Source organism: Chromatium okenii (assembly GCF_016583745.1).
GTDB classification, from domain to species: Bacteria; Pseudomonadota; Gammaproteobacteria; order Chromatiales; family Chromatiaceae; genus Chromatium; species Chromatium okenii.
Genome location: NZ_NRRQ01000002.1, coordinates 1 through 57,671, shown reverse-complemented (window position 1 = coordinate 57,671; position 57,671 = coordinate 1). Strand labels below are relative to the sequence as shown.

Here is a 57,671-nt window from a genome sequence, read left to right as displayed (position 1 = left end):
CGCATCGACATCGGCGGCGCGGTGGAGCAATCCAGCAAGGCGGATGTGTCGATTCAGCGGGTGCAGCCGATCATGCTGGTGCTGATGTTGACGCTCATCATGCTGCAAATGCGCAGCTTTGCCGGCATGTTGATGGTCGTAGCGACCGCGCCGCTGGGCGTGATTGGCGCGGTGATCACGCTGCTGGTGGCAGATAAACCGTTTGGTTTTGTCGCGCTGCTCGGTTTGATTGGATTGGCGGGGATTTTGATGCGTAACACCTTGATTCTCGCCAAACAAATTGAAGATAACCTCGCGCAAGGCATGGAAAAATCCGCAGCGGTGGTGGAGGCGACTGTGCAGCGGGCGCGACCGGTGGTGTTGACGGCAGCGGCAGCGGTGTTCGCCTTCACTCCGCTGGCGAGCGATACCTTTTGGGGGCCGCTGGCGTATGTGTTAATTGGCGGCATCATTGCAGGAACTGCCATGACTTTGCTGTTTTTACCCGCATTATATTCATTGTGGTTTCGCGTAAAACTCGCTCCCAACCCGCAATAACTATTCTACAGTTCAGTCTGCAACGTGATGATTAGCGTTGCAGATTGAGCGCCAATAACCGCTGCAATATCTCCGTCTCATTCAATACTGCGCCATCATTCCAGCCATACGCAGCCGCCACTGCGTGATCTAATTTTGCTTGCGCGTTAATCAGCCACGTTGGTTGTTGATTATACAAATGCGTGAGCGTCCGTGTTTTTAATTGCGCGGCAAATTCCGGTTTAACCATGATGCGCTCAGGATAACCCGCCACCACTTCCGGCACACGCTCAACCCATTCCGGCGGATTTAACCACTGCTCGCGCAATTGATTAAGTTGATATGCAGCTTCGGCAATTGCAATCGCATGATCTCGATATGCGGACGCAACGCTCGGAATAATGACGCCATTGCCTAATTTTTCAATTGCGCCGCCAGTATCAGCGGGCGTTAAACCGCTTGGAAACGGGAAGGTTTCAAATGTCGTGGTGGGCGTATAACGCGGCGTTGCGCCCAAACTGGTGCCCATCCGCAATGCCCACAATTCATGGCAACGAGACTGCAAAATGCCAAAGGTCGTATCATCGGCACGGGCAAATGTATACAGTTGCACATCTGGCAAAATTTTAGTATCCAGCCAAACAAAAATACGGTATTTTGCTACCTGAGGTGTTACCAAAACTCTTGGTAATGTTGCCAACACCGCCCGCAAATCTTCACGGCTGCGTTCAAACAACCACCAGTTAGCGGCAATTTTTATATTTCGATTGATTACTCTTTGCGGTTTAACGTGCTGTAGTGCATATTTATATGGTAATTCGTACATCGCAGCATCAACTTCAGTCATACCGACACCAAAATCAATAATCCACATATCAGAAAAGCGGCGGGTAATATCCATGCCGTTGACCCAGCAACGTAACACGTCGCGGTTAGATTTTCCGTGAGGATTAGGTGATTTTAGCCACTGCCGCGCTAAATGACCATGAATGTCAAATGCTCCATATTTCTTCGTTCCGCTAAAGCATATTCCGGTATTTTCTACTAAATTTTTAGCGGTCGTTACATCTGCTGCACCAGTGATTGATGCTGCGGTCAAATCGGCATAAATTGCTGGCACCGGTTCGCCATTTAAGACGGGCGTTGATTTTGTATTTCCAAAGCAAATCAAGCTGACCCGCACTGCCGCGCCGCTGTTAATCCAAGGCTCATCTGACCACGCATTAAAAATGGTCGTCGTTTTACAAATGTGTTCTAACACTTTGCGATTCGCCCCGCCGCGAATTGAATTGGTTGCCACCAAACCGGCAGCGTGCGCTTGACCGCTGGCAATTTGCGCCCGCGCTTTTTCAAACCAATAAGTGACTAAATCTGCACCAGCGGGAACCCGCGCATCATAAATCGTTTTCAATGCTGCAAAATAATCATCACCTAACACGCCGCGCTTTTTACTGCCGCCTAAAAAAGGCGGATTACCAACAATGACATCAACGCTTGGCCACTCTGCTTCTGCGCCCAGTTCATTGACGATTGCATCACGACGAGCAATGATATTAATTGGTTTCAAAATAGGATCATCTGCTAAAGAAAAACCATGTTGAATCATCCACTGCAATTCGCCAATCCAGACGGTAACGCGAGCCAATTCAGCGGCATACGCATTGGTTTCAATACCCAATACATTCTCTGGCCCAACCGCCGGAAAACTGCGCGGAAAATTCAACCGCTCGGCTTCTACAATAATTTCGTGCTCCAAATCTTTTAACCCTTTTAATGCTAAAAACAGAAAATTACCGGAACCACATGCTGGATCAAGCACGCGGAAATTGCGCAACCGCTCCAACATCTGCGTCAATAACGCCTGCGCTGCTTTACGATTTTTTGTTTGCGTCACGGCAGTTTTAATCGTTGCCCATTCTGCCCGCAATGGTTCTAAAACAACCGGATTCACAATCCGCATAATGGCTGCTGCATCGGTGTAATGTGCGCCCAATTGCTCACGTTGATTCGGATCCAAACCGCGCTCAAATAAGGTGCCAAAAATGCTGGGTTCAATTGCTGACCATTTCCACTCCGCCAACTCGCGCAGCGTTTTAATATCAAGGACGGTTAATGGCAACACTGCTGCGGTGCTCAATAAACCGCCGTTAAAATACGCAATTGGTTCTGTACCAAAACAGCCGCCAGTTGCCATCGTTTTTAATAAAGTGTCCAACATTTGCAGCACATAGGCGGGGCGCTGTTGTCCGGCATCAAGCAACTGAGTAAAAACTTTATTGGGTAATAAACCGATGTCTTGCGCAAAAAAGCAAAATAATAACTGCTGGCTAAACTGTGCGACTTGCAATGGCGCATGACCGCGCTGACAAAGCGCGGCTGCTAATTCACTAAAATGCCGCGCTGCTGCTTCCGTTAATGCGGCAGTCGTGCGCGTGGGGCGCAAGCGTTCCGGTTCACTGAATGCCCATTTTAATAATTGCAACCGCGCTGGATTGCGCAAATCCTCCAGCGTGATATGATGTTGATCCGGCACCGTACCCGGGAATGCTGTATGAATAATGATCTGTTCCATATCGGCAACGATCAATAACGGCGGATGTAATAACGATGGCGTGTAGAGTTGGAGTTGCTTAAATGCTGCGGCTAAATTTTTACGCTTGCCTTTATATTCCCAGCCGAAACAGTCTTTTTTCCACACATCTGCCCAACCATCACCGCCGCCAGCTTTTTTAGCGCCGCGCTCAAAACAATAAAATGCGCCGGTCGGATCAATGTCCGCTGGCGTTAGCTCATGCAATAGATGGCATAAATCAATAAAATGCTCCTGCGCTGCGGAGCGTTCTTTTAAGGTTGTGGCGTGCCATTTAGCGATAAATTGTTCAGGAGTCATAAATTTATATCACGCCAAGTGAAAGCAACCACTTTTGAAAAAAAGTGGGTGTGAAGTGGATCAAAAAGAAATAATAAACGCAAATACTTAAACCCTGCTAAAATTTTGCTCTGTTCGGCAGCCTCGCTGTTGATGCTGAAAAGCGTATGTTAGTGAGGGTTTAACAGAAACCGGACGCGGTCATTCAATCATTCACTTGCGATCACTCTTGCTTTGCGGTGAAAATAGCCCCGCTTGTCACCACGCAGGCACAATAAAAACCACACCAACTCTGGAGGAGTTTTGAATGCACAATCAACACGTTCATTATCGACACTTGGCATTTTCAGCCGCTCTATTTTTCACCTTTAGCAGCATCGCGCCATGCACTTATGCGCTTGATTTTGGCGATATGATGAATCCCAACCGCTGGATGAATGGCAATCGTGATCGTGATCGCGCTGACCTTCCGCCGCCACCGCCGCCAAACTATGCGCCGCCGTATGTCGCTCCGCCTGCGTATTACGGCACCGCGCCGCTGATGCCCGCTGCGCCGTCCACTTCTGCTGCGGATAAAGCGGAAATTGAAGCATTAAAACGGCGCATTGAAGAATTGGAAGCGCAGCAACGGGCGCAAGCGGCTAAACCTGCACCGCGCCAGCCGTTTGCGGCACCAATCAATGAATTGCCGGCTGCGCCAGTGTTTCGTCCGCTAGATAAAAATTAACCCGCTTAACAAATATCACTGCGGTGCTGCTTGTGCCGCAGTGTAACGCGCAAAAAGAATACAATTCTTTAGCAAGTGATTAAAAAGCGCAGTTTGGTTGATAATAATTGTGAATAAAAACTACATTGTTTTGTACGATATTCTAAATAAAAGCGGTAAAGCGCAGCACCGGAAACGCTAATCTGGTAGCATGAATCGCATCGTGATTCCTCAACTTGTGAATACAAGCATCTATGTTTGGTTTCGGTAAAAAACACAAAACCCCCGCGCCGCCACCTCCCGACGTTGGCGCTGACGCCCCCAAAGCCCCCGGTCTCTTCAGCAAGTTATTCAAATCCACTCCCGAAGCTGACGCGCCACCCGCTGCGCCTGCGCCAGTTGCGCCGCCACCAGTTGTCGCGCCAGCGGCAGAAAGTGACGCCGCGCCCGGTTTGTTCAGCAAATTGTTCAAATCCAACAAGATAGACGCTGAGATCGCGCCCGCGCTGGTCGTTGCGCCGGAGCCAGAAGCGGATGACGCGCCCAAAGTCGGCGTGTTGACGCGGCTGCGGGAGCGGCTGTCGCGCTCGCGTACCCAGCTCGGCGATGGTCTCGGCACGCTGTTTTTGGGGCGCAAGCGGATTGATGACGAGCTGCTGGAGGAGTTGGAAACGCTGTTGATTACGGCGGATGTCGGCGTGGAGGCGACGGCGCGGATCATTGCCGATCTCACTGAGCGGGTGAAACGCAAAACGTTGGCCGATCCGCCTGCGCTGTTGCTGGCGCTCAAAACGGAATTGCGCACGCTGTTGTTGACCGCCACCGGTCCGGTGCGCCAGCCCGCTGCCGGTAAACCGCAGGTGATTGTGATGGTTGGTGTCAATGGCGCGGGTAAAACGACCACCATCGGCAAGCTCGCCAAACGGCTGCAAGCGGAAGGAAATAGCGTGATCTTGGCGGCTGGCGATACGTTTCGCGCCGCTGCGGTTGAACAGTTGGAGGTGTGGGGCGAGCGCAATCAGATTCCGGTGATCGCGCAGCACACCGGCGCTGATTCCGCGTCGGTGATTTTTGACGCGCTGCAAGCCGCGACTGCGCGGGGCGCGGATGTGTTGATTGCTGACACCGCCGGGCGGCTGCACACCAAAACCAATCTGATGGACGAATTGAGCAAGGTGGTGCGGGTGTTGAAAAAGATCGACCCTGACGCGCCGCATGAGGTGATGTTGGTGGTGGACGCGAGCACCGGGCAAAACGCGCTCGCGCAGGCCGAACAGTTTCATCGGGCGGTGGGCTTGACGGGCATCACGCTGACGAAGCTCGACGGCACCGCAAAAGGCGGCATCCTGTTTGCGATTGCTGACCGGCTGCGGCTGCCGATTCGGTTTATTGGCGTTGGTGAGAGCATTGACGATCTGCGTCCGTTTGATGCCGATGAATTTGTCGATGCTTTGCTGGGCTAGGAGCGCGAGCGCGTGATTCAATTTGAACACGTTTTCAAACGCTATCCCGAACGCGGCGAGGCGCTCACGAACATCAGTTTTGAGATGAAAGTGGGTGAAATGGCGTTTTTGACGGGGCCGTCGGGCGCGGGCAAAAGTACTTTGCTGCGCTTGATTGGGCTGTTGGAACGTCCGACTCGTGGCGACATCGTTGTCAACGGGCGCAATTTGGCGACGCTGCCGCGAGATCGCATTCCGTATCATCGCCGCGATGTCGGCATGATTTTTCAAGATCATCGCCTGCTGCCGGATCGCAGCGTGTTTGACAACGTGGCGCTGCCGCTGGTCGTCACCGGTCTCGGTCACAAAGAAGTCGGGCGGCGGGTGCGGGCGGCGCTGGATCAAGTCGGGCTGCTCAAACGCGAACGCGCCGTGCCGGTGGCGCTGTCTGGTGGTGAACAGCAGCGGGTGGGCATTGCGCGAGCAGTGGTCGGACGCCCCCCGGTGTTGTTGGCGGATGAACCGACCGGCAATCTCGATCCTGAGTTATCCAAAGAAATTTTCCAATTATTTGAGCGGTTTCAATATGTTGGCGTGACGCTGTTGATTGCCACCCACGATCTGGCGCTGGTCAGAAGTATGCACTACCGCACCTTTAGCCTTGGCGAAGGGCGATTGGTCAATGACACGCGAGGCTGGTAAACGATGTTGAAACCCCATTCCCGGCGGCGACGCCTGCCCAAACTGGCCGAGCAGTTCCAAATTTGGCTCATGCAGCATGTGCAAAACGCGCTGGCGACCTTGGGACGGTTATTTGATACGCCGGTGCCGACCGGAATGACGGTGGCGGTGATTGGGATTTCGCTGGCATTTCCGGCGGCGCTGTATGTGCTGGCGGACAATTTGCGCACGATGGCGGGAAGTTGGGATCAAACAGCGGCGATCTCGCTGTTTTTGCGTTATGACATCACCGACGCGGCGGCGACCCCGCTGGCGGAACAGTTGCGCAAATGGCCAGAAATTGCGCGGGTGGACATCATCAGCCGCGACAGTGCCTTAAATGAATTTCGGGCGCTGGGTGGTTTTGAGGAGGCGCTGGAGCAATTAAAAAATAATCCGCTGCCGATAGTGGTGGCGATTTATCCGCACGCGGCATTTGCGGCACCGGCGCAATTGGAAACGTTGCAAAATAAGCTATTACGGCTGCAAGAAGCGGATTTTGCGCGAATGGACACCGTTTGGTTGCAACGGTTTCAAGCCATTCTCGATTTAATTCAAACCGGCGTGGTGCTGCTCGGCGGGTTATTAGGAATGGGCGTGTTATTGATTGTTGGCAATACGATTCGGTTAGAAATTCTCAACCGCCGCATTGAAATTGAAATTATGGAATTGGTCGGCGCGACTTCTGCATTTATTCGCCGTCCGTTTTTATATGCGGGCGCGTGGTACGGCTTATTGGGCGGACTGACGGCGTGGCTATTGGTAACGCTGGCGCTGATTTTATTGCAAGGATCGGTTTCGCGGCTGGCGAGTTTATATCGCAGCGAGTTTCCGCTGGCTGGATTGGGAATAAGCGAGACCTTGATTGTATTGAGCGGCAGCATCGCGCTCGGTTTAATTGGCAGTTGGATTGCGGTAGAGCGGCATTTGCACGGCACTGAACCCAATTAAATTGCGCGACCCGCTAGATAATGACTTTGCGCCTCACGTTTGGAGGCGTTTTTTATGAGCACGGCAACGTGAGGATATGTTGATGCAACACTGGTTTTTTCTCAGCGGTGCCATCGCGCTAGAAGTGATTGGCACGACGTTTATGAAATTATCTGCTGGTTTGACCAAGCCGCTGTTTATTGCGTTGATGCTGCTGTTTTATGTCGCGTCGTTTTTAGTGTTGACGCTGGCGCTGCGCAAAATTGAGGTCGGCGTTGCTTATGCGGTGTGGTCGGGCGCGGGCACGGCGTTGATTGCCGCGATTGGAATTCTGTATTTTCAGGAGGCGATAACGACGTTCAAACTCATCGGCATCGGCTTGATTATTTTGGGCGTGATCGGGATCAATCTCGGTGGTTCACAGTGAAACTGCGGCAGTTTCAGCAAAGCGCAGCCCGGCGGGCAGTTCGATGGTCATACTCAGCGGCAGATGATCCGACAGTGCGTAGTCGATGACGCGGGCGCTGACCACGCGCAGCGGCGCGGTGATTAAGATGTGATCGAGCGGGTGACGCGGGCGCCAGCTCGGAAAGGTTTTGAGCGCACAGTCCAAGCCGTGCAGCTCGGTTTTTTGCACCAGAGCGCGTAAACCGCCGCCATGACAGCCGCAGTTAAAATCGCCCATCAGCACCAAATACGGATGCGCGGCGGTGAGCTGGAAGAGGTAGTCCAATTGCTGGCGCTGCGCCCGTCCGCCGAGGGCTAAGTGCAGGATCGCAATCGCTAAATCGCTGCCGTCCGACAGCGGCAATTCCGCCACCACCACGCCGCGTCCGGGCAAGCCGGGCAAGCGATGTTCGGTGATGCGACGTGGCGCTAAACGACTGAGTAGCCCGTTGCTGTGTTGGGCGAAGGGGCCGAGATTGCGGTTGATTTGGCGATACCAGTGCGGAAAGCCGCCATGACGGGCGAGATATTGCACTTGATCAATGTAGGCGCTGCGCAGGCTGCCGGCGTCAACTTCTTGCAACCCAACGAGATCGAATTGGCGCAACAGTTGCGCGATCTGGGTGAGATTGACCAGCCGCTCCGGGTGCGGCAGCAGATGTTTCCAACTGTTGGTGAAATAGTCGCTGTATTGACGGGAATGGATGCCCGCTTGGACGTTGTAACTCAGGAGATTGAGCTGGCGCATGATGGCGGGGTGGGAGGTCGCCACCACCGGCAGAGCGGTGGTGGCGGCGGCGGTGCCGATTATTGCGCTGCCGCCAGTCCTTGAATGTACTGCGACACAGCGGCGATTTCTTCTGCCGTCATCCGCGCCGTCACGCCGCGCATCATGCCGTTGGGATCATTTGCCCGCTCTTGTTTTTGGAAATAGCCCAGCGTTTGTTTCACATAATCAGCATGTTGCCCAGATAAACGGGGGAACTTTGACAACCCCTGCCCCAGCCCAGCCGGACCGTGACAACCGCTGCACGCTGGAACGCCGGAGACCGGATTGCCCGCCCGATAAATGCTCTCACCGAGTTTGGCCAATTCCGGGCTTGTCGTGCCGCCGCTTTGTTTCTGGCTCGAAAAATACGCCGCTACATCCGCAACTTCTTGATCGGTCAGCGGTTTTGCCATCGGCGTCATCTGGACGTTGTAGCGATTGTCCGCTTTGAAATCCATGATTTGCTTCTTGATGTAGTCAGGATGTTGCCCCGCCAATTTCGGCCAAATCGGCACCAAGCTGTTGCCTTGCGGACCGTGACACGCGATGCACACGGTGTTTGCTTTTTGTTCACCAGCCTTGATGTCGCCGGTGAGTTCTGCCGCTGCCGCCGCAGGTTCATTTGCTTGTGCCACGCCAGCCGCAAAAATTGCCGCGACCGACACGCTGAGAAGCCAAGTTTTCGTCATGAGCTGTGTCCGAGCTGTGATGAGCCGAGAAATTCGGCTGGTGGATGAATAGTTAAAAAAACCGGCGACGTATAACAGGTTTTTCGCAAAACGGTCAATCGCTGCCGCGTCGCCAACCGGTGCAATTGACACTTGCCAGCGCCAGCTACAACAGCACCAAATTATCGCGGTGGATCAACTCGTCGTCGTCAAGATAGCCCAAAATTGCCTCGAAATGCGTTGACGAATGCCCTTTGATGCGCTCGGCCGCTGCCGCGTCATAATTGACCAAACCGCGTGCCACCTCGCGCCCCAACTCGTCCACACACGCCACCACCTCGCCGCGCTCGAATTGTCCCTGCACCGTTTTGACGCCCACCGCCAACAAACTGGTGCCGTGCTCGCGCAGTGCCGCCACCGCGCCAGCATCGAGAATCAAGCGCCCGCGCACTTGCAAATGCCCCGCCAACCACTGTTTCCGCGCTGCCTGCGGCTCTTCGGTGGGAATCAACAAGGTGCCAACCGGCGCACTCGCGCCAATCCGCGTCAACACGTCTTCCCCGCGTCCGGGCGCAATCACCGTCGGCGTACCCGACCGCGCTGCGAGACGAGCGGCGCGAATTTTCGTGACCATGCCGCCAGTGCCCAAGCCAGTTACGCTGCCGCCAGCGACCACGTCGAGCACCGGATCGTCCACGCCCGTTTCTGGAATCAACTGCGCTGCGGGATAAAAACGCGGATCGTGATCGAATAAACCATCTTGATCGGTGAGCAAAATCAGCAAATCCGCTTCGATCAAATTCGCCACCAGCGCCGCGAGCGTGTCGTTATCGCCAAACCGCAGCTCATCGGTCGCCACCGTGTCGTTTTCATTGATGACCGGAATCACGCCCAGCCGCAGCAAGGTGCGCAGCGTACTGCGGGCGTTGAGATAGCGAACGCGGTTGGCGAGATCATCGCGGGTCAGCAGCACCTGCGCGGTGTTGAGACCACAGGCTTGAAAACAATCTTCATACGCCCGCACCAGCCCCATTTGCCCAATCGCTGCTGCCGCTTGCAGCTCATGCAACGCCTGCGGGCGACGATGCCAACCCATCCGCGCCATGCCTTCCGCCACTGCGCCAGATGACACCAGCACCACTTCACAACCGGCACGACGGCGCTGGGCGATTTGCTCCACCCAAGGCACCAGCATCGACTTTTCCAGCCCGTGCCCGTCTTGAGTTAAGAGCGCACTGCCGATTTTGACCACCCAGCGGTGGGTGTGAGAAAGCAGATCACGAGTCATCATAACGAAAACAATCAGCGTTGAATCAAAGATTTAACCAAGAGGATGCCATTCTGTGTCGTCGTCTGGCGCAGCGGGCATATCCCACTCCGCCAACGGCGCTGCCGCGTACACCGCCGCAGTTGGCGTGGTATCGGGATGCTGTTTCAACTCTTCCAAGCGGTGCATCAGCGCGTTGACCAGTTCGCTCGTGCCCTGTCCGGTGAGCGCCGATAAACCGTACACCGGCGCAGTCCAGTCCAGTTCAGCCAGTATCTGCGCCCGCCGCTCGGCGTATTCCTCAGCGGGGAGCAGGTCGGTTTTATTGAGCACCAGCCAGCGTTCTTTATCGGTCAGATCGCCGCCAAACGCGGTCAATTCGCCCTCAATTTTGCGCACCTGCGCACTCGGTTCTTCTTGATCGCCGAGCGGGGCGATGTCCACCAGATGCAGCAACAGGCGCGTGCGGGCGAGATGTTTGAGAAATTGAATCCCCAGCCCGGCACCTTCGGCTGCACCTTCGATCACGCCGGGAATATCGGCGACCACAAAGCTGCGGTTTTGCCCGACGCGCACGACGCCGAGATTGGGATACAGCGTGGTGAACGGGTAATCGGCGACCTTGGGGCGGGCGCTGGAAATCTGGCGGATGAGCGAGGATTTACCGGCGTTGGGAAAGCCGAGCAGCCCGACATCAGCCAACAAAATGAGTTCAAGTTGAAGCTCGCGGCGCTCGCCCGGCGTGCCGGGTTTGGACTGGCGCGGCGCTCGATTGGTGCTGGATTTGTAACGGGCATTGCCGATGCCATGAAACCCACCTTGGGCGACGAGCAACCGTTGTCCAGTTTCCAACAGCTCGCCGATCAATTCGCCGGTGTCCTGCTCAAACACGCGGGTGCCGACCGGCACTGGCACGTTGAGATCAACGCCGCCGCGTCCGGTCATGTCTTTGCTCATGCCGTTATGACCGCGTTCGGCGCGATGAATGCGCTGGTAGCGGAAATCAACCAAGGTGTTGATATTGTTATCGGCAACGAGATACACGCTGCCACCGTCGCCGCCATCGCCGCCGTTGGGCCCGCCAAACGGGATGTATTTTTCGCGGCGAAAGCTCACGCAGCCATTGCCGCCATCGCCGGCTTCGACCCGAATGAATGCCTCATCTACGAATTTCAACAAATTCTCCCGCTGAACCTAAAACGAAAAAGCCCCGTCGAAAGGACGAGGCTTATTGCGTGTGTGTGAGACGGCGTTGACAACGCCGCGCTGAACACAATTAGACGCTTTCGACCGTTACGAATTTACGGTTTCGCGGTCCCTGCACCAGAAACTTCACGATGCCGTCGCGCAGTGCAAATAACGTGTGGTCACGACCGCAGCCGACGTTGACGCCGTTGTGTACTTTGGTGCCGCGCTGCCGAATGATGATGCTGCCGGCGGTGACGGTTTGACCGCCAAACACTTTAACGCCCAGCCGTTTCGACTCGGAATCACGACCGTTGCGGGAACTACCGCCTGCTTTTTTATGTGCCATTGCAAATTCCCCCTTATCCGGCGCTGATGCTGGTGATTGTCAGCGCCGTGTACCACTGCCGATGCCCTTGACGCTTCAAATAATGTTTGCGCCGCCGGAATTTAACGATCTTAACTTTTTGCGCCCGCCCGTGACTTTCCACAGTTGCGGTGACGCAGCCGCCGGTGAGATAAGGCGTTCCAACTTTAATGTCATCGCCATCAGCGACCATCAATACTTGATCTAAATCAATGCTGGTGCCTGCTTCGGCGACCAGTTTTTCAACTTTCACCGTATCTCCTTCGGAAACCCGGTATTGCTTACCGCCGGTTTGAATGACCGCGTACATGATTTGAAATCCCCACAACGATTCGGAATTGTTGGCGACGCCAAGCGTCGGAACAAAGAAGCGGGATATTATGTCGATATAATAGGTTCAGTCAATCACTTAACGCCGCCACTGGTGCGGAATCGTGCCGCGTTTTGCGCCAATTTCATCGTTTTAGGTGCGTAAATCAGTCGACTGGAAGCCCTAAAATGGCGTAATCTTCAACTTGCTCACAATAACCATAAACCGCGACCTTGTGGCTTGACAGCTTTTTGTGCCACTCCTAGCATCTTCAGCCGCCATCATCGACAGACTCCTAAAAATACGCATGGACCTCTCCACGATTCGACACCCCGTCGCTGAGGACTCGAAGGCCGTGGACGCCTTGATCCTGCGCCGCCTTCAGTCCGACGTTGTTCTGATTAACCAAATCGGCCACTACATCGTCAACAGTGGCGGTAAACGGCTGCGTCCACTTTGTGTGCTGCTTGCCGCTCGTGCCTGCGGCTATCGCGGCGAGCGTCACATCGACTTGGCAGCAGTGGTGGAATTTATCCACACCTCGACGCTGCTGCATGATGATGTGGTTGACAACTCCGCGTTGCGCCGTAACCGCGAGACGGCAAATGTCGTCTGGGGCAATGATGCCAGCGTGCTGGTCGGTGATTTTCTCTATTCCCGCGCTTTTGAAATGATGGTAGATGTCGGCAACATGCGGGTGATGGAGGTGCTGGCGCACGCCACCAATCGGATTGCCGAGGGCGAAGTGTTGCAGTTGCTCAATGAGCACGATCCCGACACCACCGAGGCGCGTTATATGGAAGTGATTACGCGCAAAACCGCGACGCTGTTTGAAGCCGGTTCACGGTTGGGAGCGGTCATTGCGGATGCGTCGCCAGAGGTTGAAGCGGCAGCCGCGAGTTACGGCTTGCATCTGGGCATCGCGTTCCAGTTGATTGACGATGCGTTGGATTACAGCGTCGATAATGCCGATTGGGGCAAAAATGTCGGCGACGATCTTGAGGAAGGCAAACCAACTTTGCCGGTGATTCGAGCGTTGGCGGTGGGAACTCCTGCGCAGCAAGCGTTGCTGCGGAGCGCGATTGAAACCGGCGGACGCGAGCACATTGACGCCGTCACCCAAGCGATTGCGTCAACTGATGCAATCGCCTACACTGCGCAACTCGCAAAAAAGCACGTTATGTGGGCACAAGAAGCGTTAAAAGTGCTCCCAGCTTCCGCAGCGACCACCGCCCTTGCCACGATGGCGGATTTTTCAGTCAGTCGCTCGCGGTGATGCCAACAGTTTGCGGGGTGTAGCTCAGCTTGGTAGAGCGCTGTCTTCGGGAGGCAGAAGTCGCAGGTTCAAATCCTGTCACCCCGACCACATTTTTAATGCACAAAAGCCGCTCACGAGAGCGGCTTTTTTGTGCCCGTCCATATCGTTTTTCTTCAAATTTTAAGCGTAAAAAAACCGCTCCGGCTGGCGACCGGAGCGGCTGTTGCGTGGTAGGCCGTGTAGGATTTGAACCTACGACCAAGGGATTATGAGTCCCCTGCTCTCACCACTGAGCTAACGGCCCTCAATAACTGGTGCTAACGCGCTTAATCGGTATCAAGAAAGCTGCGTAGTTTATCGGATCGCGTCGGATGGCGCAGCTTGCGCAACGCCTTGGCTTCAATTTGACGAATCCGCTCGCGGGTCACATCAAACTGTTTACCAACCTCCTCCAGCGTGTGGTCGGTATTCATATCAATCCCAAAGCGCATTCGCAAGACCTTTGCCTCGCGGGAAGTCAAACTCGCCAACATATTTTGCGTCGCCTCACGCAACCCTTCTGCAGTCGCCGAATCAATCGGCGAAATCACTCCCGCATCCTCAATGAAATCGCCAAGATGTGAATCTTCATCATCACCAATTGGCGTCTCCATTGAGATCGGCTCCTTGGCGATTTTTAAGACCTTGCGCACCTTATCTTCTGGCATTTCCATCCGCGTTGCCAATTCTTCTGGCGTCGCCTCGCGCCCCATTTCTTGAATCATCTGCCGCGAAATGCGATTGAGTTTATTGATCGTCTCAATCATGTGTACCGGAATCCGAATGGTACGCGCTTGATCAGCAATAGAACGGGTAATCGCTTGGCGAATCCACCACGTTGCATAAGTGGAAAACTTATAGCCGCGCCGGTATTCAAATTTATCGACCGCCTTCATCAAACCAATGTTGCCTTCCTGAATGAGATCGAGGAATTGCAACCCGCGATTAGTGTATTTCTTTGCAATTGAAATCACCAGCCGTAAATTCGCCTCCACCATTTCCTTTTTAGCGCGGCGTGCTTTCGCTTCCCCAATCGACATCTTGCGATTGACTTCTTTAATCTCACCAATCGTCAAAATGTTTTCACGTTCAACGTCCTGTAATTTGCGCTGCACGCGGCGAATCTCAGGCGCGAGAGCATTCAAACGGGAGGTATAAGCGTGACGCTTTTTTAAGTGCCCATCAAGCCAATTTGGATTGGCTTCATTTTTGGGAAAACTCTCAATAAATAACTTGCGCGGCATTCCCGCTTGGTCAATACACAGCGCCATCATTTGGCGTTCTTGGGTGCGAATCCGCTCGACCGTATGACGCAAAATTTCAGTGAGTTCTTGAAAGACTGGCGCAACTAATTTGAATTGCAAAAAGACTTCAGAGACATCTTTCATCGCTGCCCGCGACCGCGCATCATCGCGCCCGTATTCTTCTAATGCTGCCCGCAAAATACCAAAACGTTCGCGCAATAACGCCGCTCGCGCTGCGGCATCTTCAGGATCAGGACCGGTATACACCACTGCCGGTTCTTCTTCATCCGTATCCGTATCAGGATCAATGTCAGCTTCCAGTGCTGTTTTATCGAGATGAATGGGCGTTTCAATCACGGGTGCAATCACCGGTATTGGCGCTTCATCATCACCATCATTAAAGCCAGAAATAACATCAGTGAGGCGCGTTTCTTCACGCTCAACGCGATCAAAAATTTCAATCAATTTTTCAACGGTGCGCGGATAAATTGACAGGGATTCTAAAACTTGATTGAGACCATCTTCAATGCGCTTGGCAATCGTTAATTCACCCTCACGGGTTAATAATTCTACCGTGCCCATTTCGCGCATATACATGCGTACCGGATCAGTTGTGCGGCCAAATTCGCTATCAACCGTAGCGATTGCGGCAGCGGCAGCTTCGGCGGCATCATCATCAGAAACAGCGGAATCACTCAGGGTATGATCGACCACATCAGGCGCGATCTCCTGCACCATGATTCCCATCTCATTGATCATCCGAATGATGTCTTCGATTTGATCCGTTTCAACAATGCCAGAGGGTAGATGGTCGTTTACCTCGGAGTAGGTGAGATAACCCTGTTCTTTGCCCTTGGCGATCAATTGCTTCAATTGTGACTGTTGCTGTTCTTGATCCATGGGATACCTTGCGTTATCGGAGCTGCAACGGGAATAAAGTGAACCGCGAATGATACCACAGTTGCGGCGGGAGATTAAAACAAAAGAATTGCGTTTTTTATAGCGGTTGATTTGTGAGGATTGCAGATCAAATTAGGATCAGCATGACGCCGTTGCCACCGTGCGCAACTATTGGAATCCGTCCGCGCAAAAGTGGGAATGAACCGCTGGTTTTTGCGTGCTGATGTCTCATGTCAATTGCTGCTGTTGTGCGGTTGATGTTGCCCAATTGCGTCATATCTGGTACTTAAAGGCGTTTTTCGCGGCACATCCTCATTTGCTTGCCCGGATGATCGCCACACAGATTCCACGCGCAACGCCTTCGGGAGATCGCCATGGCCGAAGCAAAAGTTCACGCCCAAGCACAGGAAGCAGTGACGTTAGGATTTAAACCCTACGCACTCACGGCTGACGAGGAATACATGAATCCAGCGCAGGAGGAGCATTTTCGCGGTCTGCTGCTCGCTTGGAAACAATCGTTAATGGAAGAAGTGGATCGCACCGTCCACCACATGCAGGACGATGCCACCAATTTTCCCGATCCCAATGATCGCGCCACGCAAGAATCGGAGTTCAGTTTGGAGCTGCGCACCCGCGACCGCGAGCGCAAGCTGATTAAAAAAATCGACGAGGCGCTTGATCGTCTTGATAACCACGATTATGGCTATTGTGAAGCCTGCGGCGTGGAGATTGGCATTCGTCGTCTGGAGGCACGTTTGACCGCAACACTCTGTATTGATTGCAAAACGCTGGACGAAATCCGCGAAAAACAACGCGGTTAATCGTTCACCTCAGCAGTTCATTCTCATGCTCGGATCGATTTCACCCTCCATCCGAGCCGCCTATCGCGGACGCTTTGCACCGTCTCCCACGGGGGCGCTGCATCTCGGCTCACTCCTCACCGCCATTGCCAGTTACGCCGACGCTCGTGCGCACGGCGGCACCTGGTTGGTACGCATTGAAGACCTCGATCACACGCGCACCGTGCCCGGTGCTGCCGCCGCGTTATTGGACACTTTGCACCGTTTTGGAATGCGCTGGGATGAGCCAGTGCGCTACCAACACGACCGCACCAGCGCCTATCAAACCGCGCTCGCCCAACTCACCGCCGCCGGCTTGACCTATCCCTGCGGCTGTAGCCGCACCGATCTCGCCCGCAACGGTCGCGCTGGTGTGGACGGAACGATTTATCCCGGCACCTGCCGCTACGGACTTGCCGCCAACCGCCCGCTGCGCACCGTGCGACTGCGCACCACCGCCGCATCGCTGGCATTTACCGACCGCATTCACGGGCACCACACCCAAAATATCGCCGAAGACGTGGGCGATTTCGTACTGCGCCGCGCCGACGGCATTCACGCTTATCAACTCGCCGTCGTGGTTGACGACGCTTGGCAGCAGATCACGCAAGTGGTGCGCGGCGCGGATTTATTGCTATCCACCCCGCGCCAACTGCTGCTGCAACAGCATTTAGGGCTGGCGCAGCCCCGCTACGCGCACATCCCGCTGCTCGTCGATCACAACGGGCACAAACTCAGCAAAGCACAAGCGGCAGCGCCGGTTGATCCGCAGCATCCGCTGCCGACGCTGCACCACATTTGGGCACTGCTCGGTCAAGAACCGCTGCCGCCAGTGCCGAGCGTGACCGAGTTTTGGGCGCGGGCAACCTCGCGCTGGCACTGCGCCCGGGTGCCCGCCCACTTGACACTACAGATTCCCACCGCCATCTCACTTTGTTCATTCAATTAGGACGCAAATTTGCGTATGATGTTGGCTGGTTGGTGTGGTGCAAAAACGCCGTCACCGTGTCCATTCATAACGATTCCAAAAGAGGATATTCAATTGACAGCACGTTACAATTTATTACAACGGATTCTGCATTGGCTAATTGCCATTATGGTGTTTGGAATGCTCACCAGCGGCATGGCATTCATGGTATTTGGTGATGAAGGCGTTGGTTCTTTAGTCAAGGTACACATGACCTTTGGTGTCTTGCTATTCGTATTGATGTTAATCCGCGTGGCGCTGCGCGTATTATTACCCACGCCCGCGTATGATCCAGAGCCACCTAAACTCCAAGCCTTGGTTGCCAAAGGCATTCATTTGTTGCTGTATGTCTTATTGATTTGTTTACCCATTGGCGGTTGGTTAGCAACTTCCGCTGCCGGGGAAACTGTGCAGTTTTTTAATATGACCTTACCAGCATTGCTGACCGCAACTGACGAGACCAAAACCCTTGCAGAAACGCTGTTTACACTGCACGGCATGGGCGGGATCATCGTCTTATTATTGGTGTTAGTACACACCGCCGCTGCAATTAAAGACTGGCGCACCCCGGGCAGTAAAACCATGAACCGGATTAGTCTGCCTTAATTGAATTGACACTCGCTGCACTCGCGTTATCAATAGCGCCAGTGTGGCGAGTTTAGGATTTATCCTGCGCAGTTTTATTTTGGCAATTGGTGCAGGTGCCATAAATGACCAACGTGTGATCGGCAATAGCAAAGCCATACTGTTCCGCAATGCGCGTCTGCCGCTCTTCAATCACCGGATCAGTAAATTCTACGACGCGGTCGCAATTCACACACAGCAGATGATCGTGATGTATGCCGTTATTTAATTCAAACACGGATTGCCCGCTTTCAAAATTGCGCCGACACACCAGGCCAGCAGTTTCAAACTGCGTCAACACCCGATACACGGTCGCCAAGCCAATTTCTTCGTGATCTTTCAATAGCGTTTTATAGACATCTTCCGCACTCAGATGACGTTTTTTGCTGCGTTCAAGAATGGCTAAAATTTTGACTCGCGGCACCGTAATTTTTAATCCAGCTTGTTTCAGTTGTTGGTTTTCCAATTCTTTACTCCTGCCTCCGCAGTGATGTCACCACGATGGATAAACCAGTGTTTATGTACCGCGCCCGGCGTGATCGCACATCACGGCTGCGGTATGATTTGGGTTTACCGCGAACTCAGCGTTATTAGAGGTTAGATGCGACAACTTTTTCGTTTTGCAATAGTGAGCACCATAACGGTTTTTTGTCACTCCGGCTGTGCTCGTGAACACAAACCCGCCGATTATCATGCCTCGGTGTTAGAGAATTTGCCCTTTGTGTATAAGATGACGGTGCAACAGGGCAATATCTTAACTGCGGAAACGGTGGCAGAACTCACTACAGGAATGACCAAGCGCCAAGTCAGTTTTTTACTGGGGACACCGTTATTAAGCGACTTTTTTCATCAAGATCGTTGGGATTATGTCTACACCATTCGGCGTGGTCATCTTCCCATGGAAAAGCATTATTTAACGCTGCATTTCCAAGATGAGGTGTTGGTAAAAATTGCAGGAGATGTCAAACCGAATGCCCAACCTGCTGTCACGCGTGAAACACCGAAAAGCACGATTGTGACGGTGCCAGATTATGAAACGCAGCCCGGCGCATTGACGCGGGGATTAAAAGCACTGGGATTGGAGCCAAAGCAATAACGGCGTGTTGGCGCTCACTTCTCAGCGCCCGCCACTGCGCAAATCAATTCCGATACACTTCATCGGCGCGTTTGCAAAAGGCATCCACTAGCGAATTGGCGACTTGATTAAAAACGGTGCCAAAGGCTTTATCAATGAGGCGTCCTGAAAATTCAAATTCTAGTTTTAATTCCACTTTGGACGCATTAGCGCGTAACGGCGTGAATTCCCAGCCACCAGCTAATTTACGAAATGGGCCATCTAATAAATCAATACTCATTCTGCGGTCGCGCTCATAACGATTGCAGGTGCTGAAGGCTTGATGAATACCCAAACGGGAAATTTCAATTAAGCCACAGATTTGTTCATCAGTTTCTGAGAGCACCCGTGAACTGCTGCACCAAGGTAAAAAACGCGGATAAGAACCAACGTCATACACTAAATTAAACATCTGTGCTGCCGAATAAGGAACCAATGCACTTTTATTAACAATAGCCACAGCATTTCCACAACAATTAACCAAGCATTGAATGAAACGACGCCGCGCCAGCTCCCTGACCGGCGTCACCTAACTGGCATCACGCCGCGCCAAGCTGCGCCTGCACCACCGCCGCCAATTGTTCCGCCAGCCGCGTGACCTGCTCGGCATCAACGCCTTCCACCATCACCCGCACCAGCGGTTCCGTCCCCGACGCTCGCAGCAACACGCGCCCGTGTCCGGCTAATTCTGCCTCCGCCGCCGCCACCGCAGTTTGCAGCGCCGGCGCAGTGAGCACGTCGCGCTGGCTGTCGAGGCGCACGTTAATCAGCACCTGCGGATAGCGTTTGACCTCCGCGCCCAGCGCAGTCAGCGTGCTGTCCAAGCGGTTGAGCGCGGCGAGCACTTGCAGGGCAGCAATGATGCCGTCGCCGGTGGTGGTGCGGTCGCGGCAGATGAGGTGCCCGGACGGTTCACCGCCGAGAATGCCGTCGTCGCGCTTGAGCTGCTCCATGATGTAGCGGTCGCCAACCTTGGTGCGCACAAAGGCGATGCCGAGCCGCTGCAGCGCGTGTTCTAAACCGAGATTGCTCATCACGGTACCGACCACCGCGCCGCGCAGAGCGCCGCTGAGATAACGCGATTTTGCAATGATATAAAGGAGTTGGTCGCCGTCGAACAGTTGCCCGCTGGCATCGCACATCAGCACGCGGTCGCCGTCGCCATCAAAGGCAATGCCCAAATCTGCGCCTTCCGCGACCACCAGCCGACACAGCGTTTCGGGTTTGGTGGAGCCGAGATCGCGGTTGATATTAAAACCGTCTGGCTCGGTGCCAAACCGCACCACCGTTGCGCCCAGCTCCTCAAAGACATAGGGCGCGGTGTTGTAGGTCGCACCATTGGCGCAATCGACGACGAGCTTTAGCCCACGAAAATTCATCGTCGCCGGAATCGTGCTTTTGCAAAATTCGATATAACGCCCGCCGGCGTCCTCCACCCGCTGCACCTTGCCCAACGCGCTGGAGTCAACGGTGCGCAGCGGCTGCGCCAAAGTCGCCTCAATCGCCAATTCCACGTCATCCGGCAGCTTGTCGCCTTCGGCCGAGAAGAATTTGATGCCGTTGTCTTGATACGGATTGTGCGACGCGGTAATCACGATGCCCGCGCTGGCGCGAAAGGTGCGGGTGAGATACGCCACGCCGGGGGTGCTCATCGGCCCGAGCAGGCGAACGTTGACGCCGGCTGCGACCAAACCGGCTTCCAAAGCCGACTCAAACATATAGCCAGACAGCCGCGTATCCTTGCCAATCAAGACCTTACCGCGTCCTTGACCGAGCACGCGTCCCGCCGCCCAACCCAGCTTCAACACAAAATCCGGGGTGATATAGCCCTCACCCACGCGCCCCCGAATGCCATCAGTGCCGAAATAATGGCGCATCGCTCAACACCCCTGCGCGGCAGCATCCGCATCGGGCACCTTGCCGGGCGGCGTCAGCGTCGGCAGCGCGTCATCATCATTCCAATCCTTCGGCGGGCGCGGCGTCCGTCCCGCCATGATGTCCTCAATTTGGTGTGCATCAATCGTTTCGTATTTCATTAACGCCGCCACCATCGCATGTAATTGTTCCATGTGATCGAGCAAAATATGCCGCGCCCGCTCATAATTGCGCTCAATAAACACGCGGATTTCTTCATCAATTAAATGCGTGGTTTCATCGGATACACTTTTATGCTGCGCCACCGAATGACCGAGAAACACTTCTTGCTGTTCATCGCTATAGGTTAATGGCCCTAACTTGGCAGATAACCCCCACTTCGTGACCATATTGCGTGCGATTTCCGTAGCGCGATGAATATCGTTTTGCGCCCCAGTGGTCACGCATTCAGCGCCATACACAAGTTCTTCAGCTAAACGCCCACCAAACAATCCCGCAATGCTACTTTCTAAACGTTCTTTGCTATAACTAAACCGATCACCATCGGGTAAAAATAACGTGACGCCCAACGCTCGCCCTCGCGGAATAATGCTCACCTTATGCACCGGATCATGTGCGGGCACTAAACGCCCAACAATCACATGCCCCGCTTCGTGATACGCGGTCATTCGCTTTTCATCCTCGGACATCACCATGGAGCGCCGTTCTGCGCCCATCATAATTTTATCCTTGGCTTTTTCCATATCGCCCATTTCCACCAATTTCTTATTAGAACGCGCAGCAAATAATGCCGCCTCGTTAATTAAATTGGCTAAATCAGCGCCAGAAAAACCGGGCGTTCCGCGTGCCAAAATCGACGCCTTCACATCCTCAGCCGCCGGAATTTTGCGCATGTGAACTTTCAAAATCTGCTCGCGCCCGCGCACGTCTGGCAACGGCACCACCACCTGCCGATCAAAGCGCCCAGGGCGCAACAATGCGGGATCAAGCACGTCGGGGCGGTTGGTGGCGGCGATCACAATCACGCCCTCGCTGCCCTCAAAACCGTCCATTTCCACCAGCAACTGATTCAAGGTTTGCTCACGTTCATCGTGACCGCCGCCCAAACCTGCGCCGCGATGGCGTCCCACCGCGTCAATTTCATCAATGAAAATAATGCACGGCGCTTGTTTCTTGGCTTGATCAAACATATCGCGCACCCGCGATGCGCCCACGCCGACGAACATTTCCACAAAATCGGAGCCAGAGATATTGAAAAATGGCACCTTCGCCTCGCCAGCAATCGCACGCGCCAGCAAGGTTTTACCAGTACCGGGCGGGCCCACCATCAACACGCCTTTGGGGATTTTGCCGCCGAGCTTTTGGAATTTGCTGGGATCGCGCAAAAAATCCACCATCTCAACGACTTCTTCTTTCGCTTCTTCTGCGCCCGCCACATCTTGAAAAGTCACTTTAATCTGATCTTCCGACAATAGCCGCGCCCGACTTTTACCGAATGACATTGCATTCCGTCCACCAGAACCGCCCTGCATCTGGCGCATAAAAAACACCCAAATCACTACCAGAATTAACAGCGGAAACCAGTTAATTAAAATCTGCATTAAAATGGATTGTTTGGGCGGTGATTCTGCTTTAATCACGACTTGATTGTTCAATAAATCACCGACTAAACCATCATCGCCGGGGCTGTAAGTTTTGAAGCGTTGACCGGAAGCAGTGACACCTTCAATTAAGCGTCCTTGAATCATCACCTCGCGCACTGCGCTCTGTTTCACTTGCGCAATAAAATCCGAATAATTCAATGTCCGTGGCGCAGTTTGAACGGTGGTGAAATTATTAAACACAGACATCAGCACAATGGCGATGACGACCCATAACAGTAAATTTTTTGCCATATCACTCATCGCAGTCAGCCTTTTTGTTTAATGATCAATTGCAAAACAGTGTGGCGACATTGTGCCGCAGCGCCGCTATTTAAGAACGAGATGATGCTTTAAATCCACGCGCTACCAGATAAATCTCCCGACTTTCGGCGCGAGATGCCAGCGGTTTGCGCTGCGCTACCCGCGTAAAACTGCCGCGCAGGTCGTGCAAAAAGGTATCAAATCCTTCGCCTTGAAACGCTTTCAGAATCAATGCACCGTTGGGTTTGAGCTGTTCCTGCGCCAGCGCCAGCGCCAATTCCAATAGATAGACCATCCGCGCTTGGTCAACCACTGTCGTGCCGGTGATATTGGGTGCCATGTCCGACAACACCACGTCCAGCCGTTGGTTGCCAATCAACTCCCGCAGTTGCGCCAGCACTGCTTCTTCGCGGAAATCGCCCTGTATGAATTGCACCTCCGGCAGCGGCTCCAGCGGCAGCAGATCAAGCGCAATCACGCAGCCGGTCGTACCGACGAGACGGCGGGCGATCTGTGACCAACTGCCCGGCGCTGCGCCCAAATCCAACACGCGGGTGCCTGGCTGCAAAATGCGTTCTTTCTCTTGTAATTCCAGCAGTTTATACGCGGCGCGGGAGCGATAGCCGTCCCGCAGCGATTGTTTGACGTAAGGGTCGTTGACGTGCCGGTCGAGCCAGCGCCGACTGGATTTGCTTTTTGCCATCGCAATTACAGGTCACTGACCCAAGACAGGCGGAATAACTCAAAAATCATGCCGGCAACGCTGCCGCCGACGATGCCACCGACGATGGCGGGCACGAGCTGCGCGTGCATTCCGAGACTGGCGGTTTGCCACCACAGTCCTTCGGCATTGGTCAAAGGCCCGCTGACCAGCCACACGCTGCCGGCAGCAACGCTTGCCAATAACGCCATGATGAATGCCTCCGCGATATAACAGGGAATGATGGTGTTGCAGAGTTGATCGGTGAAGGCGACCCACCAGCGCAGCGTCAATACATAGAGCAAGCCGTTGACGCTGACCAAGATGGCGAGCACGACGCTCAAACTGAGCGGGGCGTCGAGTTGGCGTTCCGTCACCATCACAATCAGACCGCCGATGGTACCTGCTGCGAGTCCAGATAAGGCTTTGGGTGCGACGTGGGTGGCGCAGCGGGTGGGAAATCGGATCGTTAATCCGGCGATGGCGGCCACGACGGCTGCGATCAAAATCGTTTGTAGAAAGGCAAAAGGTCCAGTTAAAACAATCAATAACAGAACCCCAATCGCGGCACCGATGCCAGAACTCATCAGCGAGATTTCGCGGGCACCGTAAAGCACGGCGGTGATGGTGCCGGTGATGGTCGCGGCGATGACTGGCGTGGGCGCACCGACGCCGAGACTTTTTAACAGCTCGGTCAAACCGGTAAACAACGGCGCATAAATCATGCCGTGCAGCCCCCAAATGGTGCCGCGCAGCAGTGCGAGCCGCCAATGCGACAGCGCCGCCGTCGCGGTGGCATCTTCTGAAGTGGCTTGAAATGGTGGGATGGGCTTGCGCGAAATAGTCATCGATTTTTTATAAAAACCAGAGAATGAAAAACGGGACCAGCGGCCCCGTTTTTGAACTCGCTTTGGAGAAGCGTGGCAGCGAAAACTTAGCCAGCCTTCAGCGTCCAGGAAGTACACCAGCCGTTGACGTTAATCAACTTGCCGGGGAACAGCGAGCAGCCTTTCCAATCGCCTTCGCCTTGGTCAGCCAGCATGAACATGCAGGTTGCACAATGTTGTTCGCCGGTCGGCGCACCTGGACGAGCGGCGCTATCACGAATCGACTGCGTTGCATCTTGGCTGTACTTCAATGCTTGTGCGGTGGGGTCATCAGGCGTCACGGCGTTGGCTGGCGCAGCAGCGTGAGCAGTGCCAAAGCCGACTAAGTTGATCATCGGGATCGCAACTGCGGTGCCCAACATCACTTTAACGGCATCACGACGGCTTTGACTGATTGGCTGATCGGACATTGATGTCACTCCTAAAAATAATCGATACGGTTATGGGTTCTGCAACACTTCCAGCCAGCAGCCGGAAGGCGTCTGACATTGTGCTACAGGCGCGCAAAAAATACGAGTCACCTGCGTTGTAGCGGTCAGTTGAGATAAGTGCCCGCACCCAGATAACGCGCCGTCCAATATGGTGTTTTCAAGCGGTCAATCTTCACCTGCTGGCGCGATGTGGAAGCGTGAACAAACCGATCTTGATCGACCATTAAACCGACATGATAAACACCCGGTTTCGTTTCAAAAAACACCATATCGCCGGGACGCGGAATTCCTGTTTTTAATGGTTTAGCAGCGCGTTGTTGTTCGCGTGCCATACGCGGAATAGAGACTCCCGCCGCTTGATGTACATATTGCGTCAAACCACTGCAATCAAAACCCGTATTAGGATTTTTACCGCCATACACATACGGCGTACCAATTTGTGCTAAACCGTTTTGCACAACTTCTTTGCGCTGTTGACTCCAATCGTTATTAACGCTTTTGGTGGCGCAGCCAGAAAATAACACCGCCGTCAGCATTAAAAGCCAAGGAGTGAATGGTGGCGTCATAGGTGGTTTCATTATTCGCATAGATGAGATTCTTAAAAGTGATTTTAGGTGTGTGAAGCAGCAATTGTTACATCATCAATTGCTGTCACTTTGTTGACAACTGCCAACTTTTTTCAAAGCGAAGATGTTTTATACAGTCACTGCTTTAATCAATTCAATGTCTTTTTTTAACAGATCATTGACTATGGTACCCAGTGGCAATCCCTTAATTAAAGCCAGCGCCTCAAGATATGACAACACATCTTCTTGTAATGCCACTGCAACCGTTGTTTGTGTTGCAAAACGATTTGGCTGCGCAAGTGAATAGTCAAATTCATACTCCGACAACATATCATCTAATCTGCTGTTCATAACAACGTTGCTCCTTTGGTGTCGCAATGCGAGCACTGATTATTCGATAGCGATCATCGCTAATTGCAGTAAAAACAACTAGGCACAATCTTTCATCTCTACAATGACCAATAATGATTTCACGGTGTTCATTTTGTGAATGCCATACATCTGTAAAAATCTTTGCTAAAGGATCGTTAAAGATGGTGATCGCTTCACTAAAACAAACACCATGTTTTTCAACATTGATAATTGCTTTATGAGTGTTCCATTCAAAAACAATGCTCAATCATACACCTCATGCGCTGTCTAAATAACGCAACAGTTACGCAGCTATCCCAGTACGTCGCAATAACGCTTCTGTATTCGGTTCACGTCCGCGAAATTGAATATACAAATTCATCGCCGCCTCAGAACCTCCGCGCTCAAGAATGTGTTGGCAAAAAGCACGTCCCGTTGCTGCATTAAATACGCCCTGTTCTTCAAAGAGCGAAAACGCATCAGCAGATAACACTTCCGCCCATTTATAGCTGTAATATCCTGCTGCATAACCGCCAGCAAAAATATGGGAAAAACTGTGCGCAAAACGATTAAATGCCGGTGGTTGAATCACGGCAACTTGTTCGCGCACTTGCGCAATCAATGCGGGAATCTGCGCCCCGCAAGCTGGGTCATATTCTAAATGCACCCGAAAATCAAATAACGCAAATTCCAATTGCCGCACCATCTGCATTGCCGATTGAAAATTCTTAGCTGCAATCATGCGCTCGAATAATTCAGCAGGCAGCGCCGCGCCAGTTTCCCAATGCGTTGCGAATAAATCCAGCGATTCGCGCTCCCAGCACCAATTCTCCAAAAACTGACTCGGCAATTCAACCGCATCCCAAGGAACGCCGTTAATACCGGCTACACAGGGATAATCAATTTTTGTTAATAAATGATGCAGCCCGTGCCCGAATTCGTGAAACAACGTTTGTACATCTTGATGCGTTAAAAGTGACGGCGTATTGCCCACTGGTGGCGGAAAATTGCACACCAAATACGCCACCGGAAGTTGTTCTCTCTGTGAATTGCGCAAGCGATTCACGCACACATCCATCCATGCCCCGCCGCGTTTTTGTTGCCGCGCAAAAGGATCAAGATAAAACTGTCCGCGTATTTGCTTGGAATCGCTGTCTATAATTTCAAAAAAGCGCACATCAGGATGATAGGTTTCAAAGTCGGTGACTTCCTGCACACGAATTCCAAACAGTCGCTCTACTACGCTAAATAAACCAGATAATACCCGCGACAAAGAGAAATAAGGGCGTAATTCTTCTTGGCTGATTTGATAACGCGCTACGCGCAGCTTTTCAGCGTAATAAGCAATATCCCAAGGTTCCAACACCGCGACGCCATAATGCTCTTGCGCAAATGCAGTTAATTCTGCCAATTCACGTCGCGCCTGCAATACGGAACGCTGCGCTAAATCATTGAGAAATGCCAATACTTCAGCAGGTGAACGCGCCATCTTGGTCGCTAATGAACGCTCGGCGTAATTGGCAAAACCCAATAATTGCGCTAATTCATGCCGCAACGCTAAAATGCGCTCTAAATTGTCACTGTTATCCCATTGTCCAGCGTGTGGTCCTTGCTCAGAAGCGCGAGTGCAAAAGGCTTGATAACATTCAAACCGCAATTCTCGATCATCGGCATACATCATTATTGGCAAATAAGATGGCATGTCTAAAGTAAAGCGCCAACCGTCTTCTCCGTGTTGTGCCGCATTTTGTCGCGCTAATCCCAATGCTGATTCTGGCAAGCCCGATAATTGCGCGGAATCAGTGATTAACTTGCTCCACGCATTGGTGGCATCCAGCACGTTCTCAGCAAAGGTGCTGGTTAATTGTGATAATTCCTGATTGATGGCTTTATAACGCGCCTTTTTGTCAGCGGGTAATGCAACGCCAGACAAATGAAAATCACGCAGCGCGTTATCAATGACTTGGCGTTGTGCCGTATTCAAATCATCCTGCGCTGCGATGCTTTGATACGCATGAAATAAGGCTTCATTTTGTCCAACTTCGGTGCCATACGCGCTCAGTTTTGGTAAACAAGCGTTATACGCCAACCGCAGTTCTTCAGAATTGAGCACGCCATTCAAATGACCCACCGGCGACCAACTGCGATTTAAGCGATCATCCGCTTCATCTAATGGTTCAATAAAGTTTTCCCACGTTGGCGCAGTCACAGTTGCGGTTAAATCCGCAATACAAGCGCGACACGCTGCCAATTGCGCATCCAATGCTGGTTCAATATGTTCGGGGCGAATGGCAGTAAATGCGGGTAATTCGGAAAGCGTGAGTAAGGGGTTGTTCATAATCAATCACAACGTTTTGTCAATGGGCGCGTTGCGCCGTGAGGCTGTAGAGAATATCGGTTTTAGGGCGCGGGCGGAATTCAAGCGCATTGCAAAAGTGAAAGCGCCACAATTCTTGTTGATAGTATAAGCTGGCAGAAGTGGCGAGCGGCTCCCATTGCGCGTCAGTTAAAACGACGAATTGATTGCTCGCGCCATAAGCGAATGTTTTGGCTTGACCTTTGGCGCTGCAACGAATGCCCTCATAAGCAACATTGCGTCCGCCGTTGCGGCTTTCAATTACGATGACGTAGCGCACGACGCCATTTTTATCAATTAAGAGTTGCTGGCGATCTATGAAATAACGAAATGGCGACGCTGCGCCATCGAGCGTTAATTCTAATAAATCCGCATCACGCGGCCATGCCGGCAATGGCACTTGATCTTCCGGCAGTGCGTGGTCAGTGATGACTTCTTTGGGGGCGCGTTGCATATTCGGCAAAAAGGATTCTTCCGCCGCAACTGTTGCGCTCATCAGCGTCAATAATACGACTAACCAAGGCATTGGTTTATTATTCATGGTGCAGTTCATGTGTAGGTTCTATTTGAATCACCGTCAATGTATATTCTGCTGGCAGTGCGAATTGAATCCCGCCCGGCGGTAAATGAAAATCACCATTTACTTGCGCGGTAATGGTGCCATCATTTGCAGGTCGCAGCGCGAGATTCAGAATGCCATACGCAGTCGGCAAGCCGTGAATCACGATTGCGCCAGCCGCCAGCCACGCCGCCGGAATCCCCGCGCCAATCACCAGCGCCTGATCAATTTCCCGTTCGTAAACAAAGAGATCACGAAAAACGAGGCAGTATTCCGCGCTGATCCAAGTGTGCGGCAAATCGCCTTGATGTCCGGGCGCTTGCGGGTCGCGCCACGCAATTTCTGGCCATTGATTCCACACCGGTGGACGCCGTTCGGACAGAAAAAACTGCGCTAATTCATGGGCTTCGTCGCGGCGATCCAGTCGCACCAACGCGCCGATGATGCGGATTTCATAGGGCGTGTAATTCGTCCACGCCACCGGATTTGCGCCGTGCATGGCGCGAAAGCGTTCCATAAATAAATCAAAGCTGCGCTGGAGCACGGCATTCGGCAGCGCGTGTAAATCGTCAATCAAGGTCAGCGCGTTGGCGGTCGCCGTCGGATCGGGATCGGCCCATTCCACCGAGCCGGGCAAAAATTCAATCTCGCGCTCGCGCATCGTGCAGGCCAGCGAGGCGTGAAGTGTGGCGGCAAAATCATCGTGCAATGCCGTCCATTCTTGCGCCAGCGCGGTCTCCGCCATGACCTGCGCCAATTGCACGGCGTCTTTTAAGCCGCGCAGCGCCCAAAAATCATCCCAGTACGAATGCACCGGATGTGCCAAATAACCCTCGTGGCTGACGGATTCTGGCAGTAAGCCGAAGCAAGCGCCGTTTTGATAATCGGCAGTCAACCGCTGCGCTCGCAAGTGTTGGAGATACGCAACAGCGCGTTGCACCGCTGGCCACAACTCAGCCACCAACTGGCGGTCGCCGGTGAAGCGGTAATACTCGGCGACGACAAAAATCAATTGCCCGTGACTGTCGTGTTCTGGCAACCAATCGGCACCAGTCGCATCGACGCAACAGGGCACATTGCCGTCTGGCGCTTGAAACGGCGCGTACCAGCGGATGAATGCTGCCGCTTCTGGCGCTCGCCCGAACCGCAGCAATGCCGCCACCATCCCCGCGCCGTCTCGAATCCATGAGCGCGTGTAGCGGCGAGCGCCGGGTTGCAGCGCCGCGCCGTCGCGGGTCATCAAAATATGTGCCAGCGCACCTTGGCAGGCGTGGAAATACTCCAGCGCAGCGGGCGGCAGTTCAAAGCTGACGGCGTTGAGCGCGGCTGACCACTGCTTTTGGGCATGAGCAAATGGCGCTGGCTGCCAGTTGGTCGGACGTTCCAGCGCGGGCGTCATCGGCGCGGTGAGCAGCACTTCAGCGGCTGCACCCGGCGCGAGCGTCACATCAAACCGCAGTGCGCCGGAGGCAAATCCAAACGGATCGCTGACGGTCTGCGCGGTTGGCAGCGTGGCTGCGGCGAGGTAATCGCTGATCAAACCTTCATCAAACGCGGCTGCGCCAAAACCACTCGGCGCAGTGAGCGGCACCAGCGTCAGTGCGCCATTGACCCAGACTGCGCCGTCGCGCCACGCCAGCTCGCGGATCGGACTCACGCCGCCGATGTCGCGCCAGCCTTGCCATGCTGGGGAAACTTGAAACGGACGCAGCGCGGCATGAATGCCGATTTGCAGCGGAGTAGTGCCTTGATTTTGCAGGTGATAACGCAGGTTGAGCCAGATGTTTGAACTTAAATCCCCCCAACTGCCCGATCTCAAATCCCCCCAACCCCCCTTTTCCAAAGGGGGGCTTTCCTCATCTCCCCCCTTTGAAAAAGGCACCTCTTCATCTCCCCCCTTTGAAAAAGGGGGGCTGGGGGGGATTTGTGGGATTTCGGGGATTTCACGGCTGGCGCACGCAGTCACAGTCAATTCCAGCGCCATCTCGCCCTCGCGCCAGTGCCACCGCGATTGCGGAATCGGCAACGGTGGCGTCAGCAACGCAGGCTGAATCTCGCAATCCGCCCACGTCACCACCTGCGTTCCCGTCGCCGTGCTGACCGTGAGCAACGGTTCAATCATGCAGCCAGCGCGAGTCACCTCCACCGCGCCATCTTCATTAAATAGTGCCGCCACTGCGCCATCTGGCACATCCACCGGCGTCCAATAACTTTGCTCGCGTGACAGCCAGCGCGGATACCGCCCACGCGGTGCCGCTGCCGCGAGGTGATGAAAAAAATCATGCTGAGAACGGGCAAAGGCGTCCGGCTGCAACTCCAGCGCGATCAAGCCGGGCAGCGGCGCTCCGGCTGGCGCAGCGACGGTCAGGCGCAAATAACGCGCACTGCTGTTGGGCAAATAGACCGGATTGCAGCGCCCAGCGGCATGAGGCGCGGTGTAGCGTTCGCACCAAGTGCTGCCATCGGCGCTGGTGTGAACCGCAAACTCCCGCGCCGCCGTCGTCTCCCAGTGCAGCAGCAGCCCGCCAAAATCGCGTTCTTCTTGAAAATCAACGGTCAACTGCGCCGGCACCTGCTCAGGTCGCCAACAAGTCGTCGCCTTGCCGTCCAGCGCGGCGGCGGGATCGCCACTGCTGGCGCACAACAGCGGCAGTTGCGACGGCGTGCGATCTTCGAGCCGGAGATTGGCAAGCCACACTTGCCCTTGTCCGCCCGGGCCGGCAGCAATCACAATCTCAATCGCGCCAATCGCGCCCGCGCTGCCGCCACCAGCAGGCCCCCAGCCGAATTCAATCGCACGATTGGGAATGCGCAAGGTGTGCCAGTCAGTTAAAAAGTTAAAATGTTCATCCCGATAGCGCCATACATTTGCACCACTTGGATCAATTAACTTGAATTCAAACGCATTCGCTGGCGCGGCAGTACGAATGTCTAATAAAAACGCATAACTGTCTGGCAATTGTAATGACAACTCGCGCCGCGCCACTACAAAACCGCCGCCACCAGCAAAATCAAAATCAAGCTGCATTGCAGGCGCAGCCGCGCTGGTGTTGGGCGTCAAAGTTAATTGCGCTTGCCCCGAAGTAATCGGCGACCAGATGGCGAGATTGGAGAAAGCATCAAGTATTTGCGTGTGCATTTGCTTCAATGACCGAATGAGATGAATGTTGGCACCATGACGGCGGCACAGCGGACATGTTACCTTGACGGCTTGAATCATTGTTGATATTTAACGCGCCGCCGTCATCAATCGTGATACTGCTGACAGTCGCCAGCGTCGCCATTGCAATAGCGGCAGACCAATGTGTCAATTTGCGTGATAGTTCGCATTTATTGGCAACATCTCGTCTAAGATAGTTGTATCTTCTTAAATCACCGCTTGTGCCACCAACGGAAGAAGACTGATGTTCACCTCCAGCGCGTTCCCACCGCTTGCAGTATTACCGCGACGCTCAAGCGCGGGCTTCTCCCTGATTGAAGTGATGATTACCCTCTCGATTGCCGCTATTTTAATGTCGGTGGCGATCCCAAGTTTCCAAACCTTTACCCGCACCAACCGCATCGCTGCGATCACCAATCAACTCAGCAGTTCTTTGCAATATGCGCGTTCAGAAGCGATGACACGCGGCAAAACCGTGACGGTGTGTAAATCTAATGATGTTAGCGATAGCACTCCAACCTGCGTTACTAGCGCAAGTTGGCAAGATGGCTGGATGGTTTTTGTTGATAATAATGGTGATGGCGCTTTTGATAGTGGTGATATTCCACTGCGCGTGGGGCAGGCAACAAGTGCAGGTGTCGTGATTACCGGTAACAGTGTATTTGTTGACCGCGCTAGCTTTGATTCAAGAGGTAAAGCCAGTGCAGGAACGATTTTTATTGTTATTGCGCCAGAAAAACGCTGTATCACACTTAATATAATTGGGCGTTTACGTATTGACTCAGGAGCAAAATGCACATGAGCGCACATCGGCATTATCAACAAGGCTTTACTTTACTTGAAGTCATGATTGCATCCTTCGTACTTTCCGTTGGTTTGTTGGGAGTAGCGGGTTTGCAAGGCGTATCCTTAAAAATGACGCAAGGGTCTTATTTACGGCTTCAAGCTGTCAACCTCAGTTATGAAATCATTGATGCGATGCGTGCAAATAGAACGGCTGCTAGTGCCGCAGGCTATAATGGTTCCGTTACTGCGACCTGTAATTCAGCTTTAACTTATTCAGTCACTAGCACGGTCGCAAAAGCTGATTTAACAATTTGGGGTAATCGGCTTGCCTGTTTATTACCGAATGGCAGCGGCACCATTGCACAAACAGGAAACTTATTTACTGTGAGGGTGACTTGGAATGACACTCGGTTTGATGGTCAAACTGACAGCGCAGACACTTATCACTCATTTAATTTCACGACAGAATTATGAATACGTCAACAGTGAGTTTTCAGTTACACGGCAGCAAATTCCAGCGCGGCTTTACTTTAGTTGAGCTGATGATTGCAATGGGCATTGGCGCTTTTATTTCCGCTGGCGTTATTGCGTTATTCGTTGGTAACAATCGCGGTTATGAAGCAAGTGCGGCGATGGCGCGAGTGCAGGAAAATGGACGCTTTGCAATTGAATATCTAGCACAAGACATACGGCAGGCGGGCTTGCAAAATTTTAAAAGTTCAAAACTTTTGCCGAACAAAGAAAATCCTTGGCCGCCAAAAGATTATATTAAGGGCTGGAACGGTGTTGGCACAAAACCAACGTTAGTAGTTGGTAAAGACCCAAATTTTTGGAGTCATTTAGATGATAAAAAAGGGAAAGATTGGAGTAATTTAGGAGATTACACTAAAAATACTGATGTTATTGGAATTCGTTATTTAGACCCTGAGTCTGATTTCAAGCCTGGTAAAGATGATACTGATCCTAATACTGATTTTGGCCCTGATGATTCTGATGATGAGATCGATCCTTACGTCGTTAATCATGTCTATTATGTTGCGCCAAGTAGTGTTACTGGACAACCTGGATTATATCAAAAGATCGATTCTTCAGACGCTCAAGAACTCATTGAATGTGTTTATGATATGCAGGTGCGTTACGGAGTTGATAACACGGGAGACGGACAAATTGATAATTACGTTAATGTCCCGCTAGACTGGGATCAAGTGTTTTCCATAAAGATCGATTTGATAGTTGGCAGCACTGACAATAATTTAGTGGAAACGCCGATGTCGCTGCCTTTTGAAAAAAACGACGGTACTTTTTTTACTGCCACTGATCGTCGAATTTATCAAATGTTTAGCGCCACCATTGCGTTGCGTAATCGGATAAAGTAAAGGTTAATAGAGATGAACAAGCGTAAAAGTCAAACTGGCATGGTATTAGTGATTGGCTTGATTTTTTTGTTGCTAATGACGGTAATGAGCATCGCTGCGATGCAAACTGGCGGTCTTGATGAACGCATGGCAAGCAACGCCAATGATCATAACATTGCGTTTCAAGCGGCAGAAGTTGCATTGCGCCGAGCCGAGAACTTTATTGCGGGCAACACTGATCTTAATGAAATGTCATTGGCTAGTGTAGCGCCTGATTCAAATAATGATAGTAATTGGACTGATGCAGTTTCTGTTACTCTTCCGCCACGGGTACCGCCACCGCAACTGGCTGCTCAACCAATTTATGTCATTCGATGTGCCTATAGTGCAACTCCAACCGATCCTGCATCATTCTCAAATCCTACATTATGCTCAGAACAATGTTATACAGGAATGAATTGCTACAGGGTGACAGCTCGTGGACAAGGCACCATTGCAACGTCAGTGGTCGTGTTAGAAACGATTTTTAGACGCCCATTATCTTCTGATAAGCTCTGATATAAACGCAAATAACTTTTGTATATTGTTTGTTAAATTGGCACTTTTGGTTAATGAAAACATTCTGCTGATTGGAGATTCGTCATGCACAGCTATAGCAACCATCTGGCTCAATACCGCTCTGTATTTGCTTTTTTAGTCGGTATCGTTCTTTCGTTACCGTTGACGCTTGTTCGCGCTGAAGACCTTGCGCAATACCCGTTATTTGCTGCTGGCGGTAATGTGGCAGCGCCACCGCTGACCATGTTAATTATGGGCAAAGATCACACGCTTTATTATGAAGCCTATAACGATGCGTCTGATTTAAGCGGTGATGGTATTTTAGATGTTGGTTATAAACCCGACATGAAAGATAAAGATGGAAAGGCTATTGATTATTTTGGCTATTTTGATTCGCATCTTTGTTACGACTACAGTTCTGATCTTTTTACTCCAGTCTCCAAGACGACAACTAAAAAATGCTCCGGGCAATGGAGCGGCGATTTTCTCAACTATATTACAACTACTCGTATTGATGCACTGAGAAAAGTGCTGTATGGCGGGAAACGTTCTACTGATACCACCGCATTAACTGTTTTAGAGCGTTCTTATATTCCACAAGATGCGCATAGCTGGGGCAAGGAATATCTCAGCGAAGCGCATGATCATTATAAAATTTCTGATTATACGCCGCTATCACAACCATCGGCAGGAACTCGTCACCTGTTTGCAAATACCACACTTGCTAACGAGAGCAGTAAAAAACCATTGATGCGGGTGTTGACGAATTCCAATTATCGAATTTGGGAATGGGTGGCGATTGAGAGACCAGTAGCAGGAACAATCTGTGTTAAGAGTGGCAACGCCTGTGAAAGTACAGCAACGGTCAATAATACTCGACCAGCAGATCACGATGCTTTTAGTACTCTTATTGCGCTCTTAGCAAACTCAAATAACTTTATGGGAAGCAATGCTCTACCCACACCATCAACTCCTGACTTTACGCTGAATGGTAGGATCGAATGTAATAGCAATTGCAACCCTTATGGCGGCGATGATAATTACATCACTATATTCAAAGGAAAACTAAATATCGTAACTTCAGGAGAGTATAAATTTTCAATCTATGGTGATGACGCAACTGAAGTGCTCATTGACGGAGATTTAGTTTTTGGACGTTATACCTATAATGCCTGCACTGCCCAAAATGATGATTGTAAAGGAGTAGTAGAACTGAGCAGCGGTGAACATGAAATTGAATTTAGACATGAAGAAGGAGGTGGTGGGGATAAGTACAATTTATACTGGAGTGGACCGGATAGTAGCAACACTTGGGAAGTGGTACCAACTAAAAAATATGCTGATTTAGTTGTTTCAACTTACAGAAGAAATGTTCCAGCTTCGGATATGGAAGATTACACTGTCCGCGTTCAGGTTTGTAAAGACGAGTATTTAGATTCTAATTGTAAACCTTACACTGACACTGATCCAAATCCAGATGTCGTGACTTATAAACCAGATGGATTATTACAGGAATACGGCAAAGATAATCAAATGTTGTTTGGGTTAATTTCTGGATCATTCACACATGCCTATAATATGAAAGGCGGTATTTTACGCAAAAATATTGAAAGTTTTATGAATGAAATGGATCCAATTCTTGGCGAAGTTGATCCAGCAACTGGTGTATTTACAGATCTGCTTGGTATTGTAAAAACTTTAGATTTATTTCGGATCGTCGATTTCAAAAGTGGTACAGATTATTCTTACAATGGAGGTTGGTTGACAACCAGCCCGATGGTGAGTTCTGGCAGCAAATTTCCTGATTGGGGTAATCCGATTGCGGAAATGATGTATGAAAGTTTGCGTTATTTTTCTGGTAAAACCACTGCAACATCAGTATTTATGCCAGCTTTAAAGGACGGTAAAGAGCAGGTTAGTTTAAGCGATCCTGCGAAGTCGGCGATGGATTTACCTGCACCAGTATGGGTTGATCCTTATAAAGCTAATTCCTCGCTGTATTGTTCGCCCGGTGCGCAGTTAGTGATCAGCGACGTGAATCCTTCCTTTGATACCGATCAAGTGCCCGGTTCAGTATTTGCGAGCTTTAGCGGTGATATGAGTGGGTTAAATGTCGCTACTGAAGCAAATGCGATTTGGGCTGCTGAAAACAGCGGATCAGGTTTGCATTTCATTGGTGAAGTCAACGGCAGCACTAGTTTTGTTGGTGTGCCAACTGCAAAAACAGTGACTGGCTTAGGAAATATCCGAGGATTATCACCGTCTGAACCTACAAAGCAGGGTGGTTACTACTCGGCCGGTATTGCGCGATTTGCGTTTAAAAATGATCTCAGAGCTGATTTAGCAGATAAGCAAGACATCAATACATTTTCTGTCGCTTTAGCGTCACCATTGCCAAAGATCATCATTCCGGTGGGTACTAAAAAAGTAACGCTAGTACCCTTTGCAAAATCAGTTGGTGGTTCTGGTATCGATCCAGCACAGGTGAAATTTCAGCCGACAAACAGCATTGTCGATTTTTTTATTGAAGAGTTTGCTAACACTGATCCAGGTGGTTCAGATAAAAACGCTAACATCAATAGCGGACGACCTTCCATTAAATTCCGTATTAATTATGAAGATGTGGAACAGGGCGCAGATCACGATATGGATGCCATTGTCGTGTATGAAGTTAAAGTCAATGCAGACAATACGTTGACTATTAACTTAAATTCTGAATACGCTGCCGGCGGCATCATGCAACACATGGGTTATGTGATTTCAGGAACAACTCAAGATGGCGTGTATTTAGAAGTGCGGGATAAAGATACAAGTGTTGGTGAGGATCCTGATTATTTTCTTGATACGCCAGCCGGTGTGTCGTCAGGAGGTTGTGCGGTTGCATCACCACCTTCTGATTGCGGAATATCAGAAACAGATACTCCATTACCATTAACAGCAACCCGTACCTTTACCGCCAGCTCTGCAACTAATGTTGCCACAGTATTAGAAAATCCGTTGTGGTATGCAGCAAAATATGGTTCAGAAGGCAATGATAAGTTGGCTAAAGGTGAAGCATCGCCTAACTACTTTTTAGTGACGAATGCTGGAAAATTGCAAGATCAACTCGAAGAAGCCTTTACCAGAATCTTAAGTCTCAGTAAAGAAACCGCAGCAACTGCTGCCGCGAGTTCGACGCGGATTGATGGTGAGACGATGGTTTATGAGGTGGCATTTGATCCCAGCGATTGGAGTGGCGAAGTCAAAGCACTGGAATTGATAAATTATGGCGATGATACTGATTTAGTTTGGGATGCAGTAGATTCAATGCCGGCTTGGACAGCGCGTCACATTTACACTTGGAACGGCACTCCAGATGATGATTCTGACCCAGCAGGAATTGCATTCACTTGGGCAACACTCAATACCGCACAAAAAGGCGATTTATCGAACGATGAAACTATATTTAATTGGTTGCGCGGCGATCAAAGTAAAGAATCGAAAGATGAGGGTCTCACTGGTTTTCGGATTCGCACCACGTTGTTAGGCGATATTGTGCATTCTGATCCGCTGTATGTTGGTAAACCTCAAAACGTTGGTTATAAATATCTACCTGCTGCTGCTACCGAAAAAGAGACCTACACTTCATTTCTCAGTGTCAATAAAGAACGCACGCCAATGATTTATGTTGGTGCGAATGACGGCATGTTGCATGGTTTTGATGCCACAGACGGTGCTGAGAAATTTGCTTATGTCCCAAATGCTTTATTTGGAAAATTGAAAAGCCTCACTAGCCTAGATTATAAAACCTTCACTGATCACCGCGATTTTGTGGATGGTTCACCTAATGTTGGCGATGCTTTTGTTGATGGAGCATGGCGCTCAATTTTAATTGGCACCTTGGGCGCAGGTGGTAAAGCAGTGTTTGCTTTAGATGTCACTAACCCTGACGCATTCAGCGCCGAAAAAGTTCTGTGGGAATTTAATGACAGCAAGCTTGGTTATATGGTTGGGCAAATGACTTCCTCGCCGGTGATTGGACGTTTGCAAAATGGGCAATGGGCAGCAGTGTTTGGCAATGGTTACGATAGTGGTACTGGCGCTTGGCTATATGTGGTCAACTTAAAAGACGGCACGGTGATTGAAAAAATTCAGGCTTCTACTGAAGCAAGCAATGGGTTATCTGCTCCGTATTTAATCTTCGATACACAAAAAACAATTGTGGGAGCTTATGCGGGTGATCTCCAAGGTAATTTGTGGCGCTTTGATTTAACTGGCACTGGAGAAGTGGTTAAAGTTTTTCAAGCAGAATATGTCAACGCTAAAGGTGAGACAACATTGCAACCCATTACGGGACCCGTGGAAGTCGGTACGCATCCACTGGGTGGTTATTTGATTTATTTCGGTACTGGTCAGTATATGCGTACTGGTGATGTGCACAGTCGTACAGTGCAAAGTGTTTACGGTATTTGGGATAATTCAACACTCAAAAAAGGTTTTACGGGTCAGACAATTTGGGTTGACGGCACAGCCGTTGATAAGACCGCACTTCTCAAACAAACGATTGATTTTGAGTCAACATTAAAAACTGATCCAAAGGAAAAAACTTGGCGAATCTTTTCACAAAACGTAATGGATTGGGAGAAAAAACGCGGTTGGTTTATAGATTTGATTTCACCCATCAATAAAGAAGAAGGTGAGCGGGTTGCAGCGCGTCCACAAATTTTATCAGGCGGTGGGCGCGTAGCATTTACTAGTTGGGTACCAATTGAATCAACCGACCCTTGCATCGTCGGTGGTGGCAATAGCTGGTATTTTGAAGTTGATTTGTTTACTGGTGGCGCGTCAACTAACGCCACTTTCAATATCAATGATGACAAAAAATTTAATGATGCTGATAGAGTGATTGTCCGTGATGGTGTCGTGTACAACTTGCGCATCACAGACGACAGCAAGATCATGCTGGTTAGCAAAGATGGTAGCGAAAGCGAATATGTTAAAAAAGACGGCGATAAAAAGTTGTCAGTCAGCGGGCAGAAGATCGGTGAAATCGTGGATATGCCGCGTACTTTGATTGGTGATAACAACAACTACAGGCATTACATTCCAGGCGGAGAAGGTTCAGGTTCAGGCGGAGAAGGTTCAGGTTCAGGCGGAGAAGGTTCAGGTTCAGGCGGAGAAGGTTCAGGTTCAGGAACAATTAAAGATACTTTTAACGATTCTAACAACCAAGGTCGAATGAGCTGGCAGCAACTCCGCTAATTCCAATTTAACCCAGCAAAAAAGTCCGCCACTGTGCGGACTTTAGTTTTGCAATGCGGTGTCGAATATGGGACGGTTTAAGGAAACACTGAATGATTCGTAATCCTTGATTATTTCCGTCAATTCTTCAACCGGCTCCGAACAAACTCAATTTAGTTATCACCAACGAGTGACTATGAAAAAAACAGCAATCAACGGCTTCACCCTTATCGAATTGATGATTACCGTCGCCATCGTCGGCATTTTGTCCGCAATTGCCTATCCGTCTTATCAGAATTCTGTCCGCCAATCGTGGCGCAGCAATGCCGCTTCTTGTTTAATTGAAATTGCGCAAGGAATGGAGCGCCGCTATACCGCCAATTCGAGTTATGCGGGCGCAGTGCCGAATAGCGGTTGTAATACTGCCGAAATGGCAACGCGCTACACCATTGGTTTTACCAGCACACCGACCGCCACGACCTTTGCTTTGCAAGCCGCGCCCACCGGTTCGCAAGCTGGCGATGGCTGCGGCACCTTCACGGTCAACCAGATGGGACAGCGCGGCGTCACCGGAGCTGCCACCGGAAATACCGCCGGCACCTGCTGGCGGCGCTAATGACTGCCAACTGTTTGATTACACAACGCTTTCATACCATCAAGGACTCGCTCATGCTGCAAATGCCCCGCCCGTTGACGTTGTTTGCGCAGGCGCTGATTGCCGCCACGCTGGTGCTGACGACCGCGCCAGCAGCCGCTGTACCGGAGATTCAAACGTGGCAGACGCCCACCGGAGCGCGGGTGCTGTTTGTCGCCGCGCCAGAGATTCCGATGGTGGATGTCAGCATCGTGTTTGACGCCGGCAGCGCCCGCGACGGTACTCAAGCGGGTTTGGCGGCAGTCACCGCAAAAATGTTGATGCAGGGCGCGGGCAGTTGGGATGCCGATGCGCTCGCCGAGCGCACTGCCGTCATCGGCGCGGCGATCAGCGTTGAGACTGACCGCGATCTCACGTCAATCGGGCTGCGCTCGCTGACGCAGCAGCCCGCGTTGGAGACGGCGCTGGAAACATTGACGGCGGTGGTGACGACGCCGACGTTTCCGGCAGCGGATTGGGAACGGGTGCGGAAAAACTGGCTGATTGGGTTGCGGCAGGCGGAGGAATCGCCCAAAAGTGTCGCGCAAAAGGCGCTCAATCGGGCGATCTTTGGCGACCATCCTTATGCCGCTGATCCGGCTGGCACTGCGGCAACGATTGCTGCGCTCACCCGCGAGGAATTGCAGGCATTTCATGCTCGTTATTATCACGCACGAAATGCGGTGGTCGCCATTGTGGGGGCGCTGGATCGGGCTGAAGCTGAGGCGATGGCAACGCGCTTGACTGCCGGTTTGCCATCCGGTGAACGGGCAGCGGCGCTGCCGCCCGTCGCAGAATTGACCAGCGGCGCGGTCACGACGCTGCCATTTCCTGCCACGCAAACGACGGTGCTGCTGGGGCAGCCGGGAATGCGGCGCGGTGATCCCGACTATTTCCCGCTGTATGTCGGCAATCACATTCTCGGCGGCAGCGGTTTGGTGTCGCTGTTGATGAACGAAATCCGCGAGCAACGCGGGTTGTCCTACAGCGTGAGCAGCGCCTTTTCGCCACTGGCACAGCTCGGCAGTTTCACCTTAGGCTTGCAAACCAAGACCGCGCAGGCGTCACAGGCGCGTGCCGTGTTGCTGGAGACCTTGCAGCGCTTCATTGCGACCGGACCGACTGAGGCGCAATTGACCGCTGCGAAACAAAATTTAACCGGCGGTTTTCCGCTGCGGATCGCCAGCAACAGCAGTTTAATCAACTATTTAGAAGTGATTGGGTTTTATCACCTGCCGCTCGATTATCTCGCGCAGTTTCGGGCGCGGGTGGAGGCGGTGACGGTGGAGCAGATTCGGGAGGCATTTGCGCGGCGCATCCATCCTGAACGCTTGGCAGTGGTGCTGGTGGGTGAAGTTGCGCGTGAGTGAATCAGCAGTTTTCCTCAGTGTGATCAAGCTGTGAGATCGTCAAAGTTAATCCCGATAACGTCGTTTGAGATCGTCGTAAGCGTCAATGCGACGATCACGCAAAAACGGCCACATCCGCCGCACCTGCTCCGTTCGTGCCAGATTCACTTCAGTAATCAATAATTTAGGCGTTTGCGCGTCCGCTTGCGCGAGCATTTCGCCCTGCGGTCCGCACACAAATGAACTGCCCCAGAACCGAGCGCCGGAGCCTGCGCCCCGCGGGTCGGGCTCAAATCCCACCCGATTGCAGGCGGCCACCGTCAAACCATTTGCCACCGCATGACCACGTTGCACCGTCACCCACGCCTCGAGCTGGCGCGTTTGTTCTGCCGAGGAATCGCACGGATCCCAGCCAATTGCGGTCGGATACAGCAGAATTTGCGCACCAGCCAGCGCCATCGCCCGCGCTGCTTCGGGAAACCATTGATCCCAACACACCAACACGCCGAGGCGTCCGATAGCGGTATCCACCGGATTGAAGCCCAGATCGCCGGGCGTAAAATAGTATTTCTCGTAATAGCCCGGATCGTCCGGGATGTGCATTTTGCGATAGATGCCCGCCAGCGAGCCGTCCACATCCAGCACGACGGCGGTGTTGTGATACAAGCCCGGTGCCCGCCGTTCAAACAATGAGCCGATAATCACCACTTGCAGCTCCCGCGCTAACTTGCTCAACCGCTCGGTGGTCGGGCCCGGAATCGGCTCGGCGAGATCAAACAGCGCAGGGTCTTCAATCTGGCAAAAATAGGAACTGTTGTGGAGTTCTTGCAACAACACCAAACCACAGCCACGATTGGCGGCAGTGCGAATGGCCGTCTCACAATCATCGAGATTGGCAGCGGCGCTACCCTGATCGGACTGTTGCGCTAAAGCGATCAATAAAGGATGAGACATCACGAAATCCTGATAAGACATGAGTGGTCGCTATTATCTGCAAAATTGCTGCGCCAACGTCACCTGCGCCCCCTCCACTCACGCCGCTCCTCACGCTCATGGCCAATTTCCAAACCCACCTCAATCTTGGCATCGTCGTCAGCGCCAGCGCCGCGCTAATGCTGCACACTGCCGCGGTGATTGACGCCAGCCACACGCTGTCATTTTTTGTGCTCGGCGTCGTCGGCAGTTTATTACCCGACATTGATTCTAAAACCTCCAAACCTGCCGCCATCTTATTTAATTTAATTGGAGCAGGACTCGCATTTGCGATGACCATGCCTTTTTTCAAACAATTACCGCCGCTGCAATTGAGTTTAATCTGGGGCGGCGTGTATTTAATTGTACGGCACGGCTTTTTAGAAATCTTCAGCCGCATCACCGTTCATCGCGGCATCTGGCATTCATTATTAGCGGTCATCGTCATCAGTTTAGCCATGACCAATGTTGCGTTTTGGTTATGGCAAGAATCCGCTGCAATTGCGTGGTTAGCTGGCGCGATGACGGGGATTGGTTATCTCACCCATTTAGTTTTAGATGAATTATACAGCGTTGATTTACTCAATCGCCGCATCAAACGTTCATTCGGCACCGCATTAAAACCCTTTAGTTATACGGATCGCTGGAGCAATTTATTGATGTTAATGAGCATCCTCAGCTTATTCTGGTTTGCACCCAGCGCCGCATGGCTGCCAGTACTGCAAATTGAAATTCCACTGCCCATCCCCACCTTGAGCGAGATTGAACAGTATTGGAATCACATTCAACGCCAGTTTTAATCACAAATCCCACACTGACAACTGCAAACTGACAAATAAAAAACAATGTCCACGATTCGCGCCGCCGATTTTATTGACAGCATCGCCACCGCGCTGCAATTCATTTCTTATTATCATCCGCAAGATTACATTCGCGCCTTAACTGCCGCTTATCACGCCGAAGCTGCGCCCGCCGCCCGCGACGCCATCGCACAAATTCTTGTGAATTCAAGGCTATGCGCCGAAGGTCAGCGCCCAATCTGCCAAGATACTGGTGCCGTCGTCGTGTTTTTAAGCGTCGGCATGAACGTCCGCTGGGACACCGCGTTGAGTGTGCAGGAATTGGTTGATGAAGGCGTGCGCCGCGCCTATCGCCACCCCGACAACCCGCTCCGCGCCTCAATTGTTGCCCCGCCGCTCGGCGCTCGCCGCAACACCGGCGACAACACGCCCGCCGTCGTCCACGTCGCACTCGTGCCCGGCGAAACCATCGTCGTGCGCCTCGCCGCCAAAGGCGGAGGCTCTGAAAATAAAGCAAAATTTGCCACCCTCAACCCCAGCGACAGCCTCGTCGAGTGGGTGCTCGCCACCGTCCCCACGCTGGGCGCGGGCTGGTGCCCACCGGGAATGCTCGGCATCGGCATCGGCGGCTCGGCAGAAAAAGCGATGCTGCTGGCGAAAGAGGCGCTGCTCGCACCGATTGATTTGCACGACCTCAAAGCGCGGGGAGCGACTGATTTTATTGAAGAATTGCGCTTGGAATTGCACGACAAAATCAACGCGCTCGGCATCGGCGCACAGGGTTTGGGCGGCCTGACCACCGTCCTTGATGTCAAAATTTTGACCTATCCCACCCACGCCGCCTCGCTGCCGGTCGCCCTGATTCCCAACTGCGCCGCCACGCGCCACCTCGAATTCACCCTCGACGGCAGCGGCGCGGCGCAATTCGTCCCGCCTGCGCTGGAAGACTGGCCGCGCCTCGTTTGGGACGCCGCCGCCGGTGCTCGCCGCGTCAATCTTGACCAACTCACCCGCGCCGATCTCGCCACTTGGCAACCCGGCGAGCGACTTTTATTGACTGGAAACTTATTAACCGGACGCGACGCCGCGCATTCTCGTTTAATTGAATTACTCAATCGCGGCGAATCATTACCGGATGGAGTTGATTTAACCAATCGCTTTATTTATTACGTCGGCCCGGTTGACGCGGTGCGCAATGAAATCGTCGGCCCGGCGGGCCCGACAACTGCCAGCCGCATGGATAAATTCACTGCCCAATTGCTGCGCGACACCGGGTTAATTGGCATGATTGGCAAAGGTGAACGCGGACAAATTGCACTTGACGCCATTAAAGAATACGGCGCAGTATCCTTAATTGCAGTGGGTGGTGCCGCCTATTTAGTTGCCCAAGCCATTACAGCAGCGCGGATCGTCGCGTTTGCAGATTTAGGAATGGAAGCAATGCGTGAATTCAGCGTAGTTGACATGCCCGTCATGGTTGCTGTGAATACGCAAGGCGCATCCATTCATCAGCTCGGCCCGGCGCAATGGCGACGTTAAGGCACTGCGTCATAGAATTGAATTGCAATACACAACAGATGCTGCCGGTCATTCCTTGGTCACAGCATCACCGCCATCATTTGGTATTCTATTATCACAACCAATCAACGGTAATATCCAATGCTTGCACATCACGCGCTCGTACTCAATCTGCATCAACCGCCGGGAAATTTGCAAGAACTATTGCAATATCAAACGTGGGAAGCGCATGAGATTTTATTCGCACTGGATCGCATTCCGCGCAGTTTGTGGGGACATGAAACTCACGCCCGCGTCCATTTGTCATTATCAGGAACGCTATTAGAAACGCTGTCTGATCCCGCATTTCAGCAACAAGTTTATGGCGTGGTGGATTGCGGTTCATTGCTGTGGCATTTTCAAAATCAATCCGTCTTTGATGTCCTCGGCACGGGTTATTATCATCCCGTGCTGCCGTTAATTCCCGCCGCAGATCGCGCTGAACACTTAAAACGCTGGCTCGGCATTGCGCATCATTTATTATGGCGCCCGCGTTTTCAAGGATTCTGGCCGCCAGAAATGGGTTTTTCAATGGAATTAATTCCATTATTACGCGCCTTTGGTTATCGCTATGTATTAGTGGATAGCGAACACATTGAACCCGTCACCGAAATGAGTTGGCAAGAAATGCGTTATCGCCCGCATATTGCCCGTTATGGCGATGCAGAAATCATTGTGATTGTGCGAGATCGTGAATTGTCAGATGCGCAAGAATCCGGCATGGATTTGGGTTGGTTTCAAGCCGAAGTTGCCGAGCGCACGAAATGGTGTGATTTCCCGCCTTTAGTCACAACCTGCACCGATGGTGAGAACGGCGGTTGGTTTCGCAATGTCACTGAAGGCGCGAATTTTTGGAGCGTTTTTTATCGCCCCTTATTAGAACAAGTCAGTGCGGGAACCTCCAACATTGTGCCCACATTTATTCACGATTATCTCGATACTTATGGCGCACATGGTGAAGTGAAAGTACGCACTGGCGCATGGAATACGGGTTGGCATCATGGACGTGATTTTACGCAATGGATTGGATCAGAACGCCAAAAACAAGCGTTAGTTGATATGGCACATGTCAGTCATTTAGTCCATGATGCGCGTTGGTTTGCGGGTGAACGTGGCATTGTTGAAGGCGCTTATGTTGATGGAATCAATACCGCACTCAATGCGTTATTACGCGCTGAAACCAGTTGCAATTTATACTGGGGTGAATCATGGGTGCCGCGAGTTGATGCGGATTTAGCAATCAGTCGAACGGCATTAGAAGATATTGGCATTGCCACAGAACCAGTGCATGAACCAGAGGTGCAACACAATAGCGATATAGTCACATCCGACGATGATACTGTGCTTGATCCGGTGTCATCTTAATTTGCAGAGGTTGCATCATGTCAATCACGACATCTATACAAATCAATCAACAGCTTTATGAACAAGCGAAAGATGATGCGCAACGTGAGCAGCGCACGATTGCAGAACAAATTGAATTCTGGGCACGGGTCGGACGCGCTGCGCTAGATAATCCTGATTTACCCGTCAGTTTTATTGCAGAATCACTCGCATCATTAGCAGAACCCCGCGAACACGCTTTGCCATTTGTTTTCAGCAGTAAAAGTGATTTTTACCGAGACTTAAAACGTTAGCAATGTAATCAGCATTGCTGCGTTTTGTCTCACTTTTGTACCTAGTGAAGGAATGTACCCTTGAACCAACTACCTGAATATGTGAATGATGTTCCGAATATCTCCGGCAATGAAACCGAGCTGGAACACGTTGTCGCTCGCGGTCGTGAGCAAACGCTTTTTACCCAACGCGGCGGTATTAATTTTGGCGCAATTCGCTCCGCCACTGCAATTGCGCTGCATCAACATCAACCGCTGATTCCAGCGGGCGGTGGTGATTTGCGCACTGCTGATTTAATCAGCAACTTGCAATACATGATGCACAACCAACATATTGGCGATAATTACAACGCGCCGACTTTTGTGTGGTGTTATAAGCGGATTGGCGAATTCATTCCGCAATTGATTGGTGAAGGGAAATCACCGCGCTGCATGTTGGAATACTCCGGCACCTTATTGCATGGACTGCGCAAAATGGGTGAGCATCATGTGATTGATGCGTTAAAAACCATCACCTGCAATCCCGAATATAATTGGGCAGCCGAATGGTTAGGAATGCCTTGGGGACACGCAGTTGCGCCATCAACACCAGTGCAGGATTACCGCCTGCATGTTCGCGCTTTTCAACATCATTTTGCGGCGATCTTTGGTTGGGAAGCATTAGAGCGGGTGCGCGGTTTTTCACCGTCTGAAATGGCATTACCCAATCATCCAGACGTTGCTTATGAATTCGTCAAGACATTGGTTGATTGCGGTTTTCAATGGGTGCTTATTCAAGAGCATTCTGTGCAGCAGGTGAGCAACGGGCATCATCCTGAGCGTCCACATATTCCGCATCGTTTAGTCTGCACCAACTCCAAAGGTGAGACCGCCAGCATCATTGCGATTATTAAAACCCAAGGTTCAGATACCAAGTTGGTAGCGCAGATGCAGCCTTGGTATGAAGCGCAGGGATTGAGTCGCGTTGAATTAGCCGGCAAATCTATTCCACCATTGGTCACACAGATTGCTGATGGCGAGAATGGCGGCGTGATGATGAATGAATTCCCATCTAAATTTATGGAGGTGGTGCGCAATAGCAGCGGCTCTGACAGCCCTATGATGAATGCCAGTGAATATCTTGAACATCTCTTTGCGATGGGAATTAAAGAGAGTGATTTTCCTGCGATTCAACCGATTTTCCATGACCGCATTTGGGCGCGGCTGCAACCCGGCGATGGACCGGAAAAATTGGCGCAGGTGATTGCGGAATTGAAGCAAGAAGATGGACGTTTTCATATGGAAGGCGGCAGTTGGACGAATGATCTGTCTTGGGTGCGTGGTTATGACAATTTGCTCGGCCCAATGGAAGCGGCGAGTTCATTGTTTAATGAAAAAGTATTGCGCCCCGGAATTGCCACCGATCATCCCAGTTATCGCAATGCGCTGTTTCATTTAATGGCGTCGCAGACCAGTTGTTATCGCTATTGGGGGCAAGGGTTGTGGACGGATTATGGGCGCGAAATTTGCCAGCGTTCAATTGACATCGTAAACCACGATTTCAGTTAATCAACACACAAAACGCCCAGTGAGCAATGACGCGCTGGGCGTTTTGTTGTGGTGGGAATTGTAGGCGGGTGGATTTCATTTATTTTGATCCGCTGTGTTCAAGATCGTTGGATTATTATATTGTTTGGTTAAAAAAGCGGGGCTGGACATGCACCGCATCTTAAAATTCACTGGATTAAAAAAGCGCACTCGCATGAATGAAAAAAGTTGTCAGTCAACAGATGTCACTTTGATTGTCGGTTTAGGTAAAACTGGATTGTCATGTGCGCGATATTTAGCGCGGCATTCACATCACGGAATTTTAGCCGTGACTGATTCGCGCCAGAATCCGCCGGGTTTAGATGCGCTGCGCGATGAATTGCCAGAATTAAAAATTGCCGTTGGTGGTTTTGATCCGGCGCTATTTGCAGCAGCGACGCGCTTAATTGTTAGCCCCGGCGTGCCAATTAGCGAGCCATTGATTCAACAGGCATTGGCGCGAGGCGCAGCGGTGCTCGGCGATGTGGAATTGTTTATTCAAATTGCGACTGCGCCGATTTGCGCGATCACCGGCAGCAACGGCAAAAGTACGGTGACGACGTTGGTGGGTTTGATGGCGGAGGCGGTGGGATTGCGCGTGGCGGTCGGCGGCAATCTCGGCGAGCCGGTGTTGGAGCTGCTCGCGCCGGATGTTGATTTATATGTGCTTGAATTATCGAGCTTTCAATTGGAAACCACGCCCAGCTTGTGCGCGGCGGCAGCGGTGGTGCTCAACATCGCTGCCGATCATCTGGATCGGTATCCCGATCTGGCGGCGTATGCGGCAACCAAAGCGCAGATTTATCGCAATGCGCGGGTCGCAGTCGTCAATCGGGATGATCCGGCGGTGGTGGCGATGCGGGAAATCCCCCCCCGCCACCCTTTTCCAAAGGGGGGAGAAGAAAAGCCTCTCTTTGATAAATCCCCCCAGCCCCCTTTGCTAAAGGGGGAGCAAAAGCCCCCCTTAGAAAAAGGGGGGTTGGGGGGATTTGAAATCGGTTTCACCCTCAACGCGCCAGCCGCCGGCGATTTCGGGCTGCGCACGCTTGACGGCGCAACTTGGCTGTGTCGCGGCGAGCTGGCGCTGGTGCCTGCATCCGAGGTGCGGATTCCCGGACGCCACAATCTCGCCAATGCGTTGGCGGCGCTGGCGCTGTTGACTGCCTGCGCACCCGCTGCCGATCTCGCGCCAGCAGTAGACGTGTTGCGCCAATTCCCCGGCTTGCCGCACCGCAGCGAATTGGTCGTTGAATTCAATAACGTGCGCTGGTTTAACGATTCCAAAGGCACCAATCCGGGCGCAACGATTGCGGCATTGGAAGGTTTGGTGACGCCAGAATCAGCGGCGCGAGTGGTGTTAATTGCAGGTGGCGACGGCAAGGGCGCGGAATTTGCGCCATTGGTGCCGGCAGTGGCGCAAGCTGCGCGGGCGGTCGTTTTAATTGGACGCGATGCGCCATTGATTGCGCGGGAACTCGCTGCCGATCCGTCAACGCAGGCAATTCCGCGAGTGATGGCGATTGATATGGCGGATGCAGTAAAACAAGCGGCGCAATTCGCACAAGCGGGCGATTGCGTATTGCTGTCACCGGCCTGCGCCAGCTTCGATATGTTTAATGATTACACCCATCGCGGACGGGTTTTTATTGAAGCGGTGCGGGAGTTCGTGAGTGAGAAATAAAGCGTAAAAGTGATCAAGCTGCCAGACAATAAATGCTGTTTTCTCGGTCAATGTAGCTGTCGAAAATATGGCTATAAGTTAAATCTGCTTTCACTGCCCGCAGCTCTAAACTGTAAGACTCCGGTAGACTATTGAAGCTGCGGGTGATCGTTTTGCGCACACCAGCGCGAGTCCGTTGTTGATTGCGCCAATCCAATATCAGCTTTTCCTTTTTCAACGTCTTCAATAATTCCTGCGCCACTGTTTTAACTGCGGCGCGTTCTGCCGTTGATAACGCCGGTTCTGGCTGGGTCAAAATATCAAACAGCGCCAATTCTTCAGCGGTCAATCGCTCGGCAACGCCGCGCTGTTCCTCCACGCTGAGACTGCGGGCGAATTCCACGAGTTGCGCAAAGAACGTTTCGACTGTTTGGCTGCCGGCGTTGTAGGCGGCGATCAGCGTTTGGAATTTTTCCAGATAATTCAACCGTGAGCGATTCTCACGCAGCATTTGCTCGAGTTTATTGGCAAGTTGGGTTTGGAGCTGGTGCGCGGCGGTGCGCTTGCGGCTGGTCTCGAATTCTTTGCGCAGTGCCGCGAAGTCAAGTTGTGACAAATCAAGCAGCGGTGCGGGCGCAGTCGCTGCTGCGATTTGATACGGCGCAGCAGCGATGGAGTCGTTGAGCAGTGTTTCTACATCATCAAGCACGGCGCTGATGTCTGGTTTGGGTGTCAGCGCCCGCAGTTTGGCAGCCAGCACGGCGAGCAACACGACATCGGCGGTGAAGGTTTGCGCCGTCACGTCCGGCAGCAGTGCTTGGTACAGGCGAGCGACGCGATTGGTCAGCGCGAGATAACGCTGGCGCTCGGCATCGCTGGTCAACAACGCTTCCACTGCATCATCAAGCTGTTTGAGCCGCGCCCAGCCTTCCGCGTGCTGAATCGCTGCTAAATCAATCGCGTGCGTTTGGCAATGCGCACGGGATTCGGTCAGCGCGGCGTTCAGTTCTGCCACCAGCGCGGCTTTATCCTTGATTGGCACACCACCGCCGCCGCTGCGCTCTTGTCCGGCGTAAATCGCCAGCGCCTGCTGCAAATTCCGAAAGATGCCAATGTAATCAACGATCAAGCCAGCGGTTTTGCCGGGCGCGACGCGATTGGCGCGGGCGATGGTTTGCATTAACGTGTGATTTTTCATCGGTTTATCGAGATAAATCGTCGCGCAGGACGGCACGTCAAAGCCGGTGATCCACATCGCGCACACGAACACCAGCCGCAGCGGGTTGGTCTCGTCTTTGAACGCTTGCTCTAAATCTTCACTGTTCAGGCGCTGGCGGTGCGGGACGATGTCTAAACCTTTGGCGGCAAGATCGGCGATTTCGTTTTGCGCCGGCGAGACGATGACTGCCATGTCGGTTGTTTCTAAATCCGCCAGTTGCGCCGCCCGCGCTGCCTGTTCTGCTGCTGGCGCTGTTTGCAACGCCGTTCGCAGGTCGGCGAGATTGGCGAGCCAGTGCTGGCGCACTTTGTCGTACATCCGCACGGCAGTTGCTTTGTCGATGCAGACCATCATCGCCTTGCCGCGATAGCCGCGCCCGGTGAAATGCTGCACCAGATCGGCAGCGATGGTTTCTAACCGCTCGGCGCGAGTGATGAGGTGATATTCGCGGGCAAATTCGCGCTCAAGCTGGCGCTCTGATTCCGCATCTAGCGCGGCAGCATCCAGCAGCGCCTCCATGTTGTCGTTGAGCTGGTCGTTGGTCAGTTGCAGTTCGGGGCTGCGATTCTCGTAGTACAGCGGCACGGTCGCGCCGTCTTCAATCGAACGGGCGAAGTCGTAAACAGAAACGTAATCGCCGAACACTTCACGGGTTTTTTCTTCTTCACCCGCAATCAGCGGCGTTCCGGTGAAGCCGAGAAAGGCGGCATTCGGCAGCGCCGAGCGCAGGTTGAGGGCGAAGCTGGCGTATTGGCTGCGGTGCGCTTCGTCGCTGATGACGATGATGTCGCTGCGCTCGGACAACAGCGGGAACGGTTCGCCGTCGCGGGTGTGGAATTTCTGCATCAAGGTGAAGATGTAGCGGTGATCTTCCCGCAGCAGTTGCTGCAAATGCTCACGATTGCGGGCGTGGGCATCGGCGGTGGTGATTGCGCCAGTGTCGGTGAAAGTTTGATAAAGCTGGCTGTCGAGTTCGGCGCGGTCGGTGACAATCAGAAACGTCCAGCGCCCGGGCAAGGTGCGCAGCACTTTTTGCGTTAAGAAATTCATTGACAGACTTTTGCCGCTGCCTTGCGTGTGCCAGAACACGCCCAACTGCCCCGCTTGTTCGCCCAGCGCGGCAATCTTGGCATAAACGCGATTCACGCCGAGAAACTGATGATTTTTGGCGGTTTTTTTAATCAGTCCGCTGCGCCCGTCTTCAAAAGCCGTGAAGTTTTCCACATAGTCAAGCAGGCGCGTTGGCTCGCACAGTCCGCGCAGCGCGGTATCTAGCGAGACGATGCCGGTCTCGCCTTCATCGTTGATCCGTTTCCAATCCAAATAATGCTCCCACGCGGCACTCAGGCTGCCGATGCGGGTGTGGCTGCCGTTGGATAGCAAAATCAAGGCGTTGGGTATGAACAGTTGCGGAATGCTGACGCGGTAGTCGCGCAGGTTCCTGTTGTAAGCATCTTCGAGGCGGCGGTGGCTGGCTTTCAGTTCGATGAACAGCAGCGGAATTCCATTGATGAAGCCCAGCAAATCGGGGCGACGGCGGTAGAGATCGCCCGCGACCCAGAATTGCGCGGCGAGAAAAAAGTCGTTGTTGGTGGGCGTGTTCCAGTCGATGACTCGTGCTGGCGCGGTGCGCAGTTGTCCGGCGGCGTCGCGGTAACTGACGGGAACGCCGGTTTTGAGCAGGCGGTAAAACTCGCGGTTGGCGATGATCGGATCAAGGCGCGAGCGGTCGCGGCTGAGTTCCTGCGCGGCAGTGACGAGGGCAGCGGCGGGCAGTTGCGGATTGAGGCGAGCGAGGGCGGCGGCGAGTCGGCGCGGAAGGATGATTTCATGCGCGGATTCGCGCCCTTCGCTGCCGGATGCGCCGAAGGTTTCGTGGTAGAGATTGGCGGTGCTCCAGCCCAATTCGGCAAAAACGGCGATGGCTGGCTGTTCGATGAGCGCATCTTCTGAGTATTGGCGGGACGGCGATTTGTCACTCACGGGAGCGGTTCCTTGCGCAGCGTTGAAACGTCGAGTTGACCAGAAAGCAGGCGCGGTAAAAGCAGATCACGAGTGCGGCGGAGATTGGCTGTTTTTTCAAACAAAATTAAAATACTTTTAATAAATGGTTCGCAGATTCGAGCAAAATTTTCTAATAGTTTTTCTTCTGGCAAGATCACTTTTATTTGACCAGCTTCTATAGGACTTAAATTCTGTTGAGCAACGCCATTTGATATTTGTATCAATTTTTTTTGAAAGTCGTTTTGCCTAAAACAAATATAAACAAATGTTCGATTCTCTTGGTTATGAGGTAAAATTTTTGCTACGCGCTGATTAAGCAAGCAATCCTCACCGTAAAATAAACAAGTTCGCCCAACATTGCCAGTCAGTGACAGCAAAATATCACCGCGTTGGAGCATACAATAATCTGGCATTTTTAATGGTAAGATATGTATTCGATTTGTAAATAAAGGAATGAATGCGCCATCTTGAACGTTTTTTATTGTAGCAAGCCCATATTTACCGCTTTTTTCAAATGTGCTGCTTTTGAATGCAAAACCTGATTTTAGTGCCAGTAAATCATTAACTACTCCGCAAGACCATCCCTCCGGTATTTTTCCCAGCGGCGAATCAACAAACTGGGCGTTCTCGTATCCGGGAAAGCGAAAATCAACAAACCATTCCCGATACAGCGCCCGCGCCATTTGCTCTAAAATCTTAATACGGCGCTGGTTGTTTTCGATGAGATCGTCGTAAGCGGAGAGGATTTCGGCGATGCGGGTTTGAATGGGGAGCGGTGGGAGTGGGATTTCAAAATTTTCAATAGTAGTTTTGGTTAACGCTTCGCGTGTAGCTCCTCCTTGAGCAAGCGATAACAGCTTACTTTTCAAATATGGACTGTTGATAGAAAAAAGAACAAACCGAGAATCTGCTAGTTCAGGACGAACACGAATTATCGCTACATGCTGATTTACTCTGGCGGGCAAAAATTTTGCGTTTGCCATACAACAACGCGCAACGGATGCACCTGTAATGTTTAATAAAATATCGTTTTTACTAACGATGACGTTGTTTAACTCTTTCGCCTGTTTTTCGTCAAGGAAAGCCAGATTTTTTTCACTAAAAGAAAAATCGTAGACATTGAGACTTCTTATAAGAGAAATTCCTTTTGATTGATAGGAATTTTGACCTCCCCGTGGTGTCGCACCGCTGCCAATTTTAGATGTGATACTTTTTAATTTGACCACCGACCAGTTGCTATTTATTTGGCTCATAAATTCAAAATATCCGCTGCGTTCTTAATGTTAATCACTATTCTGTATCCCGAATTTGCCGCTGAAAAGCAACGCTATCCTCGGCGATTGGTTCACTGCCCGCAAACTTGGGAAAATCACGAGCGGGATCAAGCAACGACCACGACGCATTAGCGCGGCGAATTGCGAGAAATTCCACAAAATCTAATACTTCCGCTTGATGCTGTTCATCAAAAGTGCGCAGTTTTTCAAAGATCGCAGTTTCAATTGCCGTATTCATACATAAACCCCGCTCAATTTAATAACGCCATTGCATTTTCAGAAATCAACTCTTCCAATTCCCGCCCTTCAGCATTCAAAGTTTCCAATTCCTCATTCAACGCCTCGAATTGCGCCCGGAAATCTTCATCAGTCACTGCCGCACCAGCCACCACGCCGACATAACGCCCCGGATTTAATGACCAACCCTGCGCCTCAATTTCCGCCAGCGTTGCCACTTTACATAACCCCGGCACATCCCGATAAATTAAATCAGGAAACTGCAATTGCAAATCGGGATCAATACATGCCGCCTTTTTATCATCGTCCAGCATAAACTCTGGCGTTTCGCCGCGATACAACCGCGCAATGTTGGCGAGATATTCAATTTGACAGGGACTCCATTCGCGCAGCGCCCGATTCACCTGCCGATAGACATGCCGCGCATCAATAAATAACACCTTATCAGCGCGATCAGAATCACGTTTACCGCGATCTAAAAACCACAGCGTACACGGCAGCGTCACGGTATAAAACATATTAGAACCGACTGCGACCATCACATCAACCGCCTGCGTTTTTAATAATTGCTGCCTAATTTCCAATTCACCGCCCCGCGCATCGCTGGCGGAATTCGCCATCACAAACCCAGCGCGTCCTGTGTCATTCAATGCCGCATAAAACAATTGAATCCATAAATAGTTGGCATTGCCGGACAACGGAATCCCCAACGGAAAACGACGATTATCATGCAGCTTTTCCCGTTCAACGCCGCTCACATTAAACGGCGGATTCGCCATTACAAAATCAAAGCGATCAATCGCATCATGCGGATTTTCATAATAAGAATTAGCAACTCGAATATCGCCTTCTAAACCATGCACCGCCAAATTCATCTTGGCTAATTTCACCGTTTCCGCGTCTTTTTCAACTCCGAAAACGCTGATTTCCGCTGCCACTTCGCGCTGATGCCGTTGAACAAATGCGGCGCTCTGCACAAACATTCCAGCCGAACCGCAAGCCGGATCAAAAATCCGTCCTTGAAATGGCGCGATGATTTCGACAATTAAATTAACAATTGATTTCGGTGTAAAAAAGACGCCGCCTTTTTGCCCTTCCGCCAGCGCAAATGCGCCTAAAAAATACTCATAAATCTGCCCAAAAGCATCTCCTTCTTGCTCTTCTTCACCGAGTGGCGCTAATAGCCGCAACAATTCAATCAACACGCGCTCTGGTAATTCGCTGTAATTGCCCGGCAACACGCCGCGCAGCATTTCATTTTCCGCTTCAATTGCTACCATTGCCGCATTTAATGCTTCGCCGAGATGTCCATCTTCCGGTCGCGCCTGCAATTGCGAAAACCGCGCCGCATCCGGCAAATAAATCACCCCGCGTTCCTGATAATCGTATTTATCAATTTCATCCGGTTTAACGTCTTCCTGCGCCAATTGTGCCTGCGCATTAACAAAACAATTTTCCGCGTGACGCAGAAAAATCAGCCCCAGCACCGGCGTTGAGAACTGCGCCGGACGCAGCCCGGTATTCGCCCAAAGTTGGTCAGCAGTGCTCCAGAGGCGGGATTCAATGTCTTTAATTAACATAATGATGACGGCTCGCAGTCAGCGAATACCTATGCTGGAAGCAGCGTTTTGTGCTGACTAGCAACAGGAATGAAATCGACGTGTTAGAAGCGTATGCTTTAACGCCCCAATTGTGCAACAGTACGAGTCGCGGGCGGTGTTAGTCAAACTGCCCTCGAGACGACGACGTGGGTGCGGCGCTGCGCTCCAATCGGCGCGATCAGTCTGGAATATCAGCAAGGTGAATTGCAGGGTTTTGAGGTCAAGGAATACTTGCTCGACGTGTGTTCGGATAGTGAAATTGGCAAAAAACGGGATAGAAATGCCGATCAATGGTTAAAAGCGGATTTACCCGCGAATTCCTGCCGCATTTTAAGTAATGTCCGTTGTTTATCGGAAGGCGTGGATGTGCCGGCGTTAGATGCAGTGTTGTTTTTATGGACGTGGTGCAATCAGTGGGGCGGGTGATGCGGACTGCGCCCAATAAACAACGCGGTTATGTGATTTTGCCGGTGGTGATTCCGGCAGGAATGGAACTGCACGAGGCGTTAAATGATAATAAAACTTTTGCGGTGGTGTGGCAGGTTTTACAGGCGCTGCGCTCGCATGACGATCATTTTGATGCGTTGGTGAATAAATTGGAATTAATTGGGCACGATCCGCAAAAAATGGAAGTGATTGCAATCACCGATAAAATTGGTAAAAAAAGCGCCGCTGAAAAAGGTAAAAAAAAGAAGAGTGAACGCAATGATTTTACCATTGGCACCCCGGCACCGCCATCATCAGCGGTGGCTGATCAAAGTGAATTGCAATTTGAAATCGGCGAAATTGAGCGGGCGATTTATGCCAAGTTGGTAGAAAAATGCGGCAATCGCCATCATTGGGAAGATTGGGCCAATGATATTGCGAAAATTGCTAATACGCATATTGAACACATCACCAGCATTTTAGCCAATCCTGCAAAAACGGCGGAGCAAACGGCGTTTGCAGCATTTACGCGAGAATTACGGGCAAATGTGAATGATAGTTTAAGCGATGGCGATATTATTGAAATGTTGGCGCAGCATTTGGTCACTGAACCGGTATTTGCGGCGTTATTTGAGGGTTATCAGTTTACACAACACAATCCGATGTCAAAAGCAATGCAGGCGGTATTAAATGTGCTGCATGATCATCATTTAGAAAAAGAAGCCGATACATTGCAAGGATTTTATGACAGTGTGAAATTGCGAGCCAGTGGCATTGATAACGCTGCCGGTAAACAAAAAATCATCGTTGAATTATATGATAAGTTTTTCCGCAATGCGTTTCCCCGACTCACTGAACGCTTGGGCA

Annotated in this window: 51 protein-coding genes, 2 tRNA genes and 1 pseudogene (1 of these 54 running past the window's edge); 27 read left to right on the top strand and 27 right to left on the bottom strand. The window is 51.8% G+C overall.

Translation table 11 applies throughout. From position 1 onward, the window contains the following. Positions 1-537, top strand: the 3' end of a protein-coding gene (locus CKO12_RS01045; RefSeq protein WP_200152873.1) for an efflux RND transporter permease subunit. It extends 2,535 nt beyond the left edge of the window; the window shows 537 of its 3,072 coding nt (coding positions 2,536-3,072); the start codon falls outside the window, past its left edge; its stop codon occupies positions 535-537. Positions 538-568: 31 nt separating this feature from the next. Here the strand turns inward: CKO12_RS01045 and CKO12_RS01040 are convergent, their stop codons facing one another. Continuing rightward, positions 569-3,406 carry a class I SAM-dependent DNA methyltransferase gene (locus CKO12_RS01040; protein WP_200152872.1) on the bottom strand — a complete coding sequence of 946 codons (2,838 nt, stop codon included), beginning with the start codon at positions 3,404-3,406 and terminating at the stop codon, positions 569-571. Between the two features lie 286 nt (positions 3,407-3,692). On the opposite strand from CKO12_RS01040, the gene CKO12_RS01035 reads away from it, so the two are divergent. The 5 genes from CKO12_RS01035 (at position 3,693) to CKO12_RS01015 (ending at position 7,610) form a co-directional block, all read left to right on the top strand. Beyond that, entirely contained in the window at positions 3,693-4,112 is a 420-nt protein-coding gene (locus CKO12_RS01035; protein WP_200152871.1) for a hypothetical protein, read from the top strand. A 233-nt stretch (positions 4,113-4,345) separates the two neighbouring features. Beyond that, positions 4,346-5,554 carry a signal recognition particle-docking protein FtsY gene (gene ftsY, locus CKO12_RS01030; RefSeq protein ID WP_200152870.1) on the top strand — a complete coding sequence of 403 codons (1,209 nt, stop codon included), beginning with the start codon at positions 4,346-4,348 and terminating at the stop codon, positions 5,552-5,554. A 12-nt stretch (positions 5,555-5,566) separates the two neighbouring features. After that, the gene (ftsE, locus tag CKO12_RS01025; protein ID WP_200152869.1) at positions 5,567-6,235 is read left to right on the top strand and encodes a cell division ATP-binding protein FtsE; all 669 of its coding nucleotides are present in this window, start codon (positions 5,567-5,569) and stop codon (positions 6,233-6,235) included. Between the two features lie 69 nt (positions 6,236-6,304). Beyond that, positions 6,305-7,204, top strand: coding sequence for a permease-like cell division protein FtsX (ftsX, locus tag CKO12_RS01020; RefSeq protein ID WP_242466141.1), 900 nt, complete (start codon positions 6,305-6,307; stop codon positions 7,202-7,204). A gap of 82 nt (positions 7,205-7,286) precedes the next feature. After that, entirely contained in the window at positions 7,287-7,610 is a 324-nt protein-coding gene (locus tag CKO12_RS01015) for a DMT family transporter (protein ID WP_200152867.1), read from the top strand. Here the strand turns inward: CKO12_RS01015 and CKO12_RS01010 are convergent. From CKO12_RS01010 to rplU, 6 genes are all read right to left on the bottom strand, one after another. Beyond that, entirely contained in the window at positions 7,602-8,378 is a 777-nt protein-coding gene (locus tag CKO12_RS01010; RefSeq protein WP_200152967.1) for an endonuclease/exonuclease/phosphatase family protein, read from the bottom strand. The two genes, CKO12_RS01015 and CKO12_RS01010, sit on opposite strands and share 9 nt — an antisense overlap. A gap of 59 nt (positions 8,379-8,437) precedes the next feature. After that, a complete protein-coding gene (locus CKO12_RS01005; RefSeq protein ID WP_200152866.1) occupies positions 8,438-9,088 on the bottom strand; it encodes a c-type cytochrome in 651 nt (216 codons plus the stop codon). Between the two features lie 145 nt (positions 9,089-9,233). Next, entirely contained in the window at positions 9,234-10,358 is a 1,125-nt protein-coding gene (proB, locus tag CKO12_RS01000) for a glutamate 5-kinase (protein WP_200152865.1), read from the bottom strand. Between the two features lie 30 nt (positions 10,359-10,388). Next, a complete protein-coding gene (gene cgtA / locus CKO12_RS00995) occupies positions 10,389-11,510 on the bottom strand; it encodes an Obg family GTPase CgtA (RefSeq protein WP_200152864.1) in 1,122 nt (373 codons plus the stop codon). 100 nt (positions 11,511-11,610) lie between these two features. Continuing rightward, positions 11,611-11,868 (bottom strand): 50S ribosomal protein L27, encoded by a 258-nt coding sequence (gene rpmA / locus CKO12_RS00990; protein ID WP_200152863.1) that lies wholly within the window; start codon positions 11,866-11,868, stop codon positions 11,611-11,613. A gap of 13 nt (positions 11,869-11,881) precedes the next feature. Further along, positions 11,882-12,196: a 50S ribosomal protein L21 gene (rplU, locus tag CKO12_RS00985; RefSeq protein WP_200152862.1), complete on the bottom strand. Its 315-nt coding sequence runs from the start codon at positions 12,194-12,196 to the stop codon at positions 11,882-11,884. A 307-nt stretch (positions 12,197-12,503) separates the two neighbouring features. Here rplU and CKO12_RS00980 point away from each other — a divergent pair, with 307 nt between their 5' ends. After that, complete coding sequence (locus CKO12_RS00980) at positions 12,504-13,472, top strand: polyprenyl synthetase family protein (RefSeq protein WP_200152861.1); 969 nt, start codon at positions 12,504-12,506, stop codon at positions 13,470-13,472. Between the two features lie 13 nt (positions 13,473-13,485). Next, positions 13,486-13,562 (top strand) — tRNA-Pro (locus tag CKO12_RS00975). A 120-nt stretch (positions 13,563-13,682) separates the two neighbouring features. Here CKO12_RS00975 and CKO12_RS00970 read toward each other — a convergent pair. Beyond that, positions 13,683-13,758, bottom strand: a tRNA-Ile gene (locus CKO12_RS00970). A 22-nt stretch (positions 13,759-13,780) separates the two neighbouring features. After that, positions 13,781-15,637 carry an RNA polymerase sigma factor RpoD gene (gene rpoD, locus CKO12_RS00965; protein ID WP_200152860.1) on the bottom strand — a complete coding sequence of 619 codons (1,857 nt, stop codon included), beginning with the start codon at positions 15,635-15,637 and terminating at the stop codon, positions 13,781-13,783. A gap of 374 nt (positions 15,638-16,011) precedes the next feature. On the opposite strand from rpoD, the gene dksA reads away from it, so the two are divergent. The 3 genes from dksA to CKO12_RS00950 are packed head-to-tail and all read left to right on the top strand — an operon-like array spanning position 16,012 to position 18,049. Further along, positions 16,012-16,458 carry an RNA polymerase-binding protein DksA gene (gene dksA, locus CKO12_RS00960; protein ID WP_200152859.1) on the top strand — a complete coding sequence of 149 codons (447 nt, stop codon included), beginning with the start codon at positions 16,012-16,014 and terminating at the stop codon, positions 16,456-16,458. A 25-nt stretch (positions 16,459-16,483) separates the two neighbouring features. Next, complete coding sequence (gene gluQRS / locus CKO12_RS00955) at positions 16,484-17,425, top strand: tRNA glutamyl-Q(34) synthetase GluQRS (protein ID WP_200152858.1); 942 nt, start codon at positions 16,484-16,486, stop codon at positions 17,423-17,425. A 15-nt stretch (positions 17,426-17,440) separates the two neighbouring features. Continuing rightward, the gene (locus CKO12_RS00950) at positions 17,441-18,049 is read left to right on the top strand and encodes a cytochrome b (protein ID WP_242466140.1); all 609 of its coding nucleotides are present in this window, start codon (positions 17,441-17,443) and stop codon (positions 18,047-18,049) included. 52 nt (positions 18,050-18,101) lie between these two features. On the opposite strand, the gene fur is transcribed toward CKO12_RS00950, so the two are convergent. Then, entirely contained in the window at positions 18,102-18,533 is a 432-nt protein-coding gene (fur, locus tag CKO12_RS00945; protein ID WP_200152857.1) for a ferric iron uptake transcriptional regulator, read from the bottom strand. 162 nt (positions 18,534-18,695) lie between these two features. Between fur and CKO12_RS00940 the strand changes: the two genes are divergently transcribed. After that, complete coding sequence (locus tag CKO12_RS00940; protein ID WP_338032676.1) at positions 18,696-19,163, top strand: outer membrane protein assembly factor BamE; 468 nt, start codon at positions 18,696-18,698, stop codon at positions 19,161-19,163. A 43-nt stretch (positions 19,164-19,206) separates the two neighbouring features. Here CKO12_RS00940 and CKO12_RS00935 read toward each other — a convergent pair whose 3' ends face one another. The 12 genes from CKO12_RS00935 to CKO12_RS14805 all read right to left on the bottom strand — a co-directional run bounded on the left by CKO12_RS00935 (position 19,207) and on the right by CKO12_RS14805 (position 31,949). Beyond that, the gene (locus CKO12_RS00935; RefSeq protein ID WP_200152855.1) at positions 19,207-19,641 is read right to left on the bottom strand and encodes an SRPBCC family protein; all 435 of its coding nucleotides are present in this window, start codon (positions 19,639-19,641) and stop codon (positions 19,207-19,209) included. A gap of 79 nt (positions 19,642-19,720) precedes the next feature. Then, entirely contained in the window at positions 19,721-21,058 is a 1,338-nt protein-coding gene (glmM, locus tag CKO12_RS00930) for a phosphoglucosamine mutase (protein WP_200152854.1), read from the bottom strand. Between the two features lie 3 nt (positions 21,059-21,061). Next, on the bottom strand, positions 21,062-22,960 hold the full coding sequence (gene ftsH, locus CKO12_RS00925) for an ATP-dependent zinc metalloprotease FtsH (RefSeq protein ID WP_200152853.1): 1,899 nt from the start codon (positions 22,958-22,960) through the stop codon (positions 21,062-21,064). A 70-nt stretch (positions 22,961-23,030) separates the two neighbouring features. Further along, on the bottom strand, positions 23,031-23,663 hold the full coding sequence (locus tag CKO12_RS00920; protein ID WP_200152852.1) for an RlmE family RNA methyltransferase: 633 nt from the start codon (positions 23,661-23,663) through the stop codon (positions 23,031-23,033). A gap of 5 nt (positions 23,664-23,668) precedes the next feature. Further along, positions 23,669-24,508, bottom strand: a complete 840-nt coding sequence (locus CKO12_RS00915) for a hypothetical protein (protein ID WP_242466139.1) — start codon at positions 24,506-24,508, stop codon at positions 23,669-23,671. An 86-nt stretch (positions 24,509-24,594) separates the two neighbouring features. After that, positions 24,595-24,957: a high-potential iron-sulfur protein gene (locus tag CKO12_RS00910; protein ID WP_200152851.1), complete on the bottom strand. Its 363-nt coding sequence runs from the start codon at positions 24,955-24,957 to the stop codon at positions 24,595-24,597. A 125-nt stretch (positions 24,958-25,082) separates the two neighbouring features. Next, positions 25,083-25,556, bottom strand: coding sequence for a C40 family peptidase (locus tag CKO12_RS00905; protein WP_242466138.1), 474 nt, complete (start codon positions 25,554-25,556; stop codon positions 25,083-25,085). Between the two features lie 117 nt (positions 25,557-25,673). Further along, a complete protein-coding gene (locus tag CKO12_RS00900; RefSeq protein ID WP_200152849.1) occupies positions 25,674-25,895 on the bottom strand; it encodes a hypothetical protein in 222 nt (73 codons plus the stop codon). Beyond that, a complete protein-coding gene (locus CKO12_RS00895; RefSeq protein WP_207146200.1) occupies positions 25,876-26,163 on the bottom strand; it encodes a BrnT family toxin in 288 nt (95 codons plus the stop codon). The genes CKO12_RS00900 and CKO12_RS00895 overlap by 20 nt, the downstream gene beginning before the upstream one ends. Positions 26,164-26,199: 36 nt before the next feature. Next, the gene (gene prlC / locus CKO12_RS00890; RefSeq protein ID WP_200152848.1) at positions 26,200-28,233 is read right to left on the bottom strand and encodes an oligopeptidase A; all 2,034 of its coding nucleotides are present in this window, start codon (positions 28,231-28,233) and stop codon (positions 26,200-26,202) included. Positions 28,234-28,252: 19 nt separating this feature from the next. Further along, positions 28,253-28,792, bottom strand: a complete 540-nt coding sequence (locus CKO12_RS00885; protein ID WP_200152847.1) for a CNP1-like family protein — start codon at positions 28,790-28,792, stop codon at positions 28,253-28,255. Next, a complete protein-coding gene (locus CKO12_RS14805) occupies positions 28,785-31,949 on the bottom strand; it encodes a discoidin domain-containing protein (RefSeq protein ID WP_242466137.1) in 3,165 nt (1,054 codons plus the stop codon). The genes CKO12_RS00885 and CKO12_RS14805 overlap by 8 nt, the downstream gene beginning before the upstream one ends. A gap of 265 nt (positions 31,950-32,214) precedes the next feature. Here CKO12_RS14805 and CKO12_RS00875 point away from each other — a divergent pair, with 265 nt between their 5' ends. From CKO12_RS00875 to CKO12_RS00845, 7 genes are all read left to right on the top strand, one after another. Further along, the gene (locus CKO12_RS00875; RefSeq protein ID WP_200152846.1) at positions 32,215-32,772 is read left to right on the top strand and encodes a GspH/FimT family pseudopilin; all 558 of its coding nucleotides are present in this window, start codon (positions 32,215-32,217) and stop codon (positions 32,770-32,772) included. Next, positions 32,769-33,230, top strand: a complete 462-nt coding sequence (gene pilV / locus CKO12_RS00870) for a type IV pilus modification protein PilV (protein ID WP_200152845.1) — start codon at positions 32,769-32,771, stop codon at positions 33,228-33,230. Before CKO12_RS00875 ends, pilV begins: the two co-directional genes overlap by 4 nt. Continuing rightward, the gene (locus CKO12_RS00865; protein WP_200152963.1) at positions 33,227-34,132 is read left to right on the top strand and encodes a PilW family protein; all 906 of its coding nucleotides are present in this window, start codon (positions 33,227-33,229) and stop codon (positions 34,130-34,132) included. The genes pilV and CKO12_RS00865 overlap by 4 nt, the downstream gene beginning before the upstream one ends. 12 nt (positions 34,133-34,144) lie before the next feature. Beyond that, a complete protein-coding gene (locus tag CKO12_RS00860) occupies positions 34,145-34,669 on the top strand; it encodes a pilus assembly PilX family protein (RefSeq protein WP_200152844.1) in 525 nt (174 codons plus the stop codon). 84 nt (positions 34,670-34,753) lie between these two features. Beyond that, positions 34,754-39,910, top strand: coding sequence for a PilC/PilY family type IV pilus protein (locus CKO12_RS00855; protein ID WP_200152843.1), 5,157 nt, complete (start codon positions 34,754-34,756; stop codon positions 39,908-39,910). 175 nt (positions 39,911-40,085) lie between these two features. After that, positions 40,086-40,505: a type IV pilin protein gene (locus tag CKO12_RS00850; protein WP_200152842.1), complete on the top strand. Its 420-nt coding sequence runs from the start codon at positions 40,086-40,088 to the stop codon at positions 40,503-40,505. Between the two features lie 53 nt (positions 40,506-40,558). Further along, on the top strand, positions 40,559-41,893 hold the full coding sequence (locus CKO12_RS00845) for a M16 family metallopeptidase (protein WP_200152841.1): 1,335 nt from the start codon (positions 40,559-40,561) through the stop codon (positions 41,891-41,893). A gap of 45 nt (positions 41,894-41,938) precedes the next feature. On the opposite strand, the gene CKO12_RS00840 is transcribed toward CKO12_RS00845, so the two are convergent. Beyond that, the gene (locus CKO12_RS00840; protein ID WP_200152840.1) at positions 41,939-42,826 is read right to left on the bottom strand and encodes a carbon-nitrogen hydrolase; all 888 of its coding nucleotides are present in this window, start codon (positions 42,824-42,826) and stop codon (positions 41,939-41,941) included. Positions 42,827-42,924: 98 nt separating this feature from the next. Between CKO12_RS00840 and CKO12_RS00835 the strand changes: the two genes are divergently transcribed. The 6 genes from CKO12_RS00835 to CKO12_RS00810 all read left to right on the top strand — a co-directional run bounded on the left by CKO12_RS00835 (position 42,925) and on the right by CKO12_RS00810 (position 50,064). Beyond that, the gene (locus tag CKO12_RS00835) at positions 42,925-43,644 is read left to right on the top strand and encodes a metal-dependent hydrolase (RefSeq protein ID WP_200152962.1); all 720 of its coding nucleotides are present in this window, start codon (positions 42,925-42,927) and stop codon (positions 43,642-43,644) included. 45 nt (positions 43,645-43,689) lie between these two features. After that, complete coding sequence (locus CKO12_RS00830; RefSeq protein ID WP_200152839.1) at positions 43,690-45,183, top strand: fumarate hydratase; 1,494 nt, start codon at positions 43,690-43,692, stop codon at positions 45,181-45,183. 120 nt (positions 45,184-45,303) lie between these two features. Further along, positions 45,304-46,566: a polysaccharide deacetylase family protein gene (locus CKO12_RS00825; RefSeq protein ID WP_200152838.1), complete on the top strand. Its 1,263-nt coding sequence runs from the start codon at positions 45,304-45,306 to the stop codon at positions 46,564-46,566. A 17-nt stretch (positions 46,567-46,583) separates the two neighbouring features. Then, complete coding sequence (locus tag CKO12_RS00820; protein ID WP_207146199.1) at positions 46,584-46,838, top strand: ParD-like family protein; 255 nt, start codon at positions 46,584-46,586, stop codon at positions 46,836-46,838. A gap of 60 nt (positions 46,839-46,898) precedes the next feature. Beyond that, a complete protein-coding gene (locus CKO12_RS00815; RefSeq protein ID WP_200152837.1) occupies positions 46,899-48,365 on the top strand; it encodes a glycosyl hydrolase family 57 in 1,467 nt (488 codons plus the stop codon). A 193-nt stretch (positions 48,366-48,558) separates the two neighbouring features. Further along, positions 48,559-50,064, top strand: a complete 1,506-nt coding sequence (locus tag CKO12_RS00810) for a Mur ligase family protein (protein ID WP_200152960.1) — start codon at positions 48,559-48,561, stop codon at positions 50,062-50,064. 13 nt (positions 50,065-50,077) lie between these two features. Here the strand turns inward: CKO12_RS00810 and CKO12_RS15200 are convergent, their stop codons facing one another. Genes CKO12_RS15200 through CKO12_RS00790 form a run of 4 tightly spaced genes read right to left on the bottom strand, consistent with a single transcriptional unit; the run spans position 50,078 to position 56,357 of the window. Then, positions 50,078-53,245, bottom strand: a complete 3,168-nt coding sequence (locus CKO12_RS15200; RefSeq protein ID WP_200152836.1) for an HsdR family type I site-specific deoxyribonuclease — start codon at positions 53,243-53,245, stop codon at positions 50,078-50,080. Next, positions 53,242-54,519, bottom strand: a complete 1,278-nt coding sequence (locus CKO12_RS00800) for a restriction endonuclease subunit S (protein WP_200152835.1) — start codon at positions 54,517-54,519, stop codon at positions 53,242-53,244. Before CKO12_RS00800 ends, CKO12_RS15200 begins: the two co-directional genes overlap by 4 nt. 37 nt (positions 54,520-54,556) lie before the next feature. Continuing rightward, complete coding sequence (locus CKO12_RS00795; protein WP_200152834.1) at positions 54,557-54,778, bottom strand: hypothetical protein; 222 nt, start codon at positions 54,776-54,778, stop codon at positions 54,557-54,559. A 13-nt stretch (positions 54,779-54,791) separates the two neighbouring features. Further along, on the bottom strand, positions 54,792-56,357 hold the full coding sequence (locus tag CKO12_RS00790) for a type I restriction-modification system subunit M (protein WP_200152833.1): 1,566 nt from the start codon (positions 56,355-56,357) through the stop codon (positions 54,792-54,794). Positions 56,358-56,528: 171 nt separating this feature from the next. Here CKO12_RS00790 and CKO12_RS00785 point away from each other — a divergent pair, with 171 nt between their 5' ends. Together CKO12_RS00785 and CKO12_RS00780 are read left to right on the top strand one after the other, a co-directional pair. Next, positions 56,529-56,804, top strand: coding sequence for a hypothetical protein (locus CKO12_RS00785; RefSeq protein WP_200152832.1), 276 nt, complete (start codon positions 56,529-56,531; stop codon positions 56,802-56,804). Then, positions 56,774-57,671 (top strand): annotated as a pseudogene (locus CKO12_RS00780) (hypothetical protein); the annotation flags it as partial. The gene CKO12_RS00785 and the pseudogene CKO12_RS00780, both read left to right, overlap by 31 nt.

Coding starts and splice junctions, on each gene's coding strand:
- CKO12_RS01040 (WP_200152872.1), bottom strand. CDS start 3,406: ATGACTCCTGAACAATTTATCGCTAAATGGCACGCCACAACCTTAAAA.
- CKO12_RS01035 (WP_200152871.1), top strand. CDS start 3,693: ATGCACAATCAACACGTTCATTATCGACACTTGGCATTTTCAGCCGCT.
- ftsY (WP_200152870.1), top strand. CDS start 4,346: ATGTTTGGTTTCGGTAAAAAACACAAAACCCCCGCGCCGCCACCTCCC.
- ftsX (WP_242466141.1), top strand. CDS start 6,305: ATGCAGCATGTGCAAAACGCGCTGGCGACCTTGGGACGGTTATTTGAT.
- CKO12_RS01015 (WP_200152867.1), top strand. CDS start 7,287: ATGCAACACTGGTTTTTTCTCAGCGGTGCCATCGCGCTAGAAGTGATT.
- CKO12_RS01010 (WP_200152967.1), bottom strand. CDS start 8,378: ATGCGCCAGCTCAATCTCCTGAGTTACAACGTCCAAGCGGGCATCCAT.
- CKO12_RS01005 (WP_200152866.1), bottom strand. CDS start 9,088: ATGACGAAAACTTGGCTTCTCAGCGTGTCGGTCGCGGCAATTTTTGCG.
- proB (WP_200152865.1), bottom strand. CDS start 10,358: ATGATGACTCGTGATCTGCTTTCTCACACCCACCGCTGGGTGGTCAAA.
- rpmA (WP_200152863.1), bottom strand. CDS start 11,868: ATGGCACATAAAAAAGCAGGCGGTAGTTCCCGCAACGGTCGTGATTCC.
- rplU (WP_200152862.1), bottom strand. CDS start 12,196: ATGTACGCGGTCATTCAAACCGGCGGTAAGCAATACCGGGTTTCCGAA.
- CKO12_RS00980 (WP_200152861.1), top strand. CDS start 12,504: ATGGACCTCTCCACGATTCGACACCCCGTCGCTGAGGACTCGAAGGCC.
- rpoD (WP_200152860.1), bottom strand. CDS start 15,637: ATGGATCAAGAACAGCAACAGTCACAATTGAAGCAATTGATCGCCAAG.
- dksA (WP_200152859.1), top strand. CDS start 16,012: ATGGCCGAAGCAAAAGTTCACGCCCAAGCACAGGAAGCAGTGACGTTA.
- gluQRS (WP_200152858.1), top strand. CDS start 16,484: ATGCTCGGATCGATTTCACCCTCCATCCGAGCCGCCTATCGCGGACGC.
- CKO12_RS00950 (WP_242466140.1), top strand. CDS start 17,441: ATGATGTTGGCTGGTTGGTGTGGTGCAAAAACGCCGTCACCGTGTCCA.
- glmM (WP_200152854.1), bottom strand. CDS start 21,058: ATGCGCCATTATTTCGGCACTGATGGCATTCGGGGGCGCGTGGGTGAG.
- ftsH (WP_200152853.1), bottom strand. CDS start 22,960: ATGAGTGATATGGCAAAAAATTTACTGTTATGGGTCGTCATCGCCATT.
- CKO12_RS00920 (WP_200152852.1), bottom strand. CDS start 23,663: ATGGCAAAAAGCAAATCCAGTCGGCGCTGGCTCGACCGGCACGTCAAC.
- CKO12_RS00915 (WP_242466139.1), bottom strand. CDS start 24,508: ATGACTATTTCGCGCAAGCCCATCCCACCATTTCAAGCCACTTCAGAA.
- CKO12_RS00910 (WP_200152851.1), bottom strand. CDS start 24,957: ATGTCCGATCAGCCAATCAGTCAAAGCCGTCGTGATGCCGTTAAAGTG.
- CKO12_RS00905 (WP_242466138.1), bottom strand. CDS start 25,556: ATGAAACCACCTATGACGCCACCATTCACTCCTTGGCTTTTAATGCTG.
- CKO12_RS00900 (WP_200152849.1), bottom strand. CDS start 25,895: ATGAACAGCAGATTAGATGATATGTTGTCGGAGTATGAATTTGACTAT.
- prlC (WP_200152848.1), bottom strand. CDS start 28,233: ATGAACAACCCCTTACTCACGCTTTCCGAATTACCCGCATTTACTGCC.
- CKO12_RS00885 (WP_200152847.1), bottom strand. CDS start 28,792: ATGAATAATAAACCAATGCCTTGGTTAGTCGTATTATTGACGCTGATG.
- CKO12_RS14805 (WP_242466137.1), bottom strand. CDS start 31,949: ATGCACACGCAAATACTTGATGCTTTCTCCAATCTCGCCATCTGGTCG.
- CKO12_RS00875 (WP_200152846.1), top strand. CDS start 32,215: ATGTTCACCTCCAGCGCGTTCCCACCGCTTGCAGTATTACCGCGACGC.
- pilV (WP_200152845.1), top strand. CDS start 32,769: ATGAGCGCACATCGGCATTATCAACAAGGCTTTACTTTACTTGAAGTC.
- CKO12_RS00865 (WP_200152963.1), top strand. CDS start 33,227: ATGAATACGTCAACAGTGAGTTTTCAGTTACACGGCAGCAAATTCCAG.
- CKO12_RS00860 (WP_200152844.1), top strand. CDS start 34,145: ATGAACAAGCGTAAAAGTCAAACTGGCATGGTATTAGTGATTGGCTTG.
- CKO12_RS00855 (WP_200152843.1), top strand. CDS start 34,754: ATGCACAGCTATAGCAACCATCTGGCTCAATACCGCTCTGTATTTGCT.
- CKO12_RS00850 (WP_200152842.1), top strand. CDS start 40,086: ATGAAAAAAACAGCAATCAACGGCTTCACCCTTATCGAATTGATGATT.
- CKO12_RS00845 (WP_200152841.1), top strand. CDS start 40,559: ATGCTGCAAATGCCCCGCCCGTTGACGTTGTTTGCGCAGGCGCTGATT.
- CKO12_RS00840 (WP_200152840.1), bottom strand. CDS start 42,826: ATGTCTCATCCTTTATTGATCGCTTTAGCGCAACAGTCCGATCAGGGT.
- CKO12_RS00835 (WP_200152962.1), top strand. CDS start 42,925: ATGGCCAATTTCCAAACCCACCTCAATCTTGGCATCGTCGTCAGCGCC.
- CKO12_RS00830 (WP_200152839.1), top strand. CDS start 43,690: ATGTCCACGATTCGCGCCGCCGATTTTATTGACAGCATCGCCACCGCG.
- CKO12_RS00825 (WP_200152838.1), top strand. CDS start 45,304: ATGCTTGCACATCACGCGCTCGTACTCAATCTGCATCAACCGCCGGGA.
- CKO12_RS00820 (WP_207146199.1), top strand. CDS start 46,584: ATGTCAATCACGACATCTATACAAATCAATCAACAGCTTTATGAACAA.
- CKO12_RS00810 (WP_200152960.1), top strand. CDS start 48,559: ATGAATGAAAAAAGTTGTCAGTCAACAGATGTCACTTTGATTGTCGGT.
- CKO12_RS00800 (WP_200152835.1), bottom strand. CDS start 54,519: ATGAGCCAAATAAATAGCAACTGGTCGGTGGTCAAATTAAAAAGTATC.
- CKO12_RS00795 (WP_200152834.1), bottom strand. CDS start 54,778: ATGAATACGGCAATTGAAACTGCGATCTTTGAAAAACTGCGCACTTTT.
- CKO12_RS00790 (WP_200152833.1), bottom strand. CDS start 56,357: ATGTTAATTAAAGACATTGAATCCCGCCTCTGGAGCACTGCTGACCAA.